27 protein-coding genes, 4 tRNA genes and 1 rRNA gene are annotated in these 42,657 nt (G+C 44.1%); 15 read left to right on the top strand and 17 right to left on the bottom strand.

Annotation, left to right across the window (positions count from 1 at the left end; translation table 11 throughout):
• Together rrf and L2740_RS20750 are read left to right on the top strand one after the other, a co-directional pair.
• Window positions 1-104, top strand: a 5S ribosomal RNA gene (gene rrf / locus L2740_RS20755); the annotation flags it as partial.
• 367 nt (window positions 105-471) lie between these two features.
• Window positions 472-1,422, top strand: a complete 951-nt coding sequence (locus tag L2740_RS20750; protein ID WP_248951941.1) for a LysR family transcriptional regulator — start codon at window positions 472-474, stop codon at window positions 1,420-1,422.
• Here the strand turns inward: L2740_RS20750 and ilvY are convergent.
• Window positions 1,408-2,280, bottom strand: coding sequence for an HTH-type transcriptional activator IlvY (gene ilvY, locus L2740_RS20745; protein ID WP_248951940.1), 873 nt, complete (start codon window positions 2,278-2,280; stop codon window positions 1,408-1,410). The genes L2740_RS20750 and ilvY overlap by 15 nt on opposite strands.
• Before the next feature lie 173 nt (window positions 2,281-2,453).
• On the opposite strand from ilvY, the gene ilvC reads away from it, so the two are divergent.
• The 7 genes from ilvC (at window position 2,454) to L2740_RS20710 (ending at window position 12,449) form a co-directional block, all read left to right on the top strand.
• Window positions 2,454-3,935, top strand: a complete 1,482-nt coding sequence (gene ilvC, locus L2740_RS20740; RefSeq protein WP_248951939.1) for a ketol-acid reductoisomerase — start codon at window positions 2,454-2,456, stop codon at window positions 3,933-3,935.
• Window positions 3,936-4,493: 558 nt separating this feature from the next.
• Window positions 4,494-6,173 (top strand): acetolactate synthase 2 catalytic subunit, encoded by a 1,680-nt coding sequence (ilvG, locus tag L2740_RS20735; protein ID WP_248951938.1) that lies wholly within the window; start codon window positions 4,494-4,496, stop codon window positions 6,171-6,173.
• A 101-nt stretch (window positions 6,174-6,274) separates the two neighbouring features.
• Window positions 6,275-6,541, top strand: a complete 267-nt coding sequence (ilvM, locus tag L2740_RS20730) for an acetolactate synthase 2 small subunit (protein ID WP_248951937.1) — start codon at window positions 6,275-6,277, stop codon at window positions 6,539-6,541.
• 4 nt (window positions 6,542-6,545) lie between these two features.
• The gene (locus tag L2740_RS20725; protein WP_248951936.1) at window positions 6,546-7,469 is read left to right on the top strand and encodes a branched-chain amino acid transaminase; all 924 of its coding nucleotides are present in this window, start codon (window positions 6,546-6,548) and stop codon (window positions 7,467-7,469) included.
• A gap of 137 nt (window positions 7,470-7,606) precedes the next feature.
• Window positions 7,607-9,454, top strand: coding sequence for a dihydroxy-acid dehydratase (gene ilvD, locus L2740_RS20720; protein ID WP_248951935.1), 1,848 nt, complete (start codon window positions 7,607-7,609; stop codon window positions 9,452-9,454).
• Between the two features lie 28 nt (window positions 9,455-9,482).
• Entirely contained in the window at window positions 9,483-11,033 is a 1,551-nt protein-coding gene (ilvA, locus tag L2740_RS20715) for a threonine ammonia-lyase, biosynthetic (RefSeq protein WP_248951934.1), read from the top strand.
• Window positions 11,034-11,312: 279 nt separating this feature from the next.
• On the top strand, window positions 11,313-12,449 hold the full coding sequence (locus tag L2740_RS20710; RefSeq protein WP_248951933.1) for a pyridoxal-phosphate-dependent aminotransferase family protein: 1,137 nt from the start codon (window positions 11,313-11,315) through the stop codon (window positions 12,447-12,449).
• Between the two features lie 107 nt (window positions 12,450-12,556).
• Here the strand turns inward: L2740_RS20710 and L2740_RS20705 are convergent, their stop codons facing one another.
• The 4 genes from L2740_RS20705 to L2740_RS20690 form a co-directional block, all read right to left on the bottom strand.
• Window positions 12,557-14,542 carry a TonB-dependent copper receptor gene (locus tag L2740_RS20705; RefSeq protein ID WP_420833551.1) on the bottom strand — a complete coding sequence of 662 codons (1,986 nt, stop codon included), beginning with the start codon at window positions 14,540-14,542 and terminating at the stop codon, window positions 12,557-12,559.
• Window positions 14,543-14,766: 224 nt separating this feature from the next.
• Entirely contained in the window at window positions 14,767-16,122 is a 1,356-nt protein-coding gene (locus L2740_RS20700) for a sodium-dependent transporter (RefSeq protein ID WP_248951931.1), read from the bottom strand.
• 344 nt (window positions 16,123-16,466) lie between these two features.
• The gene (locus L2740_RS20695) at window positions 16,467-16,943 is read right to left on the bottom strand and encodes an Lrp/AsnC family transcriptional regulator (RefSeq protein ID WP_248951930.1); all 477 of its coding nucleotides are present in this window, start codon (window positions 16,941-16,943) and stop codon (window positions 16,467-16,469) included.
• Between the two features lie 93 nt (window positions 16,944-17,036).
• On the bottom strand, window positions 17,037-17,849 hold the full coding sequence (locus L2740_RS20690; RefSeq protein WP_248951929.1) for a phosphatase PAP2 family protein: 813 nt from the start codon (window positions 17,847-17,849) through the stop codon (window positions 17,037-17,039).
• A gap of 176 nt (window positions 17,850-18,025) precedes the next feature.
• Between L2740_RS20690 and L2740_RS20685 the strand changes: the two genes are divergently transcribed.
• Window positions 18,026-18,889, top strand: a complete 864-nt coding sequence (locus L2740_RS20685; protein WP_248951928.1) for a DUF417 family protein — start codon at window positions 18,026-18,028, stop codon at window positions 18,887-18,889.
• 92 nt (window positions 18,890-18,981) lie between these two features.
• Here the strand turns inward: L2740_RS20685 and ubiK are convergent, their stop codons facing one another.
• From ubiK to L2740_RS20665, 4 genes are all read right to left on the bottom strand, one after another.
• Window positions 18,982-19,236: a ubiquinone biosynthesis accessory factor UbiK gene (gene ubiK, locus L2740_RS20680; protein ID WP_202286714.1), complete on the bottom strand. Its 255-nt coding sequence runs from the start codon at window positions 19,234-19,236 to the stop codon at window positions 18,982-18,984.
• Window positions 19,237-19,396: 160 nt separating this feature from the next.
• A complete protein-coding gene (locus L2740_RS20675) occupies window positions 19,397-22,495 on the bottom strand; it encodes a multidrug efflux RND transporter permease subunit (RefSeq protein WP_248951927.1) in 3,099 nt (1,032 codons plus the stop codon).
• Window positions 22,496-22,509: 14 nt separating this feature from the next.
• Window positions 22,510-23,628: an efflux RND transporter periplasmic adaptor subunit gene (locus tag L2740_RS20670; RefSeq protein ID WP_248951926.1), complete on the bottom strand. Its 1,119-nt coding sequence runs from the start codon at window positions 23,626-23,628 to the stop codon at window positions 22,510-22,512.
• Window positions 23,629-23,643: 15 nt separating this feature from the next.
• Complete coding sequence (locus L2740_RS20665; RefSeq protein WP_248951925.1) at window positions 23,644-24,255, bottom strand: TetR/AcrR family transcriptional regulator; 612 nt, start codon at window positions 24,253-24,255, stop codon at window positions 23,644-23,646.
• 196 nt (window positions 24,256-24,451) lie between these two features.
• Between L2740_RS20665 and rep the strand changes: the two genes are divergently transcribed.
• Window positions 24,452-26,467 carry a DNA helicase Rep gene (gene rep / locus L2740_RS20660; protein ID WP_248951924.1) on the top strand — a complete coding sequence of 672 codons (2,016 nt, stop codon included), beginning with the start codon at window positions 24,452-24,454 and terminating at the stop codon, window positions 26,465-26,467.
• A gap of 35 nt (window positions 26,468-26,502) precedes the next feature.
• On the opposite strand, the gene L2740_RS20655 is transcribed toward rep, so the two are convergent.
• A complete protein-coding gene (locus tag L2740_RS20655; protein WP_248951923.1) occupies window positions 26,503-29,142 on the bottom strand; it encodes a bifunctional diguanylate cyclase/phosphodiesterase in 2,640 nt (879 codons plus the stop codon).
• Window positions 29,143-29,370: 228 nt separating this feature from the next.
• Here L2740_RS20655 and L2740_RS20650 point away from each other — a divergent pair.
• The 4 genes from L2740_RS20650 to L2740_RS20635 all read left to right on the top strand — a co-directional run bounded on the left by L2740_RS20650 (window position 29,371) and on the right by L2740_RS20635 (window position 29,803).
• Window positions 29,371-29,447: transfer RNA gene (locus L2740_RS20650), tRNA-Arg, on the top strand.
• A 37-nt stretch (window positions 29,448-29,484) separates the two neighbouring features.
• Window positions 29,485-29,560: transfer RNA gene (locus L2740_RS20645), tRNA-His, on the top strand.
• A gap of 31 nt (window positions 29,561-29,591) precedes the next feature.
• Window positions 29,592-29,668: transfer RNA gene (locus L2740_RS20640), tRNA-Pro, on the top strand.
• 58 nt (window positions 29,669-29,726) lie between these two features.
• A tRNA-Pro gene (locus tag L2740_RS20635) sits at window positions 29,727-29,803 on the top strand.
• Window positions 29,804-30,112: 309 nt separating this feature from the next.
• Here the strand turns inward: L2740_RS20635 and L2740_RS20630 are convergent.
• The 7 genes from L2740_RS20630 to L2740_RS20600 form a co-directional block, all read right to left on the bottom strand.
• Window positions 30,113-32,032, bottom strand: a complete 1,920-nt coding sequence (locus L2740_RS20630) for a bifunctional diguanylate cyclase/phosphodiesterase (RefSeq protein ID WP_248951922.1) — start codon at window positions 32,030-32,032, stop codon at window positions 30,113-30,115.
• A gap of 8 nt (window positions 32,033-32,040) precedes the next feature.
• Window positions 32,041-32,748 (bottom strand): transglutaminase-like cysteine peptidase, encoded by a 708-nt coding sequence (locus L2740_RS20625; RefSeq protein WP_248951921.1) that lies wholly within the window; start codon window positions 32,746-32,748, stop codon window positions 32,041-32,043.
• Window positions 32,749-32,766: 18 nt separating this feature from the next.
• Window positions 32,767-33,372 (bottom strand): OmpA family protein, encoded by a 606-nt coding sequence (locus tag L2740_RS20620; protein WP_248951920.1) that lies wholly within the window; start codon window positions 33,370-33,372, stop codon window positions 32,767-32,769.
• A complete protein-coding gene (locus L2740_RS20615) occupies window positions 33,369-34,790 on the bottom strand; it encodes a TolC family outer membrane protein (RefSeq protein ID WP_248951919.1) in 1,422 nt (473 codons plus the stop codon). The genes L2740_RS20620 and L2740_RS20615 overlap by 4 nt, the downstream gene beginning before the upstream one ends.
• 30 nt (window positions 34,791-34,820) lie before the next feature.
• Entirely contained in the window at window positions 34,821-36,203 is a 1,383-nt protein-coding gene (locus tag L2740_RS20610; RefSeq protein ID WP_248951918.1) for an HlyD family type I secretion periplasmic adaptor subunit, read from the bottom strand.
• On the bottom strand, window positions 36,200-38,317 hold the full coding sequence (locus tag L2740_RS20605) for a type I secretion system permease/ATPase (protein WP_275974432.1): 2,118 nt from the start codon (window positions 38,315-38,317) through the stop codon (window positions 36,200-36,202). The genes L2740_RS20610 and L2740_RS20605 overlap by 4 nt, the downstream gene beginning before the upstream one ends.
• Before the next feature lie 151 nt (window positions 38,318-38,468).
• A partial coding sequence (locus L2740_RS20600) for an Ig-like domain-containing protein (RefSeq protein WP_275974431.1) occupies window positions 38,469-42,657 on the bottom strand: 4,189 nt, incomplete at its 5' end.

Raw genomic sequence — 42,657 nt, 5'->3', positions numbered from 1 at the left:
AGAGTTGTGGCACCACCTGAATCCATTCCGAACTCAGAAGTGAAACGCAATATCGCCGATGGTAGTGTGGGGTCTCCCCATGTGAGAGTAGGTCATTTCCAGGCGCCAAATTAGTGAGAAAGCCCGCTACGATGTAGCGGGCTTTTTTACGTCTATAATTTATACAAAGTCTGCCTTTTATAGATAAACGTCTATCCAAGGAATTGCACTTTACTATCCTTTACTGCCATCCCCTCTAAACATTCAACACGTACTCAAAACACCTTGCTTTCAGCTCCATATGTTCGCTAGGCGAACTGAGGGCGATCATATGCTTCGTATAATTGACTCTTCGCATAAGCATTTAGGTCGTAGAACATTTACAGTTAATTTTTATCGATTGAATATCAGATATTGTCTTAATTTCTGTTATTCCTGAGTCATAAAGGCTTTATGATGTCTGTAGGTCGGTGTGTTTAACAGAAGGTGCGCGTGAAACAATTGGATTTTAATTTACTTAGAGTGTTAGAGGTGTTGCTTGAAGAGCAAAGCGTAACTGCGGCCGCATCCCGTTTGCATTTAAGTCAGTCCGCTGTGAGTAAACAACTCAATAAGTTAAGAGATACCTTCGATGATCAATTGTTTGAACGCACCGCATATGGCCTTAAAGCAACCCCGAGGGCGTTAGAACTCGCTCCAGAATTAAGAGCTGTATTACAGAAGCTAGATCAATTTACTCGACCAAGTACTTTTGAACCAGCTGAAAGTCAGCGCCGATTTCGAATGCATGTTGTTGAAACAGCTTACTCGCTAAGTTATCCGCACTTTATGCCTAAACTTCTGAAAGATGCCCCATTAGTTAGTGTTAATAGTCAGACTTGGTCCCATGACAGTATGGATAAGTTACTGCGTTGTGAAATCGATATGGGGATCATTTGCCGTGAGTGGGATAACCGTTCTTTGTTGCATATGAAGAATTTACCCGAGGAGTTGGGTTATGCTGAACTGATCCGCGACTACCCTGTTTGCCTAGTAAGGCGCAATCATCCGTTATTAAAAGAGACTTGGGATCTGGACACTTTTCTTAAATATCGTCATTTACAGGTAGCTTTTGGTGGGTTAGAGCATTGGTTGCTAGATGATGTACTTAAGCTGCAGCATTTACAGCGCGATATTGCTGTGAATATGACTGACTTTAATAGTGCGTTAGACTTATGTGGCCATAGCGACCTTATTTTATGCGCGCCACGTAAGTATGTGATGAAGATGATTGCTGACTATGATTTGGTTTGTCTTGATGTGCCAGTAAAGGTTGAACCAGGCGCTTATGTATTGGTGTGGCACAAGCACTTTAATTTAGACCCTAGCCATAGCTGGCTTAGAAATTTGATTATTAATGGGGTTCAACCTCTCTCGGAAGTAGAGTTATTAAATAGCTTTTAGAAAAGCATCAATTACAGGCTCTTGTTGGCGCTTTACTTTACAGCAACAGCCTAGCTCAAAGGGAGGGATATCGATTGGGGAGGTCAGTAATTGAATTCTATCTCTTACCGGACTGTTGTTGATCACCACTTCTGGAGTAATGCTGACACCACACCCAAGCGCAACCATTGATGCGATCGCTTCTTGCCCTGAGACTTGTGCATAAATATTAGGGATTAACCCTAATGACTTAAACCAGCTATCAACTCGTTTCCTTCCTGGGCCATGTTCGGGCACGATAAAAGGTAATCTATCCCAGGGAATATAAGATTCGGTTAACAGCTCTTGTACCTGACACCTGAAAGTTGGTGCAATAATGGATAATGGTACGTCATCTATTTTGGCAAAGTACAGACTATCTGGGAACGGATCCGGTAATGCGGCAATCGCAATATCGGCGCGATTATTAATGACTTCATTAACGGCATTTGCGGCATCGCCAGTTGTTAGGGCGATCTCTACCAAAGGATGTTCACGCCTAAACCTGTCTAATAATGCTGGCAGATGGCTATAGGCTGCAGTTACTGAGCAATAAATATTTAGCTTACCTCTTAATACATTTTGCTTAGGATCGATTTTAGTTCTTAGTTTGCCCCACTCATTCAACGTTAGCTCTGCAAAATGGCGATACTCTACGCCGGCATTAGTTAAGGTTACGCTGCGATTATCACGTTGAAATAACTGCACACCTACTTCATCTTCAAGCCGCTGCATTGCGCGGCTTAGCGTTGATGGGCTGACATGCATAGCTTGCGCAGTTCTAGCAAAGTGCAAACTGTCTGCAAGATGAAGATAAAGTTTGATGGTACGAATATCCAAGATACTTCTCCGCAGCTAGGTCTGAATAGATGTTATGTTGCAATAAATGCAATATGAAGTTTCGAATATATCATTTTAAGCAATGAATGGCATGCGCTATAGTGATTTCAATCACAGAGTGGCTCGGTAAGAGTCATCCCGTTTAAATGTCCAGAATCAAGGTGGTATATCAGATGGCTAACTATTTTAACTCGTTGAATTTGCGTCAACAATTAGAGCAGCTGGCACAATGCCGCTTTATGGACCGCAGTGAATTTAGTGACGGCTGCAATTTTATTAAAGGCTGGAACATCGTCATTCTTGGTTGTGGAGCACAAGGCTTAAACCAAGGCTTGAATATGCGAGACTCAGGTCTAAATATCTCTTTTGCATTACGTGAACAGGCGATTGCCGAAAAGCGTGATTCTTATCAAAAGGCGACGGGTAATGGCTTTCGTGTCGGTACTATTGAACAGCTTATTCCTGATGCAGATCTAGTACTTAACTTAACTCCCGACAAGCAACATACAAATGCCGTTAACACAGTTATGCCGTTAATGAAGCAAGGTGCAACCCTGTCTTATTCTCATGGTTTTAATATCGTTGAAGAGGGTATGCAAGTACGCCCAGATATCACGGTAATCATGGTGGCACCTAAGTGTCCGGGTACTGAAGTACGTGAAGAATATAAGCGTGGCTTTGGTGTACCAACATTGATTGCGGTTCACCCTGAGAATGATCCTAAAGGCGAAGGTTTTGATATTGCGAAAGCTTATGCAAGTGCAACCGGTGGTGATCGCGCGGGTGTATTGCACTCATCGTTTATTGCTGAAGTTAAATCCGACTTAATGGGCGAGCAAACCATTCTATGTGGCATGCTGCAAACGGGTGCAATCCTAGGTTATGAGAAGATGGTTGCCGATGGTGTAGAGCCGGGTTATGCAGCTAAGCTGATCCAGCAAGGCTGGGAGACCACCACTGAAGCACTTAAACATGGCGGCATCACTCACATGATGGACCGTCTATCAAACCCAGCCAAGATCAAAGCTTATGATATGGCTGAAGAGCTTAAAGTTATTCTTAAGCCATTGTTTGAAAAGCATATGGACGACATCATCGGCGGAGAGTTTTCTAAAACCATGATGGAAGATTGGGCTAACGATGACGCTAATCTGCTTAAGTGGCGCAGTGAGACCAATGATACTGGCTTTGAGAATGCGCCAAGCTGTGATGAACACATTGATGAGCAAGCGTATTTCGATAAAGGTATTTTCTTAGTGGCGATGATTAAAGCTGGTGTTGAGCTTGCGTTCGATACTATGGTTGCCGCAGGGATTATTGAAGAATCTGCTTACTATGAGTCACTACATGAAACGCCGCTTATAGCAAACACCATTGCTCGCAAACGTTTATATGAGATGAATGTGGTTATCTCTGATACTGCTGAATATGGCTGTTACCTGTTTAACCATGCTGCGCTGCCATTGCTAAGTGACTATGTGAAAAATATGTCTGCTGAGTATCTTGGTGCTGGCCTACAAGATAGTGGCAATGGTGTAGATAATGTGCGCCTGATTGAAGTAAACGCAGCCATTCGCGGCACAGCAGTTGAAGAAATTGGTGCTGAGCTACGCGGATATATGACCGAAATGAAGCGTATTGTTGAAGAAAGTTAATTATTTTTTGTCAGGAGTTGATAGAGAAATTAGCTATCGCTCCTGACAGGTTTAATGAACTTAGAGATAAAAATCATTTTTGATAAAACATTAACGATTAACAACTTAATGACTGTAAATCGGTTAGGCAGAGCATGATGATGTTCATGATTAGAGCTAATAACGCCTTTAGCTCAACATGATTATTTTTGATGTGTAAAAGTTTTTTATTGTGTTTTTTGTAGGCTTTGTGGTACTTCTTAATGGTCGCGTTTTAAACGACATCGAATTTAAGCAAAGAATCTGATTAGGATACAAGTCGAATATGCTCAACCACGCTGCCCAGCTGATTATTGTGATTATTACCGTCGTGATTATTAAATCACAGCGGGGGCTGCGCATATCGAATCGACATACCTAACTTAGGTTAAAGATTGCAAAAACCCCCGCTCCGAAAGGAACGGGGGTTTTTTCGTTTAAGGGGTATACCAAATAAATTATGTATTTAAGCCCTTAAAAAATCTGTTAATTGTAGTGGAGCGCTGATAGATGGAACAAGGGCAAAAAGGAGCAGCACAAATGGAACAAGGTCAAATGATACGAGGTGCTGATGCGGTTATTAAAGCGCTTGCTGCCCACGGGGTTACAACCGTATTTGGTTACCCTGGTGGTGCCATCATGCCTATTTATGATGCGCTATACGGTAGCCCTGTTGAACACTTACTGAGTCGACATGAGCAAGGCGCGGCCTTTGCGGCTGTAGGATACGCACGAGCTAGCGGCAAAACCGGCGTTTGCTTTGCTACATCAGGCCCCGGTGCAACCAACCTAGTGACATCACTTGCGGATGCGCTACTCGACTCTGTTCCTGTCGTTGCCATTACTGGCCAAGTTTCTACAGCGGTTATTGGCACTGATGCGTTTCAAGAGATCGACGTTCTAGGGATGTCGTTATCCTGCACTAAGCACAGCTTTATGGTGAGTCATGTTGATGAGCTCGTGCCGACGCTTTACAAAGCATTTGAAATCGCCGCATCTGGCCGTCCGGGTCCAGTATTAGTGGACATTCCTAAAGATGTGCAAATTGCCATGCTGGAATATAAAACCCCACTACAAGCAATTAACAGTGAGCCTGAACATACCAGTGAGCAGTTAAATAATGCGCGGGCTCTTATCGAGCAGGCTAAGCAACCAATGCTATATGTTGGTGGTGGCGTAGGTATGGCAAGTGCTGTTGAACAACTTAGAGATTTCATCAAGGTTACCGGGATTCCATCGGTTGCCACACTAAAAGGCCTAGGTTCTATCACTATTGATACTCCTGGTTACTTGGGCATGTTGGGTATGCATGGCTCAAAGGCGGCAAACCTTGCGGTACAAGAGTGTGATTTATTGATTGTTGTTGGCGCTCGGTTCGATGACCGCGTAACGGGGCGTTTAGCTAGTTTTGCTGAAAATGCCAAAGTTATTCACCTTGATATCGATGCGGCCGAGCTTGGCAAATTACGTTTACCTGAAGTGGCTATCGCTGGTGATTTACGTCAGATATTACCGGCGCTTAGCCAGAATATGGGTCAGCAGTTTGCTGCTTGGCAAGCAAAAGTCGAGCATATGAAGCAAGAGCATCAATGGCGTTACGATCGACCGGGTGAACTGATTTATGCTCCTGCTATGCTTAACCGTCTGGCGCAAAAGCTACCTAAAAACAGTGTTGTCGCTTGTGATGTTGGTCAGCATCAAATGTGGGTTGCCCAGCATATGTTTTTTAATCGCCCTGAAGATCATCTTTCAAGCGCAGGTCTCGGCACTATGGGCTTTGGCTTACCCGCAGCCATTGGCGCTAAAGTGGCACGCCCTGATGCAGCGGTAGTAACCGTATCGGGCGACGGCTCTTTTATGATGAATGTACAAGAGCTTACCACCATTAAGCGCAAGCGCTTGCCAGTAAAAATCCTGCTTATCGACAACCAAAAGCTTGGCATGGTCAAGCAGTGGCAGCAGCTGTTTTTTGAAGAGCGCTACAGCGAAACCGACCTTTCAGATAACCCTGATTTTGTAAAAATGGCCTCGGCGTTTGAGATCCCAGGACGCAATATTTTTAAGGCCTGCGAGGTTGAAGCTGGCTTAGATGAAATGCTCAATAGCGAAGGGCCTTTCTTGCTGCATGTATCGATTGATGATGCCCACAATGTATGGCCGTTAGTGCCGCCGGGAGCCTCAAACCAAGACATGATGGAAGAGATGGATAAGCAAACTTAATTGGTATTGGTTTAAGCCCATTACGGCATGACTGACTTGAAACAAGTATTAAAGCTAAAGCATTAAAACAACAGTATTGAAGCAAGATGGAGAGCAGGGATATGAACAATTACTCATTAGCGTTAAACGTGCAGCAAAGACCAGAAGTGCTAGAGCGTGTTTTGCGCGTTGCTCGTCATCGGGGTTTTAAAGTCGCTAACTTAAGTATGCAGCTTAACAGTAATAACAGTACCAGCATTGATATGTTGGTAGAGAGTGAGCGTGAGATAGGCTTACTGACTAATCAAATAAATAAGCTGATTGATGTGATTGACTGCCGTGTATTAGTCAGTGATCCAAGTGCAGCATTAGCAAAACAGAAAGGGTGAGAAGATGGCCGCTAAAACAGCAGAATTAATTTGGTTCAATGGTGAAATGATGCCTTGGGGTGATGCTAAGGTTCATGTTATGTCTCACGCACTGCATTATGGTACGTCGGTGTTTGAAGGTATTCGAGTTTACGACACGCCAAATGGCCCAGCTGGATTTAGACTAACTGAGCATGTGCAGCGTTTATTTGATTCAGCCAAAATCTATCGTATGCCAATCCCTTATAGTTTTGATGGCGTGATGCAAGCTTGTCGTGACGCGGTACTAGGTAATGGCTTAAGTAGTGCTTATATCCGCCCGCTAGCTTTTTATGGTGATGTCGGCATGGGTATTACCCCGCCAAAAGATGCTGAGTGTGACTTGATGGTTGCTGCTTTTCCTTGGGGAGCTTACTTAGGTGAAGACAGTATGGATGCAGGTGTTGATGTGGCGGTAACGTCATGGAATCGCTTAGCGCCCAATACGATTCCGACTGGCGCAAAAGCGGGCGGTAATTACCTTTCTTCATTGCAAATTTCTACCGAAGCTAAGCGCAACGGTTTCGATGAAGGTATTGCGCTTGATACTAACGGCCTTGTTAGCGAAGCGGCTGGCGCTAATATATTTGTGATTAAAAAGAACAAAATCTACACACCGCCAGCTACTGCCGCTATTCTGATGGGGTTAACGCGAGACACCATTATTACCTTGGCGCGAGACCAAGGTTATGAAGTGGTTGAAGAGCCAATGTCACGTGAGTTTCTTTACCTTGCCGATGAGATCTTTATGACCGGCACAGCGGCTGAAATCGTGCCGGTGCGCAGTGTCGACAGAATTGAAGTCGGTAGCGGTAAGCGTGGTGAGATCACCAAACAAATTCAGCAAAGTTTCTTTGGTTTATTTAACGGAGAAACCCAAGATAAATGGGGCTGGTTAGAGGTGTTATAACATCCATAAGCTCCGATTAATTATCTAACGATACACACAGAAAACAAATTGAAGTGGCTTAACTCGGTTGGGTTAAGTAATAAAGAATCAGCATAAATGGGTCAAAGAGTGACCCATTTGATATCAAGGATAAAGCAATGCCAAAACTACGTTCAGCAACCAGTACCGAAGGCCGTAATATGGCAGGCGCGCGCGCATTATGGCGTGCAACAGGCGTTAAGGATAACGATTTTGGTAAGCCAATTATTGCCATTTCAAACTCGTTTACTCAGTTTGTTCCGGGGCATGTGCATCTTAAAGACATGGGCTCATTAGTTGCTGGTGCAATTGAAGAAGCCGGCGGTATCGCTAAAGAGTTTAATACTATTGCAGTGGATGACGGCATAGCAATGGGACATGGCGGTATGCTTTACAGCTTACCGTCACGTGAACTGATTGCCGACAGTGTTGAGTACATGGTCAACGCTCACTGCGCCGATGCTTTAGTGTGTATTTCTAACTGCGACAAGATCACTCCCGGCATGCTAATGGCATCGCTACGACTGAATATTCCGGTGATTTTTGTCTCTGGTGGCCCGATGGAAGCGGGTAAAACTAAGCTGTCAGATAAACTGATTAAGCTAGATCTGGTTGATGCTATGGTTGCTGGTGCTGATGAGCGCGTATCAGATGAAGACAGTGAAAAGATTGAGCGTAGTGCCTGTCCAACATGTGGTTCATGCTCAGGCATGTTTACTGCTAACTCAATGAACTGCCTAACCGAAGCACTAGGTTTATCATTGCCGGGCAACGGCTCAATGCTGGCAACTCACGCTGATCGCCGTGAACTTTTCTTAGAGGCTGGTCGCCGCATTATGGATCTAGCGACGCGTTATTATCGCGATGATGACGAGTCTGCATTACCACGTAATATCGCTAACTTTGATGCTTTTGAAAATGCGATGACACTTGATATCGCCATGGGCGGTTCTAGTAATACAGTGCTGCATTTACTTGCGGCAGCGCAAGAAGCTGAAGTGGATTTCACTATGGCGGATATCGATCGTTTATCTCGCCTTGTACCGCACCTTTGTAAAGTCGCGCCTGCAACGCCCAAATATCATATGGAAGATGTGCATCGTGCTGGCGGGGTGATGGGTATTTTAGGCGAACTAGATCGAGCAGGCTTACTGCATAATAACGCTTATCATGTCGCGGGTAAAAATCTTGCTGAAGTATTGGCTAAATACGACATTGCCCAAAGTGATGACGCTGCGGTGCATAAGTTCTTCTCTGCTGGCCCTGCTGGTATTCCGACCACTAAAGCCTTTAGCCAAGATTGCCGTTGGGACAGCGTTGATGATGACCGTAAAGAGGGCTGTATTCGTAGTCGTGAATTCGCCTTTAGCCAAGAAGGCGGCTTAGCTGTGTTAGCGGGTAATGTTGCTGTTGATGGTTGTATCGTCAAGACTGCAGGCGTTGAAGTGGAAAATCACACTTTTATTGGCAGCGCTCGAGTGTATGAAAGCCAAGATGATGCCGTTGCTGGCATTTTAGGTGGCGAAGTGGTTGAGGGCGATGTGGTAGTGATCCGCTATGAAGGCCCGAAAGGTGGCCCGGGTATGCAAGAGATGTTGTATCCCACTAGCTATTTAAAATCACGTGGATTAGGCACTAAGTGTGCACTTATTACTGATGGCCGTTTCTCTGGTGGTACATCGGGTTTATCTATTGGCCATGTTTCACCAGAAGCTGCTGCTGGTGGCACTATTGGCTTAGTGCAAAATGGTGATCGTATTGAGATTGATATTCCTGCGCGCTCTATCAAATTGGCGATTAGCGATGTTGAGCTAGCTGCGCGCCGCACAGCAATGGAAGCACTTGGCAAAGATGCCTGGAAACCGCTTGGGCGCGAGAGACAAGTATCGCTAGCGCTTAGAGCTTATGCGCTTTTAGCAACTAGTGCTGATAAAGGCGCAGTGCGCGATACCAGTAAATTGGTGTAATGGATTTAACGGGTTTAAGAGGTAGTTTATGTTGGCTTTAGCATCACAATCGCAACTGGATTTAGCCCACTATTATTTGCAAAAAATTTTACTGTCGTCGGTTTACGATGTCGCTAAAGTCACGCCGCTTTCGAGTATGAATAAACTGTCAGCACGTTTAGGTTGTCAGGTGTTTTTAAAGCGTGAAGACATGCAACCAGTGCACTCTTTTAAGCTGCGTGGCGCTTACAATAAGATTGCAGAGCTGAATGTTGACGAGTGCGCTTGCGGCGTTGTGTGTGCATCTGCTGGTAACCATGCCCAAGGGGTGGCTATGTCGGCGTCGGCTCGCGGCATTAGTGCAGTGATTGTTATGCCTGAAACTACCCCCGACATTAAGGTCGATGCGGTTAGGCGTTTAGGTGGTGAAGTGGTGCTGCACGGGCAAGCATTTGATCAAGCCAATGATCATGCTCAAAGTTTGGCTCGCGATGAAGGGCGCGTATATGTGGCGCCATTTGATGATGAGGCGGTTATCGCCGGCCAAGGCACGGTTGCACAGGAGATGCTACAACAGCAACGAGATCTTGAAGTGGTATTTGTGCCTGTTGGCGGTGGTGGCTTGATTGCAGGTGTTGCTGCTTATTACAAAGCCGTGATGCCACAAGTTAAAATCATCGGTGTAGAGCCTGAAGACTCAGCCTGTTTGAAAGCGGCCCTTGATGCCGATGAACGGGTGGTGTTGCCGCAAGTGGGTTTGTTTGCTGATGGCGTGGCGGTTAAGCAAATAGGTGCAGAGCCATTTAGACTTGCGCGTGAATATGTCGATGATGTTATTACTGTCACCTCCGATGAAATTTGTGCGTCGGTGAAAGATATTTTTGAAGATACCCGCGCCATTGCAGAACCTTCTGGTGCGCTGGCGTTAGCTGGGCTGAAAAAGTATATCGGCACTAACGGCAAAGGTGAAAAGCTTGGCGCGATTTTAAGTGGTGCTAATGTTAATTTTCACAGCTTACGTTATGTGTCTGAACGCTGTGAATTAGGCGAGCAAAAAGAAGCTATTTTGGCAGTGAAAGTGCCAGAGCGTCCGGGAATATTTCTGCGCTTTTGTGAACTGCTAGAGCAACGAGCAATGACTGAGTTTAACTACCGCTTTAGTAGTCGTGATAAAGCAGTGGTGTTCGCCGGTATTCGATTGTCGAATGGCCAACAAGAATTAGATGAGATTATTGCCAAGCTCGAGTCTGAAGGGTTTGGGGTGCAGGATTTATCGAATGATGAAACCGCCAAGCTGCATGTTCGCTATATGGTCGGCGGTCAACCGCCAGAGCCGATAGAAGAACGCTTGTTTAGTTTTGAGTTTCCAGAACATCCGGGGGCGCTGTTTAAGTTTTTGACCACATTGCAGAGTAAGTGGAATATCAGTTTATTCCATTATCGTAATCATGGTGCGGCTTACGGCAGAGTGTTGGCAGGCTTTGAAGTACCTGCAAGCGATAGCTTACCGTTTCAGCAATTTTTAACTGAATTAGGTTTTGTATATCAAGAGGAAACTCAAAGTCCGGCTTATCAACTGTTTTTGGATAATCGCGATTGATAGCGTTTGCTAGAGTGTTGAAGGCAACCTTATATTAGGTTGCCTTTTTTGTATTAACTATGAGATCTAATGAGTTGATAAAGTAAAAGCTTTTTCTGTAGTATGGTTGCTAAGTCGCTTTTTTAAGCGCTCAGCGAATAATTCTGATAGAGATAGAACAATAATAATATTCCACTAAAGACTGACTACACGTAGGGGCTTAACGGTATTTTCGTTATAGCAGTATGGCATCAGTCAAACCTTAACCTTATTAAATCGCCAAGTTTTAGAGGAAGAATCATGTTACCCGCACCTTTTATTGAGCCATTTTCACCACCGCGTCGTATTTTAATGGGGCCGGGACCATCAGATGTGTACCCTGAAGTATTAGCCGCCCAATCTAAGCCGACAATCGGTCATTTAGACCCGTTATTTGTGGGTATGATGGATGAGCTTAAGTCGCTTATTCAATACGCTTTTCAAACCACTAATGAGATGACATTAGCGGTGTCTGCGCCGGGCAGTGCAGGCATGGAAACCTGTTTTGTTAATTTGGTTGAGCCCGGTGAAAAAGTCATTGTGTGCCGCAACGGGGTGTTTGGTGAACGTATGCGCCAAAACGTTGAGCGGGTTGGCGGTATTGCGGTTGTGGTTGATAATGAATGGGGCGAGGCGGTAGACGCTGATCTTGTTGCGAGTGCATTGGTTGCCAATCCTGATGCAAAATTCTTGGCATTTGTTCATGCCGAAACCTCAACAGGTGCATTATCTGATGCTAAAGCGCTTTGCGCCTTAGCTAAGCAACACGATTGTTTATCTATTGTCGATGCGGTGACTTCATTAGGCGGCGTAGAACTCAGAGTAGATGAGTGGGGCATCGACGCAATTTATTCAGGTAGTCAAAAGTGTTTGTCTTGCGTGCCGGGTTTGTCTCCGGTGTCATTCTCACCAGCTGCGGTTGAGAAGCTAAAAGCACGTCAAACACCGGTGCAGAGCTGGTTTTTAGATCAAACGTTAGTGATGGGTTACTGGGATGCATCGAGCGATGGCAAGCGCAGTTATCACCATACTGCACCTGTAAATGCGCTTTATGCCTTACATGAATCTCTACGTTTATTAGCTGCTGAAGGGCTAGAGCTTGCTTGGCAGCGCCATGCTGATATGCACCAAGTATTGCGTCATGGGTTGCAGCGCCTAGGGCTACGTTTTGTGGTGACCGAGGCCGACCGTTTACCTCAGCTAAATGCAGTGTATATTCCAGAAGGGATTGACGATGCCAAGATCCGTAAACAACTGCTAGAGAACTATAATCTTGAAATAGGTGCCGGCCTTGGCGCACTGGCAGGCAAAGCTTGGCGTATTGGCTTGATGGGTTACGGTGCTCGTCGTGAAAATGTTGCCTTATGCTTGAAAGCACTGGAAGAAGTGTTGGCTTAGCTAGCTCGGCATGAGCTGCTAAATGTTAGTTGTTCATTGGAAAATAAAAAAGTCCGCTCAGTTGAGCGGACTTTTTTAGTTAAAATAGCTGCTTATACCAATTAGTATTAGAAAGTGTAATCAACTTTTACCCAAGCAGTGCGGCCAGGTTCATTAACTTGAAATGTTGGTTCGCTTCCCGGAATATCGTTACCGGCACCTGAACGGCTAATGTGCTCGGCATAGGTAATATCAAATAGGTTCTCAACGCCAAAGCTAACCAGTAAGGCATCGTTGTGCTTCCAACTCGCATTGAATGACAGCGTACCAAAGCCGCTGCTTTCTGCTAAGTCTTGGCCTGAAATATTGCCCTCACCAATAGCTACGCGATCTTGAGCCGCCACCAGACGCCAAAGTAAACCCGCTGCCCATTGGTTGTATTGATAATCTAAGGTAATACGTCCCTCAAGCGGTGGAATTTGCCCTAGCGGTGTGCCTGCAGTGTCGTTATCGCCATGGCTATAGCTAACGCTTGTTTGCGTTGAGAAGTGCTCAGTAAGTGGAATGGTTGCGGCGATTTCACCGCCATAAACTGTCGCATCAATGTTGTAAGCACTGGTTTTATCTGTGTTGGCATCAATTAAGATGTAATCGCGAATTTCACCGTAAAACAGTGAGGTAGAGATAGCGATATCCGCTTCATAGATCCAACCGATATCAAGCTGAGTGGTTTTCTCTGGTGCTAAATCAAAAGCTTTCTGGCTTGGATTATTCACATCAGCTTTCATGATTTCCCAATAATCTGGGATACGTTGCGCGTGGCCGATACCTGCGTAGTATTGGCTGTTACCTGACGTTAACTCATAGCGACCGTAACCACTGAACAAGTCATCGTTTCGCTCGCCTTGTTGGCCAACCATAAGCTCTGTTTTCCAGTGATCATAACGTGCGCCGGCAAGTAATTGCCCGTGGGATAATTCATAAGTAGATTCGACAAATAAGCCGCTAGTTTGGTAGCGCATATTGTCTTTGAACGGCTTGTTGAGCAGATCGTCGAGACCGTTATCTATAGCTGGGTTAATGCTGCGGCCATCATGTGTGCTGTCCATGTGGTCAACACCAGCGGTTAATGTCCAGTCGCTGGCCAAAGTAAAGCCGAGCCATAAATGCCCACCTTGGGTGGCGCGTCTAACGTTAGTGCCTGAATTTACCCCTTGGTCAAACTGATCCATTATATGGTCGTTTTTATTGCTATAGGCTTGCAGCTCAATACTGTTTAGCCAATCACTTTCAAACTCATGCTGCAGTAAAAAGGTATAGTTTTCATTGCTAATTTCGCGGGCTTTATTGGCGCGGTCGGCATATTCTGCTTCACCTGAAGAACTACCATAAGCTAGCTCTAAAACCGTCTGTTCAGTAGGGGTCCAACCTAGCGCAAAGTTGTAGTTAGAGCGGTCGTAGCTTGATTGCACCTTGTTGCCGTCACCATCTTTGTAATGGTCGCTAGAGGATTGGTTTACATCCATATCGAAGTAGTGTTTTTCGTCACCCGCTTTGAGCTCAACTAAATAATCGGTACGGCCAAAGCTGCCAGCGGTCATGCTGGCGCGACCATCGAGTCCCGCCTCATCAAAGCTATGACGGTCTTTTTCAAATAGCACAGTACCAGCGCTGCCGACCGGGCCGTACTTAACGGTTTGTGGCCCCTTAATCACGGTAATGTTGTCGTAGGCTTCTGGATAAATATAGGCTGTTGGTGGATCCATACGTCCGCCACAAGTTCCCGCAACGTGTTGACCATCATCAACAATGCTTAAACGCGAACCGCCTAAACCACGCAAGCTAGGATCGCCACCGGCGCCGCCTTTACGGCCAATACTAAAACCTGGAATGGTCTTTAAAAATCCAGCGCCATCGTAAGCGGGTAAAGGCAAACGCGGCTTTTTAGGATCTGTGTAGGTTTTGGTAGGATCTTTCATTAGCTCACCAGTGACGACAATGCGCTCAACAGATTGCGATTTATTTTCGTCAGTGGCTGAATCGTTTGCTAAACACGGCAAGGAGATTAATCCTAGGGTGACGAAAGGAATCGTCAAAATAGTTTTCTTGTTCATCATGGTATCACTGTCGTTATTTATTTTTTGCCCGTTGTACAGGGCTTTATAAAGATGACAAACCAATTTGTCCCAAGGTGCGACAAAGGGTCACAGGTGGGTGTGACTCGCTTCACTATTTATGCTCACAGCGACTCGTTTCGATGACATGAAAAAGGGACGATCAATTCGTCCCTTTTGGCTAAAAAAACTTGTTGTTAGAACACTTATTATTTAAGCATCGCCTAGCTAATTAGCTGCACAATAATCATGATGATTAAAAGTGGACAGATGTACTTCACATACCAAGGCCATACCTTCCAGAATAGGCTGTTAGTGTTAGCACCTTCTTGCTGACTAATCGTTGTGATTAACTGGTTTCTGTTCCAAACCCAGCCTAAGAAAATAGCAATTCCTAGTGCGATTAGTGGTTGTGCACGCTCAGTGGTTAAGGTGATCATAAAGCCGAATAGACTATCGAAATTAAACACCACAATTATAGATAGCGCTGCGATTAAGCTGCCTACAAGCAAGGTGGCTTTGTCGCGGCTTAAGTTAGTTTTCTCAACTAAGTAGCTGGTGGGCACCTCAACAATTGAGATTGCAGAAGTTAAACCAGCAATAGTCATTAAGATAAAGAACACAATCGCTAATAGGTATTGGCTCACACCGCCAATGGTATCGAATAGTGCAGGTAGTACAGTAAACACTAAGGTATCAGAGTTAAGTAAGCTGCCATCTTCTGCAAAAATTTGTACGCCGTTATGCTGCGCCACATACATGGCTGGGATCACCATTAATGCTGCTAAAAATGCCACAGATGTATCGGTTAAGGTCACGTAGGCGGTTAGCTTAGCTAGGTCCTCTTTTTGGCTTAAATACGCGCCATAAACCATCATGGCTGCGGTACCAATAGTTAGCGAGAAGAAGGTCTGCCCTAGTGCGCCAATTAATACATCGGCATCAAATACCCGTGAAAAATCAGGTACCAGTAATACCTCTAAACCTTGCATTGCCCCGGGTTGAGTTAAAATATAAACCACGCCAGCGACTAAGATCAGCAATAGCATAGGCATTAAACGTTTCGACCAACGCTCGATACCTTTTTGCACGCCTTGGCGGATCACTAAAATTACCATAGCGATAAAGATTAGGGTAAACACTAGATTACGTGACAAGCTAAAGTCCATTAACCAATTCGCCGCTTGTGTTTGGCCACTGATCTCGGCAATTGGCGCAATAGCAAAACTAACAAACCAACCAGATAAAATACTGTAGAAAGTACAGATCAATGTGGCGGTAATGATAGAAATAAAGCCAATAGCCTTACCAATTTTCTTGCTTAGCGGCGTGTTGGCGACTTTAGCCATGGCATCTGCAGGGTTGGTTTGGCCGTGGCGACCAATCATTAATTCGGCCATTAACATTGGGTAGCCGAGTACTAAGATCAGAAACAGATAAACCAGCAAGAAAGCGCCGCCACCATGAGTTGCAGCTTGAGTTGGGAAACCCCAAATATTACCGACACCAACAGCAGAGCCTGCGGCGGCCATGATAAAGCCTATTTTTGAGCTAAAGTGCCCTTGTTTTACTGTACTCATTTGAGCTCTCTTTCTGACTATCTTGATCAACTAAGAGCGCGCATATTAGTGGTTTAAAACGCTAGGTCAACGCTTTAAAATTCTACTTAAATTAACTTTAAAGCTATGTTTTATCGTTAACCTGCTTGGTGATGCATTAAATATTCTTTAAATTGATTATTGTTAGTGTTTTTCTGCGTTACGCCGGTTTTGTAAGTTGCTGTGCGCAATAAAATCATTATGGCTTTAAAGACAAAAATGCGAGCGAATGCACAAATTATAGTCGTAAAGAGTTACAACGGCTGGGATAGCGGCAGGTTCTGCCGCTGAGCATACTTAGATTGAGATTTATACTTTGAGGCCATTTACAGGGGGAGTGGAATACTGGTTTGACTTTTAACCTGTTTAAGCACAAAGCTTGAGCGTACCCCAGCAATATGATCATTGGTAGTGAGTTTATCGAGTAAAAACACCTTGAAGTGTTTCATATCGCTCACTAGCACTTTAATTTGGTAATCAGCATCGCTACCAGTGAGTAAGCTACACTCTTGCACTTCATCGTAACTGCTAATTTTTTCTTCAAAGGCATCAAGGATCTCGGTTGAGTGTTTCTCTAGGCGGATCTGAATGTAAGCGGTGAGGGCAAGATTAAAATGTTCAGCGCTAAGCAGGGTAGCGTAACCGGTAATATAACCAGATTCTTCCAGTGATTTTACCCTTCTTGAACAAGGAGATGGAGACAGCCCTACTTTTTCTGCTAATTCTTGATTGGACAATTTACCATGCTGCTGCATTAGTTTAAGGATGTGCAGGTCAATTTTGTCTAATTGCAATTCAGCCATCAATGGGCCTCGCTTGTTATTTATTTTATGGCAGGCAGAATACCGGAAATCAAGCTAAGCGCAAGTCAGTCTGCGCCTAGGCTTCGCTCTAGCTTAACGTCTGCTGGTGGCCTCGATTGTTTTGCTAAAAACCTCAGACCATTTCGCGTAAGCAAACTGGCTAATATAAATACTTAGTGCTGCGATTGCGCCGCCTATTGCTGTTGATGCTAGCACATCTTGTGGCCAATGCATTCCTAGTAGCATCCGGCTAAACCCCATTACAAGGGCCCAGCTAAACAACAACACTGGTAGAGCAATATTGCCAGCTAACAGCAAATAGAAGCTAACCACTAAAGCCAGAGTTACTGCAAATAGGGTGTGCCCCGACGGAAACGCATAACCCACTTCATGTTGCCAATGACCTTTAATCGCATCGCTAAGTTTTAGATCTGGGCGAGCAATATCAAGTTGGTTGATAGCAATACCAATAATCTGCCTTTTTTCTGTTTTGTTGTGTTGATAAAAATCAGCAGTATTAAGTAAGTATTCTTGCTCTAGCAAAGCTGCATTAGGGCGAGGTTCGGCAAAGTGCGGTTTGAGAAAATGGTTAAGGCTTAATGTGGCTGCCATGCTAATTGAAACGGCTAAAACCAATTTAAGAAACAGGGCGTTACTCATACTGCGGTAGCAAACAGCCAGAATGACTAAGCCAGTGATAATACCATAAGGGGCTGTGCCAGTACTTGTGAGCCAATAAAGCGCCGTGGATAGCCAGGAGTCGAGAGCTATGCTGGGAAACAAACTGTTATTTGTAAGGTAAATCGTGGCGGGAAATATGATTAATACCGCCCAAGCAATGATAGAAATGGCTTTGCTGTGTTGAGGCGTTAATGGATTACGGTTATTAATGTCTAGGTTATTCAAAAAAGCCTCGGCGTGTTTGGGACAAATTAAAATGGCTATGAAGAGCCTAGCGGTCAAAGCTGCTGCATTCTAGCCCCTGCGCATGAAGCATAAATTAATCTTATTTCATCGAATACTTAACTGGATGAAAGGCTTTAGTCATTTTGCAGGTCTACTGCAAAAAATAGGAGCCTTACATGCCAAAAATAATAAACCCATTATCTGTTATTAGTAGTCTAGTAGTTGCACGAGTTTTACTCGCCAGCTTTTTGCTACTGACTGCTATGCCGCGATTTAGTGCCGCAGATGCCAGTTATTTTAATAAGCAGTTACTCGAGGTCGGCTTGCCTGTACTGCCTTGGTTGGCACCGTTATTAGGCTTGGTGCAACTACTGGTAGCAGCCGCGCTTATTGCGCCACAAAAGCGCGTTTCGAAAGTGCTGCTTTACCTCTACGCAGGGTTAGCGACAGTGCCTTTGCTGATGATGTTTACTCATCCTGTTTGGCTCGATAGTTTAGGCGGATTTCCGGCTATCGGTGCTGGGCAAGGATTGATTAAGTACCTAGGGATTGTTGGTTTAGCCTTGTTTATTAGTTCATTTTACAGCGGTAACAAAATGATTAACGAGCTTGCTGCCAAGCTAATGTTAGCCGGAATATTGCTAGTGATGTTATGGATTGGCGGTATGAAGTTCACCCAATATGAGGCTGATGGCATTGAAGGCTTGATGCGCACTAGTCCGCTATTTAGTTGGATTTACGACGTGTTTAGCGTATTACACGGCTCTTACTTTATCGGTGTTGTAGAGCTGATAGCGGTTATAGGTATCGCGTTATTACCTTGGTCTAAAAAAGCTTATCTTGTGGGGCTAGCTATTGCGGCACTGACTTTTGCCGCTACACAAACATTTGTGATTACGCTGCCAGCTTATGAAACGAGTCAGGGTTTTGCAATGCTAACGGGTAGCGGTCAGTTTATTGTTAAAGATCTCGCTTTGCTGGCATGTAGCATCATTTTGGCTGCTAGAGTATTTGAGAGTAGTTTTTGCGGGGATTGTTAACGACTGGGCTACAATAGTATAAATACTAAAAGAGCAGCTAATACACTCAGTATTAGCTGCTCTTTTTTATGAAACGTAACAACTGATTTAAATTAGTCTGCTGCGTTTAACTTAGCTTCAAGCGCATCGACTTGCGCTTGTAATGCTTCTAATTTTTCACGTGTTTTGATTAAAACATGTTGCTGCACTTCAAACTCTTCGCGAGATACTACATCTAACTTTTGTAGCTGATTTTGCAATACTTGCTTGCTACGCTCTTCGAATTCGCCTGCGAATTGCTTTAATCCACTAGGAAGGTTTTCGCTTAATTGCTTAGCGACTTCTTCAATTTTTTTCGGGTTAATCATTGTCTGTATCCGCTCAAGTGCATAATGCTGTGTATGTTTTGATTGTACCTTAGGCTATCAGTATTGCCAAAATAATCGCCATTGGTATAAAGCAAAATTAGATAAGTAACACCCCAATAAAAAGCCTGCATTACTGCAGGCTTTTGCTTTGGTTTACAAGTTAAGCGTGGGAAGCTTTGTTCTCTTGCGTATTTAATGTTTCATCAAATACAGGAAGAGGTTCATGTTTTTCTGCCAAGTAGGTGTAAATTACTGGTAGAACGAACAGGGTAAATACGGTACCAATTGCTAGACCCGATACAATCACTAGGCCGATATTAAAGCGTGCAACGGCACCTGCACCTGACGCAAATAGCAGTGGAATTAGACCAGCTATCATTGCCGCAGTGGTCATTAAGATTGGACGTAATCGAATCGTCGCAGCGTGCTTAATAGCGTCCATTTTGCTCAAGGCATTATGTAGCTGCTCCTCTTTAGCCACTTCGCACATCAGGATTCCGTGCTTAGTGATAAGGCCTACCAAGGTAATTAAGCCAACCTGGGTGTAGATGTTCATCGACGATAAGCCAAATACATGGGTCCAGCCCAAGGCAACCAAAGCACCACTGATAGCGAGTGGTACTGACACCAAGATAACCAAAGGATCTTTAAGGCTTTCAAACTGACTTGCCAGTACCAAGAAGATAATTGCTAACGCTAGTGCGAAGGTTGCGTATAGCGCTGAGCCTTCAGTAACGTATTGACGTGCTTCACCTAAGAAGTCATAGCTGTAGCCTTTTGGTAGCTCGTTATCACCAATGTTTTTCAAAAATGCGATAGCGTCACCAATGGCAACACCTGGGGCTGCAACACCACCAACGGTAATCGCATTCATCTGGTTGAAGTGAGGCAATGAGCGTGGCTCAGAGATGATCTCTACATCAACAAGACTAGACAATGGAATAGAGCGACCATCAGCTGCTGTTAGGTAATAGCCCGCTAGTGCTTCTGGATTGGCGCGCAGTTTACGCTCAACTTGTGGGATCACCTCATAGGAGCGACCGTCTAAGTTGATACGGTTGACGTAGCCATCGCTCATCATGGTGGTAAGTGTCAGACCGATATCTTGCATGGTGATGCCGTATGCACCGGCAACGTCACGCTTAATATGGATCTTCATCGAACCTGAGTCGAACTTTAAGTTTACTTCTGAGTATACAAACAGCGGACTTTGCTGCACTTTTTCTAGTACGCCAGAACCAATTTGGAACAAGCTCTCAAATGAACTTGAGCTAGTGATAACAAACTGGATAGGTAGACCACTTGAAGCGCCCGGTAGCTCGGGCATTTGGAAGGTAGTTACAGCCATGCCTGGTACGTTTTTCACTTCTTTACCAAAGAACTCCTGCATCTGCTTTTGGCTCTTGTCGCGTTCGCTCCAAGGCACGAGTGGCGCAATACCAAAAGCTTGGTTAGCGTTAGGCACACCAACAAAGGCCAATGAAGCTGCAGCTTCTGGCTGAGCGCTGATCATGTCGGTGACTAATGTCATATTAGCTTGCACATAATCTAGGTTAGCGCTCGATGGTGCCGTCCCCATCATCATTACCACGCTCTTATCTTCATTCGGTGCCAGCTCTGAGGGAATAAAGCTAAATAAGATAGGTAAAGAAGCAAATACGATAAACGCAAAAGCAATCACTACAGGACGCTTATCGAGTACCGCAGTAAGCATGCGATTGTAGCGGCTAGTTAACCCTTCTAAGAAGTTTTCAACGCCGCGCTCAAAACGGTTCGGCTCTGAATGTGCTTTAAGGATTTTTGAGCACATCATAGGTGATAGGGTTAGTGCCACAATACCTGAGATAAACACTGCACCCGCAAGGGTTAAGGCGAACTCTTTAAACAATGAACCTGTGATACCACCCATTAGTGCGATTGGTGCATATACCGCTGCCAGTGTGATGGTCATTGAAATGACCGGAACAGCAATTTCACGGGTACCAATAATAGCTGCTCTAAATGGCGTCTCACCTAGTTTGATATGTCTGTCGACGTTCTCTACTACTACGATGGCGTCATCCACCACCAGACCAATAGCAAGCACCATTGCCAGCAGCGTCATCAGGTTTAGAGTAAAACCGAACATCTGCATGATAACGGCAACACCAACAAGCGACAGTGGAATGGTGACAATCGGAATAATCACTGCTCGGAACGAACCTAAGAACAGGGTAATAACCACAATAACGATTAACGCTGCTTCGCCAATGGTCTTGATTACTTCGTTAATTGATTCATCAATCGCCAGTGATGAGTCATAAAGCACGCGCGCCTTCATTGAGATTGGTAAGTTACGCTCAATTTGCGGCATCATGGCTCTTGCGTCAGCAGCAACGACAAGTGGGTTAGCAGTTGGAGTTACATCTAGGCCAACCACGACAGCCTCTTGGCCATCAGCTAGAGCGCGGTATACATCGTGGCTCTTTTCTAAGTTAACTGTTGCTATATCGCCAAGACGGATCACTAAGCCATTTTTACTGCCAATCACTAACTTTTTGAGCTCTGCAACGGTTGCCACTTGAGTATCAGCGGTGCCGTTTAACAGGGTAAAAGTGTTGTTAGTTTGCCCTACGGCTGATTGATAGTTGTTGGCCTGAAGCACGTTCATTACATCAGTGGCAGATAGATTAAACGCACCCATGCGAGCCGGATCTAACCATATACGCATGGCGTATTTAATGCCGCCGTAGAGGTTAACTTTGGCAACACCATCGATAGTGAATAACTCAGGCTTAACCACACGTTCTAGGTAGTCGGTGATCTGGCTCGAGTTAATTTGATCACTATAAAACGATATATAAAGTGCAGAAGTTTGTGCGCCGGTAGACATCTCAACAGTGGGATCTTCAGCCTCTTTTGGTAGCTGTGATCGCACTGAGTTCACCTTGGCCAGAATATCAGCCAAAGCGCCGTTGGGATCGGTATTAAGCTTCATATACACAGAGATTTTAGAGCTACCCAAAAAGCTGTCTGACGTCATAAAGTCAACGTTGTCAGCTTGGGCTAGGGCTTGCTCTAAAGGTTGAGTAATAAAGCCTTGAATTAAGTTTGAATCAGCACCGTAGTAGCTGGTGGTTACCGTTACTACTGTATTGGTCATTTCAGGATATTCGCGTACTTGCATGCTTTTAAGTGCATAAAAGCCTAGTAGCAAAATCAGAAAGCTGATTGAGGCGGCAAGTACCGGCCTGCGGATAAATATATCAGTAAAGCGCATTGGCTAACCTCCGCTTACAGCTGTGGCAATGTGGCTGGAGGCGTTAATGCATCATCCTCAGTCACTTTGACTTTACTGTTATTACTTAAGCGAACTTGGCCTGAGGTCACTACGCTATCACCCGCTTTAATATCACCGCTGACTAAGGCGTTGAGTTCATCGCGCTCTAGTACAGTGACGTTGATTTGTTTAACGCGTTTTACTTGCTCGCCATCTTCTGTCGTTTCTTCAATTAGGTAAACAGAGTCGCCGTAAAGGGTAAAGCTGATTGCCGTTTGCGGCAGCACAACTTGCTCAGTTAGCTCTGGTAATTGAATGTCGACTTTGGCGAACATACCGCTACGTAGCTTAGCTTCAGTATTAGGGATCTGCGCTTGTACTTGAATTAGCCCGCTTTGGTAAAATACCGCTGGCTCAATTGCTGAGATCACGCCTTCAAAAGGCTCGGTTGGGTAGGCATCAACATAAACATGTACTTTTTGGCCTGTCGCAATACGAGGTAACTGAGTTTGCGGGATGGTAAAGCGGATCTTCATGGTGCTGATATCTTCTAGACGCACGATATCGGTACCCGATTGTAAGTATTCACCTAAGTTGACGTTTCGAATACCGACTAAGCCTGCAAACGGCGCTTTAATTTCACGACGATCGATTGTCGCGCTTAGGCTTTCAATGTCAGCCATTAAAGCAAGGTACTTAGACTGGCTGTTATCAAGATCTTGTTTCGATACTGAGTTTTGCTTATACAGTTTACTTAGGCGCTTAAAGTCAGCTTCTGCTGCAGGTAGCTGTACTTGTTTACTCTTAAGGTTGGCTTTTTCTACTTTTGAGTCTAACTCAATGAGCATTTGCCCTGACTTAATTTCGCTACCGTTTTCAAAACGAATAGCCGACACGATACCTGCCAATTCGTTTGAAATCGTCACACCTTGATTTGGTTCGACAAAGCCAATTGCATTAATGGTTGGCTGCCAAGTACTTTGTTTAACATCAATGGCTGTTACTGGAGCCACAGCTTCTGGCATGTTGGCAATTGCATCGGCAATTTTTCCTTTAATAAACAGATTAAAGCCAATGACTGAGCCGAAGGCCAGTACTGCGATGATGATCATCACCAGGGTCCACTTTTTCATGTCCTGATAACTCCTTTAGTTTGTCGGTGTGGTTGGAATATAAATAGCTCGCCAGCATAAATCGCAAGCAAGCGTGATATCTTTTTCGTCGTACTCGATAAGACCGCGCCTCATGGCGCGAGCCATTGTCATTGATGGCTCCATTGCTACCGCGTAGAGTGCGCGTGGATGCAAAGGCTGAATGCTGCCTTGTGCTAATCCTTCTTCAAATAGGCGGTGTAGTGGCTCAAACAACTTCATTTCGAGTGCGCGAATTTCATCGGTATTACTTTCTGGAAGGTGGGCGTATTGCTCGTAACTTAGATTGGCAGGCGAAGGCTGCTTGCCGTAGTTATGCATTTTCATCCATATACGTTTAAAGCGCTGTTCTAGGGTGCCTACATGGTGATCTTCTAAAATGGCACTCGCTACTTGAGCGAGTACATCTTTTCTAAGTTCTAAAATCAGATCGTCTTTGTCTTTGAAGTAGCGATAAATGGTGCCTGCGGCAACGCCTGCTTCTTTGGCAACAAGCTGCATCGACAAGCCTTGAATACCACCGGAGGCGATAATTTTTTCTGCTGCGCGCAGTATTAGATTGCGTTTGCTGTGCATAATAAGATCGAAAGTGAATGAACGTTCATTCATTGAGTGTAGTGTCTGTATAAATTAATGGCAAGTAGTCTGACGAATGAATATGTCGTTTTTGAGTCTTACTAAATGATAAATATAGAAGAAAAATTTTGACTGCGAGATATTGTCGATAACTTTTCCGATCGTAATCGGGTTTCTGCTATCATTCGTCTTTTAATGCCTTCCTTAATATCTTGGTTTTAACGTATCCATGAAGCTCAATCCCGGACAAAATGATGCCGTTCACTATGTAAGCGGTCCTTGCTTAGTACTTGCGGGTGCTGGTAGTGGCAAGACCAGAGTAATTATTAATAAAATTGCTTATCTGGTGGAAAAGTGTGGCTATAAGGCGCGCAATATCGCTGCCGTTACTTTTACCAATAAAGCTGCACGCGAGATGAAAGAGCGTGTGTCGCAGTCTATGGGACGTAAAGAAGCGCGTGGGCTGTGGATCTCGACTTTTCATACTCTCGGGCTTGAGATCATTAAGCGTGAGCATAAAGTTGTTGGCTTAAAGCCTGGTTTTTCACTGTTTGACGACCAAGATACCTTAGCATTGCTTAAAGAGCTGACCCAAGATGAGCTCGATGAAGATAAAGATCTGCTAAGGCTGTTAGCGACCACCATTTCAAATTGGAAAGGTGATTTGGTGATCCCAGAGCATGCGCGAAAAATTGCTAAAGATGAACAGCAGCAACTGTTTGCACTGTTATATCAGCGTTATGCTCAACATATGAAAGCCTACAATGCGCTGGATTTTGATGACTTGATTTTGCTGCCAACATTATTACTTCGTCAAAATGAAGAAGTAAGAACCCGTTGGCAAACCCGTATTCAATATATGCTGGTGGATGAGTATCAAGACACCAATACCAGCCAATATGAAATGGTTAAGTTGCTGGTGGGTGAGCGCGCGCGTTTTACCGTAGTTGGTGATGATGACCAGTCTATTTACTCATGGCGTGGTGCTAAACCGCAAAATCTTGTATTGCTTGGTAAAGATTTCCCTAAGCTGAAGTTGATCAAGCTGGAACAGAATTACCGCTCGAGTCAGCGAATTTTGCGCGCTGCCAATATATTGATTGCCAATAACCCTCACGTTTATGAAAAGGCCTTGTTCAGTGAGCTAGCATACGGTGAACCTATTCGGGTATTAATTGCTGCTAACGAAGAGCAAGAAGCCGAACGTGTGGTAGCAGAGATGATCCGCCATAAATTCGTGGGTCGGACTAGCTACGGTGATTACGCGATTTTGTATCGTGGTAACCATCAGTCACGCTTGCTTGAAAGAGCGCTAATGACCAACCGTATTCCCTATAAGCTCAGTGGTGGTACGTCTTTCTTTGGCCGTGCAGAAATTAAAGACATCATGGCTTATCTGCGGTTAATCGTGAATCCGGATGACGATAATGCCTTTTTGCGCATCGTTAACTTACCAAAGCGTGGTATCGGTCCGGCAACACTTGAGCGTTTAGGTAACTTTGCTAACCAAAAACAGATCTCCATGTTTGCGGCAATTTTTGAAGCGGATTTAAACCATGAGTTACCGCCGGCGGCGATGGCGAGCTTGTATAAGTTTGGCCGCTTTGTGGTTGAAACCGGTGATTTAGCTGAACGTGGCGACCCCGTTGACGCGGTAAAGCAGTTAATTCGTAACATTAACTACGAAGACTACTTGTACGAAACCAGTACGAGCGCCAAAGCGGCAGAAATGCGCATGAAGAACATTTCTGAACTATATCGTTGGGTGACTGAAATGCTGCAAGGCGACGATTTAGATGAGGGGATGACGTTGCCTGAAGTGGTGACTCGTTTAACGTTGCGCGACATGATGGAGCGCAATAGTGAAGACGAGGGCGGCGATCAGGTGCAGCTGATGACCTTGCATGCATCGAAAGGTTTGGAGTTCCCCTATGTGTTTATGGTGGGCGCAGAAGAGCGTATCTTGCCGCATCAAAGCAGTATTGATGAGGACAACGTAGATGAAGAGCGCCGCTTAGCTTATGTGGGGATCACCCGAGCGCAAAAAGAGCTGTGGTTTGTTATTTGCCGTGAACGCCGTCAGTTTGGTGAAACCATCCGTTGTGAGCCAAGCCGTTTCTTGATGGAGTTACCTCAGGATGATTTGATCTGGGAAAACCGTAAGCCAGTGCAAAGTGCTGAGCAAATGCAGCAGTCCGGACGCTCTAATATCGCGAACTTAAGAGATATGTTTAAGAATAAGTAGCTGCAGACTATTTTAAAGCGTGTGTATAGGAGGCGCTATGCGCACGCTTGATTAACGATTTTATCCGCTTTTACTGCGGTAGAGCATTCAATAACCTCACCCAGCACAATCCCTTGGCCAACCTCAAAGCCTATATTTTGCAGCACTTGTAGTTGCGGCGCAGTATTAACTCCTACTGCAAACACTGCTATTTCCATCGCCTGAGCGGCACTAAAATAAGCTTTTACCAGTTTTAGATGTTGGCTATTTTCAAGGTGGCTACAATAGCTAGAGTCGAGTTTTAACGCATCTATGGGCAAAAATGTCAGACTGCTAATCGCACTGTGAGCACTGCCGTAACCTTCAATACCGAGTTTTATGTTAAGTGGGCTTAAGCTTTCAAAAGCACAGATATGGTTATTGGTGTTTTGAACAAAGGCCTTTTCATTGAAAAATAGTGTGGCCTTGCTGCTATCAAACTGAAATTGCTTAAGTCTGTTTTTAAAGGCGCGTAGCGCATATTTATGATTTAGATGCTGGCTTGAGATTGATAAATGAAGTTTTAACTCATCATCATAAATGCTTTGCATTGTATGAAAGCTGTTATTGACCATCTCGAGCATATAGTTATCAAGTTCAATGATCATATTGCAATGATCGGCAATATTATTTAGCTGCTCTTGTTTTATCTTGCCGAGCGTCGGGTGATGCCAGAACAGCCTTGGCTCAAGCGCGACAACTTTTTCAGTGTTTAACGCCATAATCGGCAGGTAGCTAATTTGCAATTGTTTATCACTGATTGCTGATTTGAGCTCGTTTTCAAGTTTGATATCGGTGATTTGTTGCTTATTAACGTCATTATTGAAAATAACAAAGCAGCCTTTACCTTGTGACTTAGCTTGGTACATTGCGGTATCGGCATCACGTAAAATCGACTCGCTAGTGTCTGAGCGGTTTTGGCCACTCATGGAAATTCCGATACTACCACTTGAGTTAAACTGCTGGTTTGCGAGTTGATAAGGTCTAGATAGCTCAGCCAATACTCTTTCTGCTACATCTTCAGCATCTTGAGAGTCACTAATCGAATCAAGCAAGATGACAAATTCATCGCCCCCGAGTCTGGCAAGCATATCGTTGCTTCTAATACATAGTTTGAGGCGCTTGGCGGTTTCAATTAGAAATCTGTCCCCTTCCAAATGGCCTAAGGTATCGTTGAGTAGCTTGAAGCGGTCCATGTCGATAAACAATACTGCGAATCGATTTAGCGTATGGCGACGCACATGTTTAATAGCTTGGGTTAAGCGCTCCATAAACATTGAGCGATTTGGTAGGCCAGTTAAGTTATCGTGCTTAGCATCGTGGACTAACTGACGTTCAATACGTTTGCGTTGGCTTATCTCTTTTTCTAAATCGTTATTCGCATCGGCTAGGGCTTGGGTGCGCTGGTTTACTTTATCTTCTAGTTGCTCATAACTGAGCTTGAGCGATTCAGCGGAAAGCTTTTTCTCGATTGCTGTGGCGATATGCTGTGAAACAAAAGTCAGTAGTTCGAGATCTTTCTCTTGGTAAGTCTGGCTAAAGCTATAGCTGTATATGGTTAATGCACCACTAACCTGACCGTGGATAAATAATGGCACTGCAATCCACTGATTGATCTCTTTAGTGTCATTTAACTCTGGCGCAGCCTTATAGAGCTCACCAGATGCGATAAGCGCGTTAATGTCGGCTTTTTCGAGTAATCGAGGCTTATGGTTAAGTAAAATATATTCGGTTAGACCATCGCTTAACGGGCGCGACTTTGGCGGCTCTAGATCAAATTGCGATACAAAGTAAGGGAAGGTCAGAGTATTACGCTGTTCGTTTAATAACGAAATAAAACAATTGTTCACCGGCAGAAGGTGGCTAATCACCCGGTGGATCTCACTGTAAAATTGTTGATTGTCGATATTAGAGTTGGCCAGATCGGCTATTTCAAATAATGACTTTTGTAAACGTTCCGCTCTACGACGCTCATAGACTTCTTGTTTTAGTTTGTTATAAGCGATGCTCAGTTCTTTAGTGCGAGTGTCAATTGCTTGCTCAAGTTGCTCTTGGTTGTCTAAACGCTGAATCACCCCTGAGATGTGGTGGCTAATGAAGTTCATTAACTCTATTTCTATTTCAGAGTAGACAACATTCGGGCTGTAGCTTTGAAATACCAATACGCCTATCGTTTGGTCGGCACTTTTTATTGGTGTGCCTATCCATTGGTGGCAAGTGCTACCGCGCAGGCTAATGGCTTTTGACTTGGCTAGCTGCTGATATGTTTGGTCATTACAGATCAATGTTTGCTCTGTTCTGAGTACGTAGCCAGTTAATCCGCTATATAGGGTTTCAGATAAATCTTCATCTGGGTAGCAATCGTCTGGATGGGCGTCTTTCTCATCGAGAAAAAAAGGTACTTCAAGTTTGCCGTTGCTGGAGTTTAGCGTAGCAATAAAAAAGTTGTCGGCCGGGATCAGTTCATTGACTGACTTATGCAGTGATGAATAGAATTCTTTTGGTGTGGTAACACTGGCTGCGAAGTTAGAGATCTCTAACAAAGCGTTCTGCGTTATTTCCGCTCGTTTATACTTAAGAGCCAATGCTTTTAAGCGAGCAATCCTTTTATGTAACCTCAGCGTGGTTTTTGACTGAGATGTTTCTTCCCTAAACATGGTGTTCCGCCAATCGCTATTGTTTTAATTTGATTAGGATTTGGGCTAATCCATATTGATAGCATGAAAACTGAGCTCATCCAAGTCATAATTTTGACACTGAGTGACAAAAAAGTGTACAAACGACTCAAATCTTGAGCGAACGCACACTAAATCAGTAAAAAAAGCAAAACAAGTGTAGACGGCAGGGCAATTTGCACCTACTATATGCCCCGCTAACAAGGCAAGGCACCCATAGCTCAGCTGGATAGAGCGCACCCCTCCGGAGGGTGAGGCCGAGGGTTCGAATCCTTCTGGGTGCACCAGAATGGAAACGGGGCTTGTTAGTAGGAAATATCAGTGGTGATTGTAGCTCAGTTGGTAGAGTCCCGGATTGTGATTCCGGTTGTCGTGGGTTCGAACCCCATCAGTCACCCCATTTTCCTAAAGCTTTAAATGTTGTAAAGACTCGGTGATTAGCGCAGCCCGGTAGCGCATCTGGTTTGGGACCAGAGGGTCAGAGGTTCGAATCCTCTATCACCGACCACATTTTAAAATAGCGAGTTTACTCGATATTTAGCAAGTTAAGTAAGACAAAAGATTTTCGGTGATTAGCGCAGCCCGGTAGCGCATCTGGTTTGGGACCAGAGGGTCAGAGGTTCGAATCCTCTATCACCGACCACTTTTACATGAAGCCTCTAGAGAAATCTAGAGGCTTTTTTGTATCTGGAATATATCGTTGAGGATTCGAATCCTCACTCTTTCGTCATGCGACCACATTTACATTAAGTCTCTAGAGCAATCTAGAGGCTTTTTTGTTTCTAAAAACTGGTAAAGGATTCGACTCCTGTCTTTTATGAAACCATGGCTGAGCATTTTTCGATAAGCCTTGGGAAGTAGAGAGCATCGAGAGTCTGGGCAGTAGAGTATCGATAAAAAAGCCCCTTGATGGACAAGAGGCTTTGTTGTGGCTATTTTGAGCAATATTGAGCTAGTCTACATCAACCGGAGGGGAGATATAGCCCATGTATGCGTTGGTTTTTAATGGCGTAAAGCGAGCTAATTGCTCTTGCTCTTCTACACCGGTAACTATTACCTCAACATCTAAACCTTTAGCAACGTTAATTAGCGCGCGGCACAACTCACTGCTGTGTTCACTTTCATCGTAGTAAGCAAATGATTGGTCGAGCTTTACATAGCTCGGGCGTAGGTTTTGTAAGTAAGACATTGAGCCAAATTGGCGGCCGAAATGGTCTATACCGAAGTGCGAACCATTGTCTCTAATAATGGCACAAAGTGCCTGACACGCTTCAGGGTCACTATATACCGCAGCTTCAGGAATATCGAAGCACAGTCTTTCTCTAAGCGTTGATGAGCGTAAAAACTTATTAAGCCATTGATGGAATTCAGTATCGCCCATACTTTGAAACGTTAAATTCACTGCAATAGGCTCAAAATTTCTATTGAGTAATTGCTTGCTATGTAGGCTTTCAATCAAGCATTTATCTAGCAAGGTACCTAAAGAAAGCAGCTCCACATATGGCATAAACTGTCCGGCTTGAACCATTTTGTCGTGAATTTCTAACTGGCAATACAGTTCTCTTTGTAAGATTGAGTTTGAGTCATTGAGTAATATGGGTTGCCACTTAAATTTGAATTTACCTTCAGTAATGGCGGCACTTAGGTGTTCGCGCCACTGTTCTCGGGTAAATAGTTGCTTTTCATTAGTCTCAAACCAGTGGAAAACTTGATTACCTTGAATCGCTTTTTGTAGTGCGTTATCAGCTTGTGCAAGAACGTCTGTTACTGACATTTGTCCTATACGCTCAGCGATACCAATAGCGAAACCTTCGTTAGGTTTACAGCCTGCTTTTGACATCTCCTGATTAATCGTGCGGATCAGTGTTTGCAGGTACTTACTTGTTTGATCATGCTCTGAGCTTGTAATTAAGAAAGCAAATTCGTAAGCAGCGATACGGGCGATCACAGAGCCGGTTACACCATCTAAGTGCTGCTTCATTTTATCTGATAGTAATTTGATGGTCTCGTCGCGAACTTGATAACCATATTTACTGTGCACTTCTTCGAGCCAATCAAATTTGGCCATCATTAATGCACCGCTTTTGGGTTCGCTCAGCCAACTGTTAAGGCGTCCCATCATATATTGGCGGTTTGGCAAACCAGAAACTTGATCAACCAGATTTTTCTTTCTTAATTCGCCGACTTCTTCATCGAGAGAATTAAAGATTTGTTTAAGCTGCTCTGACATGCTGTTGAATGCAAGTACGACTGACTTGAGTTCAACTGTTTTAGGTACTGTCATATCCGGGCCGAATTTGCGGTTGGCCACTTCTTTAGCGTGTTCGGCAATCTCGTGGAGTGGTTTTAAAATCCAAGTTAAACCTATACGGGCAAAAATGATGGCAATAAGAAACAATATTGAAAATACCAAGATAGCATTGGTCATGGTGCGCCAGAGCTCATGGTAGCCAAACCCTGGGTGGGCGGTCACTTCAAGACGTGCAAGTTGGATCCAACCTGAAGTAATGGTACTTTCTCGTTTAATTGTTTTGAAGAGCCCTAAATCAATAAACCACTGCGGCACACCGTCAATTGTCATTGGGTTTTGCCATACTTGTTGTTTACCATCTACTAACCAGGTGAGCTTTACCTGTTGGTAGTAACCCCCTTCAAAAATTACATTAATCAGTGTTTCTGCACCGACTATGTCACCAGCCTCAAGATCGGGTACCAGCATAATTCCCAGTGAGTTACTGGTATTATTAAGGTCTGACTCCATTTGCTTGGTTAGAAAGCTCTGTGTTTCAGTAAACTGCACATAGCTTAAGCTTGCTACAACCAGCAAAAAGAGTACAAATAGTAATGTGTATATCTGTCGAAACAGTGTCATCTTGTTTACTACTCCAGTTTTATCTTGGGTTGGTTGAGTCGCTCAACACCCAAACGGTGCTTCAGGTCATTCCATTTCGCTAGCTTAGATGAAGAGCCAGCTAGAACACCTCGTCCTTTTTCTTTATTTAACCAAAGCTGTCGACCATTAAAACTGTAAACAGGCAATAGATCTGTTCTTTGGGTCGCCGGTTTTATTTGCTTATCAAGATTGTCTAAAACGAGGGGAATAGAAGAGGGGGTTTCATAATACGCTAGCACCATATGATACTGATTCACACTAGTGGCTTTGACCATAGTGATGCGTAACTTATCTTCTGAAACACCGAGTTGGAGTAGGGTAAAATACTTGGCGATTGAGAAGTCTTCACAATCGCCGCCACTAACTCCGATAAACTCCATGGGCGTTGCCCAATAATTCTTATTTCCCCAAAGCTTTATATCGTCGACAAAATGAAACAGGTTGAAAAAATTATTCACCATTAAGATTTTGTCGCTATCTTGCAAGTCCTTTGCATCATCTAAAATTTTAAACCAAGCCCGAATTCGTTTTCCCGCACGTTCACCATACTGTGACTCTATTGTTTGGGTTATATGGGCTGTATCGAGTTGCTTAAGCGGAGCAGCATAAAGACAAGAGACAGACAAAGCTAAAACCGTCAATTTAAATTGGCAGACTTTTTGTAATTTTTTTAATTTATAAAGCCGGCCAATCATGATGCTCCGTTACAACTCCTACTTAACTTCTTCGTCTACGGTATAGATATGCCACTTCATATCTGCAGTTGTGTCATCACCGGTTAGTTCAGCGATCACTCGGCGATTCACTTTATGTGCAGCAGCAGTATGAGTGGGGTCGATAGGTCTATCGAAACTATAACCTATAGCACTGAGCCTGTCTGAATCAATACCAAAGCGCTCGGATAGCAAAGAACTTACTGCGTTAGCTCGATTTTGCGATAAGGTTTGGTTATGTTCGTGACTACCCGTTTTACTACAATGGCCTTCGATTACCGCTTCTGTATTTGGGAATTCACGCATAAATACGGCAATAACTTCCACTTGAGGGTAATACATAGGGTCGATGTAGTATGAGTCATTGGCGAAGAGGATTTTTAACTCTTGACGCTCATTAATTGGCTTAATTTGACCGCAACCATAATTATCAATACTCGCACCCAACACTGTGTCTGTGCAGCGTTCTCTGGCGACAATCACACCATCATGGTCTATGTCACTTAGGTCATTAACCTGTACGGTAGGTTGGTCCATTGTCACTATATCGCGCATTGAGCAGCCGCCCAATATGGCGATACTTAATAGGATTAATAAGGTTCTCATTGTGGGACTCCTCCTTCATAGTCTCGCTCACCTTGCCAAACATCAGGTCTGGTCACACGTAAAGAATCAAGTAATTGGCCAGTGGCGTTTAGCACGCGGTATTGGGCAATAATTTCGTCATACTCAGATTCTAAGTAGTCTTTTCTAGCTTCAAAAAGCTCATTTTCAGTATCGAGTAGATCCAATAAGCTGCGTTGGCCCAAGTTAAACTGTTGGCTGTAGGCAACTTGAGTGTCTTTTGCGGCAATTACGTGATCGCGAATGTACATTTTTTGCGGTGTCAGTAACTCGTAGGCATTCCAGGCTAAATTTGCACCTTCAACAACCTGTCTGTGAGCACGTTGGCGGATCTCTTTGGCTTCACCAATCTTATACGCCGCTTCCTTTTCTCGGGCGAGATCTCGACCACCTGAAAACAGGTTGTACTTTAAACGTACCATAGCGACGAGATCGTTATTGTGTCCGCCAACATCAGTTTGGAAAATGCCGCTACCAGAAATACCATCCTCACCATCAAGGTTATTATTCCAGTTACCATCCAATTCTAAAGTGAGCTTAGGGTAGTAGTTTGATTGAGCTGAATCTTTCTCATTTTTTGCAGCATTGATATCACTAGAAGCCGACTTGAGAATAGGGTGGTTTTCTTGCGCTAACATGATGCTAGTACTGAGGTCGGCAGGTAGCATGTCTGCATCGGGAACTGGAACTATCATATCTTCCGGCTCTTGCTCTACCACGCGAATGAACTGTGACTTAGCATCGTAAAAGTTATTACGAGCAGAAATGACATTTGCATTTGCTCGAGCTAAACGGCCGGTAATTTGTGATAAGTCAGCTGTTGAGCCTAAACCTGAGTCTGTACGTTGCTTAATTTGATCGTAGATTTCTTTGTGGCTTTCGAGGTTCTTCTCGGCTAAAACCAGTACCTGTTCACTACGAATGTAATTGATATAAACGTTGACAACATCGAGCGCCATATCTTCTGCAGCGGCAAATAGCGCCCATTGTTCAGCACTTGCTTCAAAGCTGTAACGGTCAACTTCGCTACTTGTGTAAAAGCCATCAAACAGCATTTGCTTGATACTGAAGCCAGCTTCACCACGTTCGAGTTCAATCACGCCATCATCATCGACTTCACCATCGCCTGCGCGACGTCTGGTTGATGGGCTATTAGTTTGCTCCCAACCATAACCAGCACTGATATCAACAGTTGGCATATATCCCGCGATAGCTTGATTGACTTGCTCTTCACGGGCTTTAAAGCGGTTAAAAGCAATCCGAATTTCTGGATTGGTATCCAAAGTATGTGCAACGGCCTGCTCTAGTGTTTGGCTATAAGCGGAAGCCGGTATTATCAGCGTGCTAACGGCAAGTGCTAGAGCACTGCGTTTGAGCTGCCGTATTTTACTGCTATCCATTGTTAACCCCTCCTGGTCGTTTTATCGGGCCTAGCGCTCTCTAAGCGCTGTGTCTTTAGCCCGCAATATTGGATTAAGTATGTACTCTAAAACGGATCTTTGCCCTGTAATCACATCAACAGAGGTTAACATGCCGGGTATTATCGGCATTTCGGTACCGTCGTCTTTGGTTAGGCTAGAAAACTCAGTCCTAACTTTTACAATATAAAAGCTGTTGCCTTCTTCATCTTGGGTGGTGTCAGCACTGATATGTTCCACCACTCCATTGAGGCCGCCATAGCGAGTAAAGTCATAAGCTGTGACCTTTACAACTGCTGGTAAGCCGGGGTGTAAAAAGGCGATATCTTTGGGAATAATTTTAGTTTCGATTAGCAGCTTGTCTTCAGAAGGTACGATTTCAATGATGTCGACACCGGGCTGGACGACACCGCCGAGTGTATTGATATGTACAGTTTTAACTGTGCCATTCACCGGAGAGGTGATTTCTGCTTTACTGACTTTATCTTGTGCACCAACTTGAGCTTCGTTCATACGAGAAAGCTTGGTTTGCATTTCATTAAGTTGTGCGCGGCTATCAGCGGCATAAATCAATACTGATTCTCGACGTTTTAAAATCGCTTCATCCATGGTTGATTTAACTTTTGGTCGTAGCAAGCGCAACGAAGCGAGTTCGCCTTGAATATCGTTAACCACACGTTGCAGCTTGAGTAACTCAACTTCAGGCACAATACCTTTCTCTGCCAGTGGACGAGTAAGCTCTAGTTCTCGAGAAACTAATTGGTAACTTGTGGTTAAGGTTTTAATTTTTGAAGCCAGCTCTTGGATTTCTTGATTACGTTGCTGGATTTGTCGTGCCTGGATTTCAAGTTGGTTACTGAGATTATCTAGGCGGCCAACATATTCTTCTCGCTGACGTCGGGTTAACTCAGAATCAGTTTCTTCAAGTGTTGCTGGGAATATTAATGTTTGCGGCGAGATTTTGACTTGCTCGCGCCAGTCATTGCTAATCCCTGAAATAGTAATGCTATTAAGCTCGGTTTTAAGGCGAATAACATTGGCGAGTAAGCTATTAACTTCTTGCTCTTGCTGAGCAAAATCTGATTGAAAGCGCGTTGCATCGATACGCACAAGAGGCTGGCCTTTAGTTACAATAAGGCCTTCTTGGACATACATTTCTTGCAAAATTCCGCCATCAAGACTTTGAATGACCTGTACTTGAGAGGAAGGGATCACTTTGCCCATGCCGGTTGTGACTTGATCTAGCTCTGCGAAATAGGCCCAGAGAAGAAACGTAACAACTAACGCTGATAGCGCCCATATTGTGAGCCTGTGACTTGTTGGGGCGTCGGTCATCATGGCCCCATATACATCATCAACCATCTCTAAATCATGGGTAGTTAAATGCTTACTCATTTTTTAGCGGCTCCTGCTAACAAACCTTCGTTGAGTTTTTTCAGCACATCAGCTTTAGGGCCATCTGCAACTATGTGTCCTCGGTCGAGCACTATAATGCGGTCAACAAGATTAAGTAAATGCATCTTATGGGTGATAAGTAATAAGGTTCTGTCTTTACTCACATTATGCATAGCATTGATAAACTGCTTTTCTGCGCGGGCATCTAAGCTGGCTGTTGGTTCGTCCATCAACAATACTGGTGGATCATTCAAGGTTGCACGTGCCAAAGAAATGGTTTGTCGTTGGCCACGTGATAATGCTCTGCCGCCTTCACCGACTTGTTGATCTAAGCCTTCTGCTTCTAAGTTGGTAAATAAATTAACCCCTGAAAGTTGTACCGCTCTGATCAGTTGATGCTCGGTAACTTGGCGAGTTCCGAACAAAATATTGTCACGAATAGTGCCGTGAAAGAGGGTGAGATCTTGAGGGAGATAACCAAAGTTTCTTCTAAGGTCGCTAGGGTGGATTTGCGCGGAGTCGAGCCCGTCATAGGTTAAGCTACCTTGTGTTGGCTGATATAAGCCAACAAGCAGTTTTGCTAAGGTACTTTTTCCTGAACCATTGCGGCCAATAATTGCAACACGCTCACCAGGAGCGATATTGATTGATAACGGGTGGAGTATTGGGCGCTCAGAATCAGGGTAACTAAACCCTACATGATGGGCTGAGATCTGGCCGAGTAAACGTTGTCGGCTAACTAAATGGCCTTTATTTTCAAACTCATCTTCTTGAGTCATTAACTCATCGAGTTGACGCAGAGCGCTTGCGGTTTGATTGCCGCGTGTCATTAGCCCAGCAAGCTGAGCCATAGGCGATATGGCGCGGCTAGATAAAATCACCGCAGCAATAATACCACCCATAGAAATTTCGTTTTCAGAGACTCGGTAGACCCCTAAAATCACCACAAATATCACTGATGTTTGCACAACGAACGTGGCCATATTGGTTACGGATGTGGTGATTTTTTTGCACTTCAGCTGCCAGTTAGCTGTGTGGCCTATCATCTGTTGCCAACTCTTTTGTACTAAGCCTTCAGCACCGCTGGACTTAATCGATTCAATAGAGGCTAACGACTCAATTAAATGACCATGTTTGAGGCCGGAAAACTTATTACTTTCATCAATTGCGGCTTTCAATTTTGGCTGCATTATCAGGGTGTAACCAATAATGATAATGCTACCTAAAAATGGAATGAGTGCCAGATCACCTGCAACAATATAAATGATAAATAAGAAAAATAACGCAAAGGGTAGATCAACTAATGTTGTAATAGTCGCTGAAGTGAGGATGTCGCGAATGTTGTCGAATTCCCCAAGTTGTTTAGCCATGCCGCCAACACTGGGAGAGCGCTTTTCAAGCGGGATACCAATGGCTTTAGCAAATAGTTTGGATGAGACGATTATGTCGACCTTTTTACCAGCGACATCAATTAAATAGCTTCTTAATTGGCGCATTATTAGATCGAATATGTAAGCGATACCTGCACCAATGGCTAGAACCCATAATGAGTCAAAGGCAAGGTTTGGCACCACTTTGTCGTACACATTCATAATGAAAAGTGGTGAAACTAACGCAAACAGATTAACTAGCACGGATGCGATAAGTGCATCACGATAAATGGGCGCAGAGTCTTTAACGGTTTGCCAAAGCCAATGGGTTTTACTTTCATGTAAATGAACATCTAAGCCCATGTCGCCACGGTATTCTTGTTTCACTAAGAACAAGTAGCCAACGTATAGCGCTTCTAGTGCTTCAATGGATAAGGTTTCTTCACCACCGGTTTCAGGTAGTTGAATGACAGCCCGATCTTTTTCGATGTCGAGTTCGCGTAATAGGCATGCCTTCTGATCTTTTAATAATAAAATGCAAGGCAACATAATGGCTGATATTTCATTCAGCCCTTTACGAGATAGCTTAGCAGCAAGTCCTGCGCGGCTTGCAGCTTGAGGTAATAACTCAGGCGTGAGTATATTCCCCTGCATTGGCAAACCAGCTGCAAGGGAATCGCTAGAGCAGGGGCTACCGAAATATTCGGTGAGTAAGACTAAACTATCTAGCAGTGGATCAACCATTACACGTTGTGAGGCTGAGATCGTCCACTGCTCAGTTTTCTTAGATTCTGAAGCAGACACCTTAGAGTCTTATCCTTAAGATTTTATTATTTATTATGGAAGTATCGAACAAAGTGACCTGTTTTGCTACAGATCACTTGTATCTTCTTTGTTATGGTATGTTTATTCCATTTTGATTTATTAGTTCATCAAGTGGATCTGGTGTGTTAACAGCCTGAACTAGAGGTTCTCCAGAAGAGTTGCTCACAATTAAAGGGCCATCACCATTACTTCCAAGTAAACCAGAAATGATGTCGGATTCATCGCTACCAAATTGGGCAAACAGATCAACACCATCGAGCACAATATGTTGATCGAAACTACCGTTTTGGTCGGTATCGATATTGATACTGGTTGAGCCATTTACGTCTGTAAACTCGATGAAAGGTAGAAGCTCGCTAACTGAGTTGCCTTGTAAAATATCGCTCAAGTCGAGCTTGTCTTCTGCCAAATCAAAATCGGTTATATGGTCGGTCGTATTTGTGCCGTCTACAGAAGTTGCAGTCCAGATGAAGGTGTCTGCATCTGTGCCACCCGTTAAGGTATCGTCACCTAAGCCACCGATTAAGGTGTCAGAACCATCTCCGCCAATGAGGAGATCGTTACCTCCTTGACCAAACAGAATGTCATCACCTTCACCTCCGGCTAAGGTATCCGCACCATCATTAATATTGGCGATATCAAGCATTGTAGGATTAGCCGTGATAAAGTCGTGGATATCTTGTACCGATACATCAGCTTCATTGGTATTCGTTTCTTGGGCAACCAAAGCTTGCAATGCAGTGAAGCCCTGACCATCAATACCGTTAAACTGAGTCAAGTCACCAAAGATAATGTCGTTACCTTGAGCACCGTTTGATTGGTCATCACCTGGGATTAAATTGGTTTCTGAACCCAAAATTACGCTGGATAAGTTGCTGACATCAACTTTAGCTCTAACAAGACCGTCACTGTCGTAAGCAACTAAATCTGTAGCATCAATATTTTGCTTTATACCAACAGCTTCTACTTCAGATACTGCGTTTAATAGGTCAAATGCGCCATGTTGATCACCACCTCCATTGTGCTGACCGTCTGTAATGAAGTAGGTAATATTATTGCCAGGATTAGCGGTTACTATGTCACTGCTAAACCAGTTTGTTGCAGTAGTGAATGCATCAACATAGTTAGTCCAACCTCCATCTAAAATAGCGTCCCAGGCGTCATTATCGCTATTTATTAAAGCGTTTATATCTAAATCATTGATATTTAGTGAAAGGCTTAAGCTAGCTGAGCCATCAAAATCAATAACTGCAATATTAACAGTGCCGGAGTATTGACCTGAAGCGGAGGCTTGTAGGACTTTAAATACTTCTATTAATTGCTCTTTTGCGGTATCAACGGCACGAGATCCCATACTGCCTGATGAGTCTAAAATAAAGGCAATGTTATAGTTTTCACCTTGAACGATTTGAATGCCAGAGGTATCGCTGACAATGATGTCGTGATTGTCAGTGCCATCAATATCGTTATCACCATTTGTACCTGTGGTGTAACTATAGTCTCGCAATGAAACGTCTAAAGTTATGCTAGAGCTTGCTTCATTGTTATTGCTTGATTCTGTGCTTGTAGCACTAACATCAAGGGTAAACTCTTTGTCGCCAGTATATGACTCATCCACTACTATCTTTAAATCAGTCAAATCTTGTGCAGTAAGCGACCAAGTGCCATTGCCTAAATCAGTCCCCGCAGATAGATATACGCCCTCTGGTACACCTTCTACGGTGATATTTGAAATTGCTTCACTACCATCGACATCAACTAAATCAGCTTGTATATCAAGCTCAATTTCTTGGACTTTTACTTGGGTCAGGCTGCCATCAGGATTAACGGTATAGATCCCGTCAGCAAACATTAGTCGTTCGATACGATAGAGGTGATCACCTGCATCAAGAGTGCCTGTACTTATGGCGCTAGTATCTCGACTTAAGCTGTCTTCGACCAATAAATAAGGGGTATGGGAATGATCGACATGATTTGTAATGGTATATTCAGCAAAGTTACCGCTATAAACGGCAGTGTCGATGCCTTCTCCGCCATAAATCGCGTCATTCTCACCGCCGCCAAAGAAGACATCATTACCGGCATTTCCTTGTAATTTATCGGCAAAATTACCGCCAATAAATACATCATCACCTGAGTTTCCTGATAGATCGTTGGTATCGTTATCAACACCTTTTAAATAAGTATTGGTATCTACTTGCGCAGTAGCTGTTCGGCCAGCCTCTATTGCTTCGATATTGGCGTCTAAAATATTATCACCAACAGCTACATTATCTGTTGGGGGCTGATTATTAACAATTTTGTAAACCCACTCGATATTACCTGTGCTTGCTGTAAGTGTTGGGGCATCGGCTCTGGCATCGATATTAATCGTCATCGTTGCGGTATCACTCACAGAGATACCGTCAGTTACTACAAATTCAAAGTCAGCTAGAGCACCACCTTGGTTACCAACTCCTGTAGCATTATCGTTACCATTTGCTTGGTCACCTGCAGGGGTAAAGCGCACATGGCCTGAGTCAAACATTGCTGAGGTTAGTAAGACTTGCGATGTTACAGCAACCCAGTTGCTGCCATTGAAATACTCTAAAGTGCCATTCTGGCTGTTAGGAAGTTGGCTGACTTGAATTGATAGTTCGGCTTTGGAAGTATCGACATCGGAAATTGAAAAGTCGTCCCACTGCAATATAAGAGAAGTATCTTCAATACCACTCAGATCACTGTCTAATACAGCTGGTGGAGTATCGACACCAATAATGTTAATCGTTACTGTTGCTGTATCCGTTGCGCCATATTCATCAGTAATGGTGTAGTTAAATTCGAGCTCTGCACGTTGCCCTGCGGTTAGATAATCGTATGCGCCGTTAGAGTTAAAGGTATAACTACCATCAGCATGTACTGTTGCAGTAGCTCCGTTGGCAAAAGTGATATCTACACTTGAGTTCTGACCAAAATCGATACCATTAACATTGGTTATTGAGAAGTCATGATCTTGCAGATCAGAATCATTAGTCAATAGACCGTCAGCAGCGGTTACAGTGAGAGATTGGTCCTCTTCTACAATAAGAGCATCTTCACCCAGCCCTTGGCCTGAGACCTCAATTGAAGTGAGATAATAATCAGAAGAATCACCGCCCAGACCTATTCCATTTTCTTCATCTACAGTATAAGTGGCCTCAAATACTAACTTATCAAATACGAAGTCACCGGTGTTAATAGTGAATTCACCGCTGTTACTATTTTCAGTTTTAAATACTGTCATAGCAACAAGCTCACCTTTGTAATAGGCTTTTACTACACCTTGTTCACCGCCTTCTTCGCCAGATAGCATATTACTTACGTTAAAGGTTGCAGTATTTGCTAAGCCACTAAATTCAAAGACTAAAGCTTCAGATTCTCCGGTGCTTGAATCAAACTGCAGTTGCTCAACTCCACCACTATTATCGTCTCTTGGGTTACCAGAAACACCTAACTTATTCGCATCGGAAGAGTAGTTTACTACGCCAGTTGTACCATCGGCATTAAGAGCGCTAATGGTAAATAATGGATTAACTTGAGTGCCGTTTTCGGTTCCCCAGTTGTCTGCAGAACTGGCACTTGCGCTAAATGAGCTATCTAGAGCATCATCTACAGCGTCGACGGTTGTTACTGCCGCAGTATCATTTCCAGTAGTTGAGCTATTGCCCGCTTCATCGGTTTGTGTTGCACTGACTGAAATCTCTTGTCCTTCACTAGGAGTGTTTTCGCTCCAAGTAATAACACCGTTGTCGTAATCAAAGTTAGTGCTTGCAGTGCTTGATGAGCCACTAACGACAAGTTCACCAGTATCGCTAAGGCTTAATGTCACTATTGAGTTGATACCGCCATTTGTTATCGTTAACGTAACAAAACCACCGTCATCTAATTCGGCATGATTTACATTTACCTGAAGTTGAACGCCGCTGCCGCCAGATGCTAATTCTCCTGAATTTAACCAGCCATCGTTTACATACTCATTAGCTCCAATAATAGCGTTATCGTCGAGTATGGTGACGGTAGGAATTATAGGGGCTGTAGTATCTAAGTTATCCGTCGCTGAGTCTGTTACAGAATTACCGTTGCGATCATCTGCGCTGGCGTTAACCGTGATATCACCATCAACCAGACCAGAAATATCAACGCCATCAATCGAGTAAGAGCCGTCAGCATTAACGGTCACGCCAGTCACTTGCTGAATGTTGCCTGCGCTATCTGTGAGCGTGAGCGTCACAGTTGTGCCC

Source organism: Shewanella pneumatophori (genome assembly GCF_023283895.1).
Lineage (GTDB): Bacteria > Pseudomonadota > Gammaproteobacteria > Enterobacterales > Shewanellaceae > Shewanella > Shewanella pneumatophori.
The sequence above is the reverse complement of the archived record's forward strand: the minus strand, read 5'-3'. Positions and strand labels throughout refer to the sequence as shown.

Bases quoted from the DNA above. Each gene is read 5' to 3' on its own strand.
- ilvC (WP_248951939.1), top strand. From the start codon at position 2,454: ATGGCTAACTATTTTAACTCGTTGAATTTGCGTCAACAATTAGAGCAG.
- ilvG (WP_248951938.1), top strand. From the start codon at position 4,494: ATGGAACAAGGTCAAATGATACGAGGTGCTGATGCGGTTATTAAAGCG.
- ilvM (WP_248951937.1), top strand. From the start codon at position 6,275: ATGAACAATTACTCATTAGCGTTAAACGTGCAGCAAAGACCAGAAGTG.
- L2740_RS20725 (WP_248951936.1), top strand. From the start codon at position 6,546: ATGGCCGCTAAAACAGCAGAATTAATTTGGTTCAATGGTGAAATGATG.
- ilvD (WP_248951935.1), top strand. From the start codon at position 7,607: ATGCCAAAACTACGTTCAGCAACCAGTACCGAAGGCCGTAATATGGCA.
- ilvA (WP_248951934.1), top strand. From the start codon at position 9,483: ATGTTGGCTTTAGCATCACAATCGCAACTGGATTTAGCCCACTATTAT.
- L2740_RS20710 (WP_248951933.1), top strand. From the start codon at position 11,313: ATGTTACCCGCACCTTTTATTGAGCCATTTTCACCACCGCGTCGTATT.
- L2740_RS20705 (WP_420833551.1), bottom strand. From the start codon at position 14,542: ATGAACAAGAAAACTATTTTGACGATTCCTTTCGTCACCCTAGGATTA.
- L2740_RS20700 (WP_248951931.1), bottom strand. From the start codon at position 16,122: ATGAGTACAGTAAAACAAGGGCACTTTAGCTCAAAAATAGGCTTTATC.
- L2740_RS20695 (WP_248951930.1), bottom strand. From the start codon at position 16,943: ATGGCTGAATTGCAATTAGACAAAATTGACCTGCACATCCTTAAACTA.
- L2740_RS20685 (WP_248951928.1), top strand. From the start codon at position 18,026: ATGCCAAAAATAATAAACCCATTATCTGTTATTAGTAGTCTAGTAGTT.
- ubiK (WP_202286714.1), bottom strand. From the start codon at position 19,236: ATGATTAACCCGAAAAAAATTGAAGAAGTCGCTAAGCAATTAAGCGAA.
- L2740_RS20675 (WP_248951927.1), bottom strand. From the start codon at position 22,495: ATGCGCTTTACTGATATATTTATCCGCAGGCCGGTACTTGCCGCCTCA.
- L2740_RS20670 (WP_248951926.1), bottom strand. From the start codon at position 23,628: ATGAAAAAGTGGACCCTGGTGATGATCATCATCGCAGTACTGGCCTTC.
- L2740_RS20665 (WP_248951925.1), bottom strand. From the start codon at position 24,255: ATGAATGAACGTTCATTCACTTTCGATCTTATTATGCACAGCAAACGC.
- rep (WP_248951924.1), top strand. From the start codon at position 24,452: ATGAAGCTCAATCCCGGACAAAATGATGCCGTTCACTATGTAAGCGGT.
- L2740_RS20655 (WP_248951923.1), bottom strand. From the start codon at position 29,142: ATGTTTAGGGAAGAAACATCTCAGTCAAAAACCACGCTGAGGTTACAT.
- L2740_RS20630 (WP_248951922.1), bottom strand. From the start codon at position 32,032: ATGACACTGTTTCGACAGATATACACATTACTATTTGTACTCTTTTTG.
- L2740_RS20625 (WP_248951921.1), bottom strand. From the start codon at position 32,748: ATGATTGGCCGGCTTTATAAATTAAAAAAATTACAAAAAGTCTGCCAA.
- L2740_RS20620 (WP_248951920.1), bottom strand. From the start codon at position 33,372: ATGAGAACCTTATTAATCCTATTAAGTATCGCCATATTGGGCGGCTGC.
- L2740_RS20615 (WP_248951919.1), bottom strand. From the start codon at position 34,790: ATGGATAGCAGTAAAATACGGCAGCTCAAACGCAGTGCTCTAGCACTT.
- L2740_RS20610 (WP_248951918.1), bottom strand. From the start codon at position 36,203: ATGAGTAAGCATTTAACTACCCATGATTTAGAGATGGTTGATGATGTA.
- L2740_RS20605 (WP_275974432.1), bottom strand. From the start codon at position 38,317: ATGGTTGATCCACTGCTAGATAGTTTAGTCTTACTCACCGAATATTTC.